This is a genomic window from Roseovarius sp. MMSF_3359, assembly GCF_030733385.1.
Lineage (GTDB): Bacteria > Pseudomonadota > Alphaproteobacteria > Rhodobacterales > Rhodobacteraceae > Roseovarius.
In genome coordinates, this window is record NZ_JASHJC010000005.1 from 167,810 (window position 1) to 225,480 (window position 57,671).

Annotated in this window: 50 protein-coding genes, 2 tRNA genes and 1 pseudogene (2 of these 53 running past the window's edge); 21 read left to right on the top strand and 32 right to left on the bottom strand. The window is 56.6% G+C overall.

Annotated features, from left to right (window positions below; translation table 11 throughout):
* Positions 1-510, bottom strand: partial view of a ribonuclease HII gene (locus tag RBB29_RS09395; RefSeq protein ID WP_306114805.1) — the 5' portion only. The gene continues 114 nt to the left of window position 1, outside the view; only the first 510 of its 624 coding nucleotides appear in the window; the start codon lies at positions 508-510; its stop codon lies beyond the left edge, outside the window.
* 82 nt (positions 511-592) lie between these two features.
* Positions 593-1,108, bottom strand: a complete 516-nt coding sequence (locus RBB29_RS09400; RefSeq protein WP_306121132.1) for a hypothetical protein — start codon at positions 1,106-1,108, stop codon at positions 593-595.
* Between the two features lie 191 nt (positions 1,109-1,299).
* On the opposite strand from RBB29_RS09400, the gene RBB29_RS09405 reads away from it, so the two are divergent.
* Together RBB29_RS09405 and RBB29_RS09410 are read left to right on the top strand one after the other, a co-directional pair.
* The gene (locus RBB29_RS09405) at positions 1,300-1,539 is read left to right on the top strand and encodes a hypothetical protein (protein ID WP_306114807.1); all 240 of its coding nucleotides are present in this window, start codon (positions 1,300-1,302) and stop codon (positions 1,537-1,539) included.
* An 84-nt stretch (positions 1,540-1,623) separates the two neighbouring features.
* A complete protein-coding gene (locus tag RBB29_RS09410) occupies positions 1,624-2,262 on the top strand; it encodes a transcriptional regulator (protein ID WP_371931467.1) in 639 nt (212 codons plus the stop codon).
* A gap of 12 nt (positions 2,263-2,274) precedes the next feature.
* Here RBB29_RS09410 and RBB29_RS09415 read toward each other — a convergent pair whose 3' ends face one another.
* Positions 2,275-3,852 carry a hypothetical protein gene (locus RBB29_RS09415; RefSeq protein ID WP_306114809.1) on the bottom strand — a complete coding sequence of 526 codons (1,578 nt, stop codon included), beginning with the start codon at positions 3,850-3,852 and terminating at the stop codon, positions 2,275-2,277.
* A gap of 178 nt (positions 3,853-4,030) precedes the next feature.
* The gene (locus tag RBB29_RS09420) at positions 4,031-6,292 is read right to left on the bottom strand and encodes a cellulase family glycosylhydrolase (protein WP_306114810.1); all 2,262 of its coding nucleotides are present in this window, start codon (positions 6,290-6,292) and stop codon (positions 4,031-4,033) included.
* Between the two features lie 222 nt (positions 6,293-6,514).
* Here RBB29_RS09420 and RBB29_RS09425 point away from each other — a divergent pair, with 222 nt between their 5' ends.
* Complete coding sequence (locus RBB29_RS09425) at positions 6,515-7,231, top strand: sulfotransferase family 2 domain-containing protein (protein ID WP_306114811.1); 717 nt, start codon at positions 6,515-6,517, stop codon at positions 7,229-7,231.
* Between the two features lie 23 nt (positions 7,232-7,254).
* On the opposite strand, the gene RBB29_RS09430 is transcribed toward RBB29_RS09425, so the two are convergent.
* Complete coding sequence (locus RBB29_RS09430; protein ID WP_306121133.1) at positions 7,255-7,515, bottom strand: hypothetical protein; 261 nt, start codon at positions 7,513-7,515, stop codon at positions 7,255-7,257.
* A 479-nt stretch (positions 7,516-7,994) separates the two neighbouring features.
* On the opposite strand from RBB29_RS09430, the gene RBB29_RS09435 reads away from it, so the two are divergent.
* Both RBB29_RS09435 and RBB29_RS09440 read left to right on the top strand, forming a co-directional pair.
* Positions 7,995-9,221, top strand: coding sequence for an AAA family ATPase (locus RBB29_RS09435; RefSeq protein WP_306114813.1), 1,227 nt, complete (start codon positions 7,995-7,997; stop codon positions 9,219-9,221).
* Positions 9,218-9,865, top strand: coding sequence for a retron system putative HNH endonuclease (locus RBB29_RS09440; protein WP_306114814.1), 648 nt, complete (start codon positions 9,218-9,220; stop codon positions 9,863-9,865). The genes RBB29_RS09435 and RBB29_RS09440 overlap by 4 nt, the downstream gene beginning before the upstream one ends.
* 229 nt (positions 9,866-10,094) lie before the next feature.
* On the opposite strand, the gene RBB29_RS22275 is transcribed toward RBB29_RS09440, so the two are convergent.
* A complete protein-coding gene (locus tag RBB29_RS22275) occupies positions 10,095-10,244 on the bottom strand; it encodes a recombinase family protein (protein ID WP_371931468.1) in 150 nt (49 codons plus the stop codon).
* A gap of 69 nt (positions 10,245-10,313) precedes the next feature.
* On the opposite strand from RBB29_RS22275, the gene RBB29_RS09445 reads away from it, so the two are divergent.
* Positions 10,314-10,916 carry an HNH endonuclease signature motif containing protein gene (locus RBB29_RS09445; protein WP_306114815.1) on the top strand — a complete coding sequence of 201 codons (603 nt, stop codon included), beginning with the start codon at positions 10,314-10,316 and terminating at the stop codon, positions 10,914-10,916.
* A gap of 248 nt (positions 10,917-11,164) precedes the next feature.
* Here RBB29_RS09445 and RBB29_RS09450 read toward each other — a convergent pair whose 3' ends face one another.
* The 7 genes from RBB29_RS09450 to RBB29_RS09480 form a co-directional block, all read right to left on the bottom strand.
* Entirely contained in the window at positions 11,165-12,370 is a 1,206-nt protein-coding gene (locus RBB29_RS09450) for a hypothetical protein (RefSeq protein WP_306114816.1), read from the bottom strand.
* A 102-nt stretch (positions 12,371-12,472) separates the two neighbouring features.
* Positions 12,473-13,030 (bottom strand): recombinase family protein, encoded by a 558-nt coding sequence (locus tag RBB29_RS09455; protein WP_306114817.1) that lies wholly within the window; start codon positions 13,028-13,030, stop codon positions 12,473-12,475.
* Between the two features lie 298 nt (positions 13,031-13,328).
* Positions 13,329-14,135 (bottom strand): hypothetical protein, encoded by an 807-nt coding sequence (locus tag RBB29_RS09460; RefSeq protein ID WP_306114818.1) that lies wholly within the window; start codon positions 14,133-14,135, stop codon positions 13,329-13,331.
* A 97-nt stretch (positions 14,136-14,232) separates the two neighbouring features.
* Positions 14,233-14,706 (bottom strand): hypothetical protein, encoded by a 474-nt coding sequence (locus tag RBB29_RS09465; RefSeq protein ID WP_306114819.1) that lies wholly within the window; start codon positions 14,704-14,706, stop codon positions 14,233-14,235.
* 839 nt (positions 14,707-15,545) lie between these two features.
* On the bottom strand, positions 15,546-15,959 hold the full coding sequence (locus RBB29_RS09470; protein WP_306114820.1) for a hypothetical protein: 414 nt from the start codon (positions 15,957-15,959) through the stop codon (positions 15,546-15,548).
* A gap of 273 nt (positions 15,960-16,232) precedes the next feature.
* On the bottom strand, positions 16,233-17,597 hold the full coding sequence (locus RBB29_RS09475) for a DUF6538 domain-containing protein (protein ID WP_306121134.1): 1,365 nt from the start codon (positions 17,595-17,597) through the stop codon (positions 16,233-16,235).
* Positions 17,598-17,710: 113 nt separating this feature from the next.
* Positions 17,711-17,787, bottom strand: a tRNA-Arg gene (locus RBB29_RS09480).
* A 134-nt stretch (positions 17,788-17,921) separates the two neighbouring features.
* Here RBB29_RS09480 and RBB29_RS09485 point away from each other — a divergent pair.
* Positions 17,922-18,941 carry a LacI family DNA-binding transcriptional regulator gene (locus tag RBB29_RS09485; RefSeq protein WP_306114928.1) on the top strand — a complete coding sequence of 340 codons (1,020 nt, stop codon included), beginning with the start codon at positions 17,922-17,924 and terminating at the stop codon, positions 18,939-18,941.
* Positions 18,942-18,969: 28 nt separating this feature from the next.
* Here RBB29_RS09485 and RBB29_RS09490 read toward each other — a convergent pair whose 3' ends face one another.
* The gene (locus RBB29_RS09490) at positions 18,970-20,034 is read right to left on the bottom strand and encodes a Hint domain-containing protein (RefSeq protein WP_306114822.1); all 1,065 of its coding nucleotides are present in this window, start codon (positions 20,032-20,034) and stop codon (positions 18,970-18,972) included.
* Positions 20,035-20,235: 201 nt separating this feature from the next.
* Between RBB29_RS09490 and RBB29_RS09495 the strand changes: the two genes are divergently transcribed.
* Positions 20,236-21,018, top strand: coding sequence for an arylmalonate decarboxylase (locus RBB29_RS09495; protein WP_306114823.1), 783 nt, complete (start codon positions 20,236-20,238; stop codon positions 21,016-21,018).
* A gap of 69 nt (positions 21,019-21,087) precedes the next feature.
* On the opposite strand, the gene RBB29_RS09500 is transcribed toward RBB29_RS09495, so the two are convergent.
* The 3 genes from RBB29_RS09500 to petA are packed head-to-tail and all read right to left on the bottom strand — an operon-like array spanning position 21,088 to position 23,812.
* On the bottom strand, positions 21,088-21,885 hold the full coding sequence (locus RBB29_RS09500; RefSeq protein WP_306114824.1) for a cytochrome c1: 798 nt from the start codon (positions 21,883-21,885) through the stop codon (positions 21,088-21,090).
* A 15-nt stretch (positions 21,886-21,900) separates the two neighbouring features.
* Positions 21,901-23,223 (bottom strand): cytochrome b, encoded by a 1,323-nt coding sequence (gene petB, locus RBB29_RS09505; protein WP_306114825.1) that lies wholly within the window; start codon positions 23,221-23,223, stop codon positions 21,901-21,903.
* Between the two features lie 13 nt (positions 23,224-23,236).
* On the bottom strand, positions 23,237-23,812 hold the full coding sequence (gene petA / locus RBB29_RS09510; RefSeq protein ID WP_306114826.1) for a ubiquinol-cytochrome c reductase iron-sulfur subunit: 576 nt from the start codon (positions 23,810-23,812) through the stop codon (positions 23,237-23,239).
* 220 nt (positions 23,813-24,032) lie between these two features.
* On the opposite strand from petA, the gene RBB29_RS09515 reads away from it, so the two are divergent.
* Together RBB29_RS09515 and bla are read left to right on the top strand one after the other, a co-directional pair.
* A complete protein-coding gene (locus tag RBB29_RS09515) occupies positions 24,033-24,719 on the top strand; it encodes an outer membrane protein (protein WP_306114827.1) in 687 nt (228 codons plus the stop codon).
* A 69-nt stretch (positions 24,720-24,788) separates the two neighbouring features.
* The gene (gene bla / locus RBB29_RS09520; RefSeq protein WP_306114828.1) at positions 24,789-25,673 is read left to right on the top strand and encodes a class A beta-lactamase; all 885 of its coding nucleotides are present in this window, start codon (positions 24,789-24,791) and stop codon (positions 25,671-25,673) included.
* A 6-nt stretch (positions 25,674-25,679) separates the two neighbouring features.
* Here bla and RBB29_RS09525 read toward each other — a convergent pair whose 3' ends face one another.
* The 5 genes from RBB29_RS09525 to dapF form a co-directional block, all read right to left on the bottom strand.
* Positions 25,680-26,282, bottom strand: a complete 603-nt coding sequence (locus tag RBB29_RS09525) for a glutathione S-transferase (protein ID WP_306114829.1) — start codon at positions 26,280-26,282, stop codon at positions 25,680-25,682.
* A 45-nt stretch (positions 26,283-26,327) separates the two neighbouring features.
* Complete coding sequence (locus RBB29_RS09530; protein ID WP_306114830.1) at positions 26,328-26,957, bottom strand: FMN-binding negative transcriptional regulator; 630 nt, start codon at positions 26,955-26,957, stop codon at positions 26,328-26,330.
* Positions 26,958-27,039: 82 nt separating this feature from the next.
* A complete protein-coding gene (locus RBB29_RS09535; RefSeq protein ID WP_306114831.1) occupies positions 27,040-27,690 on the bottom strand; it encodes a glutathione S-transferase in 651 nt (216 codons plus the stop codon).
* A gap of 4 nt (positions 27,691-27,694) precedes the next feature.
* The gene (mtaB, locus tag RBB29_RS09540; protein WP_306114832.1) at positions 27,695-28,951 is read right to left on the bottom strand and encodes a tRNA (N(6)-L-threonylcarbamoyladenosine(37)-C(2))-methylthiotransferase MtaB; all 1,257 of its coding nucleotides are present in this window, start codon (positions 28,949-28,951) and stop codon (positions 27,695-27,697) included.
* Positions 28,951-29,781: a diaminopimelate epimerase gene (dapF, locus tag RBB29_RS09545; protein WP_306114833.1), complete on the bottom strand. Its 831-nt coding sequence runs from the start codon at positions 29,779-29,781 to the stop codon at positions 28,951-28,953. The genes mtaB and dapF overlap by 1 nt, the downstream gene beginning before the upstream one ends.
* A gap of 108 nt (positions 29,782-29,889) precedes the next feature.
* On the opposite strand from dapF, the gene RBB29_RS09550 reads away from it, so the two are divergent.
* Positions 29,890-29,965, top strand: a tRNA-Lys gene (locus RBB29_RS09550).
* A 124-nt stretch (positions 29,966-30,089) separates the two neighbouring features.
* Here RBB29_RS09550 and RBB29_RS22280 read toward each other — a convergent pair.
* Positions 30,090-30,239: pseudogene (locus RBB29_RS22280) on the bottom strand (RNA--NAD 2'-phosphotransferase); the annotation flags it as partial.
* Between the two features lie 376 nt (positions 30,240-30,615).
* Positions 30,616-31,572, bottom strand: a complete 957-nt coding sequence (locus RBB29_RS09555) for a DMT family transporter (RefSeq protein WP_306114834.1) — start codon at positions 31,570-31,572, stop codon at positions 30,616-30,618.
* Positions 31,573-31,619: 47 nt separating this feature from the next.
* On the opposite strand from RBB29_RS09555, the gene RBB29_RS09560 reads away from it, so the two are divergent.
* A complete protein-coding gene (locus tag RBB29_RS09560; RefSeq protein WP_306114835.1) occupies positions 31,620-32,123 on the top strand; it encodes an Lrp/AsnC family transcriptional regulator in 504 nt (167 codons plus the stop codon).
* A 343-nt stretch (positions 32,124-32,466) separates the two neighbouring features.
* On the opposite strand, the gene RBB29_RS09565 is transcribed toward RBB29_RS09560, so the two are convergent.
* Complete coding sequence (locus tag RBB29_RS09565) at positions 32,467-34,779, bottom strand: aminotransferase class III-fold pyridoxal phosphate-dependent enzyme (protein ID WP_306114836.1); 2,313 nt, start codon at positions 34,777-34,779, stop codon at positions 32,467-32,469.
* Between the two features lie 143 nt (positions 34,780-34,922).
* Here RBB29_RS09565 and speB point away from each other — a divergent pair, with 143 nt between their 5' ends.
* The 7 genes from speB (at position 34,923) to RBB29_RS09600 (ending at position 47,177) form a co-directional block, all read left to right on the top strand.
* Positions 34,923-35,867, top strand: a complete 945-nt coding sequence (gene speB, locus RBB29_RS09570; protein WP_306114837.1) for an agmatinase — start codon at positions 34,923-34,925, stop codon at positions 35,865-35,867.
* Positions 35,868-36,192: 325 nt separating this feature from the next.
* Complete coding sequence (locus RBB29_RS09575; protein ID WP_306114838.1) at positions 36,193-37,305, top strand: siderophore-interacting protein; 1,113 nt, start codon at positions 36,193-36,195, stop codon at positions 37,303-37,305.
* A 3-nt stretch (positions 37,306-37,308) separates the two neighbouring features.
* Positions 37,309-38,226 carry an AraC family transcriptional regulator gene (locus RBB29_RS09580; protein ID WP_306121135.1) on the top strand — a complete coding sequence of 306 codons (918 nt, stop codon included), beginning with the start codon at positions 37,309-37,311 and terminating at the stop codon, positions 38,224-38,226.
* A gap of 82 nt (positions 38,227-38,308) precedes the next feature.
* Entirely contained in the window at positions 38,309-40,393 is a 2,085-nt protein-coding gene (locus tag RBB29_RS09585; RefSeq protein ID WP_306114840.1) for a TonB-dependent receptor, read from the top strand.
* Positions 40,387-41,610 (top strand): MFS transporter, encoded by a 1,224-nt coding sequence (locus tag RBB29_RS09590; RefSeq protein ID WP_306114841.1) that lies wholly within the window; start codon positions 40,387-40,389, stop codon positions 41,608-41,610. Before RBB29_RS09585 ends, RBB29_RS09590 begins: the two co-directional genes overlap by 7 nt.
* Positions 41,611-42,038: 428 nt before the next feature.
* Positions 42,039-45,455, top strand: coding sequence for an AAA domain-containing protein (locus RBB29_RS09595; protein WP_306114842.1), 3,417 nt, complete (start codon positions 42,039-42,041; stop codon positions 45,453-45,455).
* A 558-nt stretch (positions 45,456-46,013) separates the two neighbouring features.
* Entirely contained in the window at positions 46,014-47,177 is a 1,164-nt protein-coding gene (locus tag RBB29_RS09600; RefSeq protein ID WP_306114843.1) for an amidohydrolase family protein, read from the top strand.
* Here RBB29_RS09600 and RBB29_RS09605 read toward each other — a convergent pair.
* Genes RBB29_RS09605 through RBB29_RS09635 form a run of 7 tightly spaced genes read right to left on the bottom strand, consistent with a single transcriptional unit; the run spans position 47,174 to position 54,705 of the window.
* Positions 47,174-47,614, bottom strand: coding sequence for a MarR family winged helix-turn-helix transcriptional regulator (locus tag RBB29_RS09605; protein ID WP_306114844.1), 441 nt, complete (start codon positions 47,612-47,614; stop codon positions 47,174-47,176). The genes RBB29_RS09600 and RBB29_RS09605 overlap by 4 nt on opposite strands.
* Before the next feature lie 24 nt (positions 47,615-47,638).
* Positions 47,639-48,223: an amino acid synthesis family protein gene (locus RBB29_RS09610; RefSeq protein ID WP_306114845.1), complete on the bottom strand. Its 585-nt coding sequence runs from the start codon at positions 48,221-48,223 to the stop codon at positions 47,639-47,641.
* Positions 48,220-48,801: an amino acid synthesis family protein gene (locus RBB29_RS09615; protein WP_306114846.1), complete on the bottom strand. Its 582-nt coding sequence runs from the start codon at positions 48,799-48,801 to the stop codon at positions 48,220-48,222. The genes RBB29_RS09610 and RBB29_RS09615 overlap by 4 nt, the downstream gene beginning before the upstream one ends.
* Entirely contained in the window at positions 48,794-49,654 is an 861-nt protein-coding gene (locus RBB29_RS09620) for a UPF0280 family protein (RefSeq protein WP_306114847.1), read from the bottom strand. The genes RBB29_RS09615 and RBB29_RS09620 overlap by 8 nt, the downstream gene beginning before the upstream one ends.
* On the bottom strand, positions 49,651-51,144 hold the full coding sequence (locus RBB29_RS09625) for a 6-hydroxynicotinate reductase (protein WP_306114848.1): 1,494 nt from the start codon (positions 51,142-51,144) through the stop codon (positions 49,651-49,653). The genes RBB29_RS09620 and RBB29_RS09625 overlap by 4 nt, the downstream gene beginning before the upstream one ends.
* Positions 51,141-53,879 carry a molybdopterin cofactor-binding domain-containing protein gene (locus tag RBB29_RS09630; RefSeq protein WP_306114849.1) on the bottom strand — a complete coding sequence of 913 codons (2,739 nt, stop codon included), beginning with the start codon at positions 53,877-53,879 and terminating at the stop codon, positions 51,141-51,143. The genes RBB29_RS09625 and RBB29_RS09630 overlap by 4 nt, the downstream gene beginning before the upstream one ends.
* Complete coding sequence (locus RBB29_RS09635; protein WP_306114850.1) at positions 53,872-54,705, bottom strand: xanthine dehydrogenase family protein subunit M; 834 nt, start codon at positions 54,703-54,705, stop codon at positions 53,872-53,874. The genes RBB29_RS09630 and RBB29_RS09635 overlap by 8 nt, the downstream gene beginning before the upstream one ends.
* Positions 54,706-54,884: 179 nt before the next feature.
* Here RBB29_RS09635 and RBB29_RS09640 point away from each other — a divergent pair, with 179 nt between their 5' ends.
* Both RBB29_RS09640 and RBB29_RS09645 read left to right on the top strand, forming a co-directional pair.
* Entirely contained in the window at positions 54,885-56,162 is a 1,278-nt protein-coding gene (locus RBB29_RS09640) for a hypothetical protein (protein WP_306114851.1), read from the top strand.
* A 193-nt stretch (positions 56,163-56,355) separates the two neighbouring features.
* A protein-coding gene (locus RBB29_RS09645) for a bifunctional diguanylate cyclase/phosphodiesterase (protein ID WP_306114852.1) crosses the window boundary here: on the top strand, positions 56,356-57,671 show its 5' portion. The gene runs 730 nt beyond the window's last position; 1,316 of the gene's 2,046 nt are visible here — the first part of the coding sequence; the start codon lies at positions 56,356-56,358; the stop codon falls past the right edge of the window.

The window sequence follows — 57,671 nt, forward strand, 5'->3', positions numbered from 1 at the left end:
GTTTGTTTCCCATCCATAGCCGGGATACTGTTGCGCCAAATCCCACATGATCCGATCCCGGCAGATTTTTGCAACGATCGACGCCGCCGAAATCGACACCGAAATGGCATCCCCCTTGACGATGGATTGCGCCGGAACGGTCAGACCCTTCGGGATCATATTGCCGTCAATCAACGCCAGGTCCGGCCTTTGCCGCAACCCGGCCACCGCGCGTTCCATTGCCAGATGCGAGGCACGGAGGATGTTCAGATCGTCAATCTCGGCCACGCTGGCATGAGCGATGGACACATCGGCGCAAGCCATCAGCGCGTCATTGAGCGCCGCGCGCCGTGCCGCCGTCAACCGTTTTGAATCGTTCAGACCTTCGGGAATATTGGCCGGATCCAGAACAACCGCCGCGGCGGTGACCGGCCCGGCCAGCGGGCCCCGGCCCACCTCATCCACACCAGCGATGACACGTACCCCGGTGTCAAAAGCGTTCTGTTCCAAAGAGTAATCCGGCCCATCCATGGCGGCCACAAACCACAGTTGCGCCCGCAATGCAAAAGGGGAGAGCCGGAACCCTCCCCCTACTGCTCGATTATGCCGTGGATCAGTATTGCGCAGCGGCATATCCGTATCGGCCAAGGCAGCCACTGCGATAGACAAGCCGACGCTTGTTGTTGCGCAGGATACGGGCCGTGACAGCACACTCACGCGGCAAGGCGTTGGTGTAGTGGAATTTCCGGTCCAGGCACCAGTTGCTGTACCCGACAAATCGCTGGCCATTGCGGCGCGCGTTTACCCGGCAGGATGCCGGCAGCAGCTTGCGTTGTACCCGTTTCGGCAGGGGGCGCGCGCCATGATTGTCATAGCGGTTCCCCTGGTAAGTATGGCGTCGATGTTTGCGATGCGATTTATGGGGGCGGTGACCGTAATAGGGGTAATTGCGCGATACCTTGTCGTCATCACGCGCTTCCTTGATCGCTGCGCCGATGATCGCGATAGCGGCGACACCGCCAAGGATCTTCAGAAGATCGTCATTGTCAGCGCGCGCAGGTGCCGCGGTCAGTCCGGTGATCGCGACGGCTGTGGCCAGAATTGTCGCTATGAATCTGCGGTACATCATTGGTTTTCCTTTCAGGCATCATCGGGTTGTGTCGCTCCGGCGGGTGGGGCGTGTGTTCGATGATCCAAGAATGCGGTTTTGCCCCCGAGACAGGCAATATCGACACAATGTTATCTAATAACAGGCTGTTCCGGGGCCATTTCCGCGCACATGTTATTGAATAGCTGTGAACAGTCGCGCATGTTTGCCGCATGAAACGCATTCTGATCATCCCCGTGGCCATCATGGCCCTGACCATCGGCGCCCAGGCGGCCAATGCCGCCTGCTCGGTCGAATACAAGGCCAAGCGCGATAACCCGCTCAAGCTCTTTCACGATGTTGCACAGGTGAATGGCGACTGTAACATTGCCGCCGTTACACAAAAGCTCGAGAAGAGGCTAAAGAAAAAGGGGCTGACCCTGCTCAAGGTTCTATCGGTCAAAAAGCAATAGGGTCGGGAAGGATCGGTTTTGCATGAATTGACGAACTCTGCCGCAGATGCGCGCCGTACGGGAAGCCGTGCGGTGGTCATTGGCATGGCTGCGGTGGTTTTGATCCTGTCGGTCGCGGCGGTTCTGTTGTTCCTTAGCCTGCCGGATGCCAACGCGTTCAACGCACGGGTCGAGCGGATCTTTGTCGAAAACGATGCGCTGACCACGGATGCGGAAATCAAGCTGCTCGAAATTCTCGCGCTTTCCGGTACGGCGTTTTCCGAAACGCTTGTCAGCTACCGGATGGTGATTTTCGTGCTGCTGGTGTTTGCTGCGGCCCTCCTGGTCGCGGCGCTGGTTTTCCTGGTGATGCTGATCGCGATGAATCGGCGGATGGCACAGATCGAACGCTCGGGTATTCAGGTCAGCTCACTGCTGATAAGCCGCGAAGAAAAGACCGTGTACCTCAACAACATGGGGTTCAAGCTGACCGATGCGGCGATGGAAACGCTGTCCATCCTGGCCGAGGCGCGCATGGATGATGACGTTCTGTCCGGTGCCGAGATCGAGGCGATGATCTCGGGCCGCAGCGCCAGCGACTGCGAAGAGGCCGCCGGTGCCACGCGCATCAAGCGCCTGCGGGATACGCTGGGCAATCAGCTGGTCAGCGAATTGCTGGTCAAGAATATCGCACGCCGTGGCTATATGCTGGCGATCGACAAAGATGTGATCCAGGTGATCTGAAGCCGTATCCCGTCAGGGTTCGTCGAAAAAGCTCCAGCAGTTCGAGAATTGTTGGATGTTGACCCCGTGGGCCTTACGGCTTTGGTCCATCCTCGAAAAGATCGTGTTAGCAGCCTTGGCGCGCGCCATGAATTCCTGCACCACGCGCCCTGCAATCGCATCACGCGCAGAGTATTCCAACAACAAGGCGTTCGTGTTCAGGATCAGGTCGGAACCGCCCAACCTGAAGCGATCCAACCCGGCAAACCCCATCTTTGTCTGTGGCAGCTTGTGAGGGTAGGTCGCATCCGGTGGCAGGTCCTCGAAGGCGCGTTCGGTCTCGTAGGCCTTGAGGATGTTGGCGTAGAAATAGGCGCTGGCGCCGATGATCTTTTGATCCTCGTTGACGCCGTGATCTAGGAAGGTCTGAAAACTCGAAATAAGCCAACGAGTGGGCAGAAGCCCCAGCAGAAGCGGATATTCTTCGGCCCAGAGCCGTTGGAACAGGGCCGCGGCATGGGCGGTGTGGGGCGTATCCCGGCGCAAGTAACTGATCGCGAGCCCAAGCAGAAAACAAATCTCCGGTTGATCGCGGAAGCGATAGACTAGGATTTCCGCCTGATTGCTCATCCGCCCCCGACCAATCTCGGGAAGGTCGCCTTCGGCTTCGACGATCTGCGTCCGGAGCGGTTTGAGATCAATATCAAGGTCAGGCATCAGATTTGGCTGATCCTGCTGCCGCACACGTTTTTCGACGCGCCGCCACAGGGGGTCGAGCACTTTGGGCAAATTTTCGGGCTTGTCCGGTACGTGGAACCAATCGGTGTTGTCTTGGACGGTAACCTCGGCTGGGGTGTCGTTTTCGCGGGGCGACAGCAGCGACAGTTTGGCCAACCGCTTAGCCTCCTGCGAGGCGCTTGAGCGGTTGATGCGCTCCATCAGGAAAACCTCCGTGTCGCTTGGCGACACGTTGGCGCGGCTTTCGCGGATCGCACCGATATCCGCGGATCGCAGGCCGGGGATCGCCGCAAGAAGGCTCTGCATGGCGGATGTCTTCTCACCCGACGGGTAGTCGATCAGCACGAACCGTTCCCGCAGGTGCCGACTGGCCTCGGCGGTCACGCCATCCCACAGACCGTCGCTCTTGAGGAACTGGGTAAACCCCTCGAGCTTGCTGAATTTCTGCCGGTGCTTGAGGTTCTGGACATAGGCGCTTTTGATCCAGTCGTCCGGGTCGCGCAGAAAGAAGTAATAGCGGGTATCAAACGCCTCGAGCGCCGCGTCCAGAGCGGCGATATTGCGCCAAAGCGCCGGATAGACCTCCCGCACCCGGCGGGTCCCGGGCAAAATTCCCGAAAGGTCTTCGCAGGACAGGATGCAATCCCCCGGTGCCTGACCGCACAGATCAGCAATCTGCTCCAGCGCATCAGCGGCGTCGAAAGCCCGCTCCGCATTCAGAAGTTTAGCGACCTTGGCGAGGAGCGGCGTTGCGATCGGGGTCAGGCCACATCGCGCCTCAAGCACGTCGGCGTTTTCCTTCAAGGCACGTTGGATGGCGGACGAGCCGGTTTTGTGCGGCCCCAGATGGACATGTACCGTCTTCCTCGCCATCCGTTCACCTGCTGTTGGCACGACCTCGCCGCCGATTTCGCGGCGGCCTTGGTGCCAATGTCCCCAAACCGCGGACAAGATTCAACGCTGTCGTGATGGAAAGCCATCAGTGTTGCAAATTTTATCTCTCAGGCCGAGGTTGGCGGACCGCGTTACAGCGACCGAAACGCCCGGTGGCTTACATCGCGAACATATCTGTGGCGATTTCCTCCGCGGTGACGGATTGAAGCTGAACGATGCTCTGCCCTGCGACGCGCAGGTCGACGCCACGGTCAGTCTCGACAACCTCGATATCGGCAAAGGTGATATCAAGATCCGTCAGGTCCAGAATGTCCTGCGACGTGTCGAAATCAAGGATCGTGTCGGTGCCACCGTCGTTGTTGTAAACGAACGTGTCCTGGCCATCGCCGCCGGACATGACGTCGTTACCCTGGCCGCCATCAATGGTGTCATTGCCGCTGCCGCCATGGATGACATCGTCTCCCGCGCCCCCATCGACATCCACATCGGCGGAATAGGCCAGCAGCTTGTCGTTACCTTCGCCCAGATCGACACTGGCACGACCGGATTCGGCCAGGACAAAATCATTGCCGTCACCGGTCTCAACCTCAACATCGTCACCGCCCAGTATACGCACGAAGTCCTTACCCGCGCCGCTGTCGACCGATGCCGTGGACTCGCCCGTAAAGATCGTGTCATCGTGGTCGGAACCGATGAAATGCTCGACATTGGCAAACGCATCTGCTTCGCCGCTTTCGTCTTTTTCGGCGACGCCCTCGCGGGCATAAATCCGGACGGCTGAGGCGTTGTCAGAATAGTCCAGCGTATCTTCGCCCGCGCCACCGTCGATCGTGTCTGACCCGGCGCCGCCCACGATAAGATCGTCACCCGCCCCGCCCGACAGCGCGTCGTTGCCGGCGCCACCATCGATCAGGTCATCACCGTCAAACCCGTTGATTTCGTCATCCCCGTCGAGGCCCCAGATCTCATCGGCGTGGGCCGTGCCATCGAAGGTGTCATTTGTGGCGTTCTGATCGTCCCCGAACAGGCGCACTCCCGTGCCATTGGTGATCACCACCTGCACGACTTCGTAGTCACCGAGCGAGAAAGTGTAGCTGCCGCTGTTGCCGATCTCGCCATGGCTAATCGTTTTCATCGTCGCTTCAACGCGGTAGTCGGTGGCGGATGCGCCTTCGGCGGCGTCCAGGACGGTGGCATGGATATGCGAACCGGCCGTCATGTATTGCCCGAAATCGACATTCAGGTTGATCGTTTCCCCAACACCGGACGCGAGATAGAGAACCGTCTTGCCGTCACCCTGGAACACATAAGTGCGCCCGATTTCCTGCCCGTTGCCTGCGAGTATTTCATCACCCTGCACGGTTTCGACAGCCTGCGTATCGACCAGTTCACGGCGCATCATCCGATAGAGGAACCCCGTCGACGTCAGGTGGTCATCCCCTTCCTTATTGCTGAGCGATGCGGGGCCGGGCGCTTGCGCGGTCCAGATGGCGGACATGTCAACGCCCTGCTCCATCATGTTGGAAAAGACGTTCAGCAACGCCACATTGCGCATCAAACCGGTGACCGACGTGTCGTCGGGGCCGTTGCCGCCGATATTCCACTCCGTCACAACCAGATCCAACCCGGTTTCATCGGAGGTGTCCCAATAATCCGCCATATCCTTGAGGCGACGGTTGACGTTCCCGCCGAGAATCATGGAGTTGCCGGAGCTGGTCGAGGCGTAGAAATGCGAGATCAGGCCATCGACGGCATCCAGTTCCTGCTGCGTGAACTGCGCCGCGAGTTCCTGATCGTCTTCAATGCCGTTGCCGTCGTCGTCGCCACGGCCAGCCTGGATGTAGACGCCGGTATCCGACCACTCCGCATCTTCCTGGATGACCTCATCAATCCAGAGTGCCATCTTGCTCTGCAATTCGCCGAATTCGGCCGCGGACCAGTTGAACTTGTCCTGATACCACTCATTGCCAATCTCAAAGCCACTGATCTGCGCGTCCCCGTAATCCCCCGCCAGAACCGCGCGCACGAAATCCTTGATGATGGCTTCGGCCGCCGGGTCAATCTCGCGGGTATCCTGGTCGAAATACCTGTAGGTTGGCAGAACGATGACCGCTTTGGACCCAGACTGCGCCGCGTAGTTCAGAAACTCCTGGATCGGCGTTACATCCCTATCATTGCGGCCAAGGATGCTTGGCTGCAGGGTCGCCGTCGGGTTGGAAAGGTCGAAAAACTCTTCGGTGACCGTACCGCCGGGATACCGGATCAGGTCAATGCCGACGCGATCCATGATCTCGGGAAAGGTGCTGTCGGCACCGACGCGATCATGATGAAACAGGTAGTTCGTTCCAAAATGCTCTGCCCCGATGACGGACCCAACGGTCGCACCACCTTCAAAATCATATCTGACATTATACGCCATTACGCACGCTCACCACAAATCGCCCCGGCGTTGTTATGAGCCAAAGCCAGTTAATGATTTGCCAATATCGGCTAGGAAAGCATGAAGCATTTATGCTGCATTTTAGAGGTGCCAGAGATGTGGGTCAGGACACTGTAATGGATCATCGGATAGCACCCTCGACAGCCCCGCGATGAGCCGCTAGTTGAAGAAAGCCGAAACCCAAGATCCCGAGAGACACCAGTGACGACCAAAGAGGATTTAACGCCGATCTGCCTCCTGCATCCCGGCAAGACCGGCGGAACCTATCTGAAGTCGGTGATCCGCCATAACAGATCTCGCTGGTCGCGCCCGATCCAACTCCTGTCCCACCGCGAAACGATCACCTCCACGCTGCGGGATTTCGGCTCGGATCGTAAGCTTGCTTTCACGTTTCGTGATCCGGTGGCGCGTTTCGTTTCGGCCTTTCAAAGCAGGCGCCGGCAAGGGCGACCCACCTATAGTCGAATGTGGTCCCCGGCAGAGGCGACATCGTTCCTGTTTTTCGACACCGCCAACCAGCTCGCCGAAGCCCTGGACAGCAGCAACGAAAGGGACAAATCTGCTGCCTTCTTTGCCTTCAACGCGATCATGCACATCAAGACAAATTACAGCTTCCATTTCGAAAGCCTGAAAACCTTGGCGAACGAAACCGGCAATATCATTACCTGCATTGACACGCAGAATTTACAGAGAGACTTGCCGTTTTTCCTGACCGCGATCGGCATTGAGGAATTCGAATTGCCCGACACCGACGCGCGCCACGCCAACCCGGAAACAACGGATCAACTCTCCGACCGGGCGTTGAGGAACCTGCAGTCATTCTGGGCCATGGAATTTGAGTTCTATCAATTTTTCAAGGAAATGGAGGGACGCATGGGGGTTGCTCAACCATCGAAACCGTTGGATGAACCTCGTTAGGCCAAGCGTCACAAATCTACCATTCAGCGCATGCCAATTGCGATCTTGTTGATCGCTGTCGGGCACTGCGCGATTACGGGCCTGCCAAGCGCAACCGCCATGTCGCCAACCCAGTTGCTTGACGCCTCTGCCGTCTCGACCTGCTCTCTCAAGAAACTGCGTAGATCAAATGCCAGAGGCAGTCCGATGTGTTCCTCAACTTTGGAAAAGAGGTCTTCAAAAGACCAGGCCGAGAAGGTTTTTACCGGGCTCGAAAAGCTTTCATCCCGCAGGCGAAACTGCAACCCCGGCGCGCTCGGATCATCCGAGCAGCTGAGAACATAGTGCAAACCAAAGATTTCGAACGGAATTACATGTGCCATCAGACCGTGCCCCAAAGTAGGTGTTGGCAGCAGTATCCGGTGACCAGGTTACGATGCGTTTTAACAGATCAGAAAATATGCTGCGTTTTTTCGATAAATCCTCATCATCTTGGCACGCATAGAACAGCACAACCCTGGCGACCCCGGCAGGACCATTCGGATAATTTTCGATATCAGTTTTTGTTTATTTTCAAAGTGTTGGCAATGGTCTTTTTCACTTGTGTAACTTAATGTGTCACCTTTAATCGAGCTACAGGTTCTTGCAACTCATCTGGGCGTGCCTACACATACACAAATCCTAAACTGGATACTTAGGGCCATTACGCGTTTGAAAAGCTTATTTTGTTCACATTGCGGAGGTTCACGAGTAGTTTTCAAGAAAACAAGTATGAGGAAGTCCTTTGAGAAACCGTCTCTTTGTTTCATCGCTGAAAATATCGAATTTCAAAGGGATAGCGTCTCTCGAACTAAACTTTGATCCTGCGCTAACTGTAATTGCAGGTTCAAACGGCGTTGGAAAAACATCAATTTTGGAAGCCGTCTTGGCTACCGCCACACAGGTTTGGGTAAGCACTGAACGCGGCTCTAAGTATCCCATTTTTCACCTAGACCTAAATTCAAGACGACGCACGGCCACCAAAGGAAAAATTGAAGCTCATTTTCGCGCTGCTTCAGAAAAAGACACTGAATACTTTGAGCTTTGTTTTGAAGAACACCTTGGCACACGGCACCTCAGGCAGATGGGCGATTATGTTAAGCGTCAGAAGGATATGGAAACAAGCCTCATCGTCTACTATTCGCAAGAGCGCATTGCAGATCGAAAGCAACCAACCTCGCGGGGAAACCGAGATAGTTCTTTAAAGACATCCGTCACTTCTGTTGGCGAGTTTGAGAATTGGTTTTTCGAAAGAGAGAGTGATGAAGCTCGCGAAGTGCAGAAGCGAAAGGACTTTGGATTTAGCTATCCAGAATTGGATGCGATTAGGTCGGTTCTTGAGCAGATGGAGAACTTTGATTCAATCACTTCGCGTTACGATGAAAATCAATCTGCGCGAAAACTGCTTTTTATCAAGAATGGTATCGAGGTTCTTTTCGATGAGCTTTCCAGTGGTGAGCGAGTTTACTTCCTGCTTGCTGCCGACTTAGCGAGAAGGTTGTCTCTAGAATATCCAAGTTTACCGATGAATGAACGTCCAGGTTTAGTGCTGATTGATGAAGTTGAACTTCACTTACATCCTGCATGGCAAAGGAAAATACTGACTGAACTGCTAAAGTCTTTTCCAGCTTGCCAATTCATTGTGACGACCCACTCTCCCCAGGTGATGGGCGGGGTCAACGCAAGAAATATTCGTGTATTGAATGCTGATAGTAGCGGCCATGTTTCTGTGAGAATCCCAAGTGCGTCCAAAGGTCGTGACACGAACTATATTCTAGAAGCATTGCTTGACACTTCAGAAAGAGAGCTTGATGTCGATGAGTTATTTGAAAGTTTCGATCAAGCGTATGACAAAGGTGATTTGGAGAGCACAAAATCAGCTTTAGAGCAAATCGAGGCCAAGGTCGAAGGTGAGTCATCCCTGGTCGCTACGTTGCGAAGTAAGTTTGAACGAAAGTTCGCAGCTCAATGAGAGGTTCTTCGAAGGGACCACCACCAACAACTTTTGTCGAATGGTTGGCTTTAGGTCAAGACAACGAAGATTGGACGGCAACTTACAATGCGCTTAGCGGTGCTGAAAAAACGGATTTAAGATTAAGTCTTTTGAGAGAACAAACAGGGCAGTGTGTGTATTGTGGAAGAAAACTGGACCTGAATGATCCTAGATTTTCTCATATAGAACATTTTCGTCCGCAGAGTGACTATCCAGAACTGGAACTTGACTACAAAAATTTGTTCATGAGTTGCGGTCCAATGGATAACGATGGCAACGCCTTGGAGGTGTGTGGCAACAAAAAGGGAAATTGGTTTGACGAAAAATGCCACGTATCCCCGTTTCCTGAAGCTAGATGTGTGTCCTTATTTTCCTATCAATCGACTGGAGAAATAGCTTCCGCAGCAGCAAACGCCAATAAAATGATCGACGTATTGAACCTCAATGATCCGGAACTGGTACGAGAACGCAAAGAGTTGGTACGTGGTTTGGATGAAGAACTGGTTTTAGAGAACGCAGTCGTATTGCTTGATAACTGGAAAAGAACCGACACGGCTTATTTTCGGAAGAGTTTTGCAAACGTCGCTATTGGTTATCTAGAGAGCCAGCCAGAGGCAAAGTGAACACTGTCGGTTCGCTAAACCCTCTTTTACGATTAGTTTTTGAAAGACCGTCTAGCAAAGAAGACTTGCTATTACAGCTTTAGTTCATTTTGCGTTTTGCGCTTATTACCCCGAGCACTGATTTCGCAGTAACACTTAGACTCTTGGCAAATTCCCTTTTGCTGATGCCTTTAGCCAGTAGTGCAGCATTGTTACCAGCCTTCTAACGAGCTGTCGGCCTTCTCCCCTTTTACTTGCCCAGCGCCTTAGCCTTAGCGTTACCTTTTCGCGGCCTCGCCAACATCATCTTACGTTCGAATTGAGCCACGGCACGCAAGACGTTCAGCATGAGTTGGCCTGCGCCGTTCGATGTGCTCGATCCAAGGTCCAGTATACGGATTCAACGCTGCGCTTTAAATCTCAGTTGCTCTTACTAGGTATGACTGTGAACTCAGGGAGAAGCGTTGAAATGAAAGATGCGGAATATGTTCAAGCCGTTTTGTCTACGGAATATGCAACGGAACACCCGCACGAGATGCCCTATCCAAATCTAACAGAAGTCGTGAGAGAAACGTCGGTCGATTATTTGGCTGGAATCGTGGACGGGGAGTTGCCAAACGGTAGAAAAAGCCGCGAAGGTCACGACTACCTTTGGTTTAAACACGGCGAAAAATCCATACTTTCTCACCGCTTCATTGCAGCAATAACTTTAGGAAAATGGGTTCCTAGAGATTATGATGTAGACCACGTAAACCATAACCCCTCGGATAATAGACCCATCAATCTTCGGGTCGTGACGCCCCGTGACAATGCTGGAAACCGGCGAAAAGCGTTGCTTTCCGAGCTGGCAGACCTAGAGACAGTTTCCCTAGAGCTTAGAGTACCTGAGCCTAAGAAAGCCTTTGGACCCGAGGTAACACAAGTAGAGATAATTGACCCTCCACATCTCGACGCTTCATTTGATCGTGGTCCGAGTCCCCAGATCACTTTCACTGGAGAGACTAAGCCTGCAGGCGATGGTTTAAATTGGTACAAAACCAATCTAGGGTCTTGGCATCTCCGTCGTGACTGACGGCAGTTGATGCCGCAAGAACGTTTGTCACAAAAAAATTCTTCTAAAATGTTTTAAATTCAGTGACTTAAGATCGAACAATATGAAGTGTGTTACTCCGTGTGTCACTACTCCACTTCGGCCATATGCCTCAATTTGACCAAGCAGGAATGTCCACAATCAATGAATACTATACGAGCTTCGTATCTCCGTGCGTCGATACAGATACGATCAGACGCCAGCTAAGCAGACAATGCGAGCAGATCGTTCTATTCACCGAGAAGACGCCTAACCATCTCAACAGTAGTTTGTCTATGTGCTCTTTTCTCAAAAGCGCAATCGCTCAACTGGAACTTCGGTTCCTGACCTTGAACCACAAAGGCCTTGTGCGCCTCGGTATTCCAACAAAAATGAAATGTGCATTCCGACAGCTTGGCTTGCAGAACATCGAGGGCTCTAATTCTAAACGTCTCTTCGACCCTTGGCGACTGAAGTAATGGCGCTATTGCGACTGCCTTAGAAATATTCATTTGCCATTGCGTTCCGACTTCAAACTCAACCAAGCATTCGTATCGGTTTCCCAGAAAGGGAAGGATGACATTTGTCACGACTGGTTCATTATCGGAGTTTTTGAACCAATGGTTTACAGCGAAGTGTAGCTGACGTATTCCATCCGGTGCGTTATAGAAAATCCGGTAATGCCCGCCTGTCCTGAGGCTGTAGAACTGGCTAGTTTGCCCTGCCATTTCCTCCGACAAAAATCGGGAAACCGCTGAAATTGTTGCCCATATGACGTTAGGCGCGTTCTTTGCAAGCGGCTGGTGATGCGAAGTAAACTCAATCCCCTGCAAAACTCGGCTACCGCTTCCTGCAAAGATGAACTCATAGTCACCTGAGTCAATGCGGTGCATTTGCTCAGATGGCCCACAAAACATAGGAGACAACGCGCCGCTCTTGCGATTACCGGCAAGAAAATAGCAGTTCCTTCCACCAGGAATTATATCTCTAACTTCTTCATCAGATTTCCGAGACTTTAGCTCTCGAAGCTTTTGGACGGCTTCGGGTCGCGCGTTCACCCATCCGAAAAGTACACCTTCTTCGATAAATCCAATTTTCTCTTCTAATGCGACTTCACAGAATCCGATGGTGTTTTTATTCTCGTATCTTGGGCGTAGCGGTGATTCCAAAGACAGGCCTTGGTCATTGGCGTCCGAAGTGATTAGGCAGTCGGCAAACGCCGCCCAACTTCCATCTCTCTTGTCTATTACCAGACACAGTATCGTCATTCGATGCTTTTGGTTGCTGAGGGCTAATTTTACAAGTTTTCTGAAGTGACTACGACAGCGGCGTCTTTGAAGATACGTAATTGTTTTTCGCTCTAAACGAAATGTCGTTTGCTGCCATTTCAGAACTATGCTTTGCGAAAGTACTGGCCTGCGAATTGGCAATACGACGAAGAGATATTCGATACGCATTGTCCCAATGTCGCCTATCGGCTCGAAGCAGATCGTGGGCATTTGTGATCGTCCGGAAGTACAGGAGGCCGCCAACCGTATGGCGACCACCGAACTCCACCGCTACGATTTTTGATGACTGTCTAACACTCGATAGACCGACCTTTCAGAGATGCACAACCTCTTGGCAATCTCTCTCTTGCTGATGCCTTTGGCTAGCAGCGCAAGAACTTGATCAGCCTTCTCACGGGCTGTAGGACGCCTCCCCCTGTACTTGCCCAGCGCCTTGGCCTTCGCAATTCCTTCACGCTGTCGTTCCAACATCATTTCCCTTTCGAACTGAGCCACGGAGCCCAAGACGTTCAGCATTAGCTTTCCTGTAGCGTTCGATGTGTCCAATCCTAGGTCCAGGATACGAAGTCCCACAGACTTGCCCTCAAGCTCTTCAACGATTTCCCCAAGGTGCCTTACGGACCGAGCCAAACGATCCAGCTTCGTGACAACCAGAGTGTCACCCTCGCGGGCATAGTCCACAGCGGCTCTGAGAGACTCTCTGAAGGCCACTGAGCTTGTCTGCTCCTCCCATACCTTTTGGCACCCAACGGCGCTCAGTGACTCTCTCTGAGTCTCTAGGGATGCTTGCTGCTCCAGGGTTGATGTGCGTGCGTATCCGATGAGCATGTAAATGCCCTCCTTTGTCTGACTTTAGGGTTTCGGAAGTGGTGGCAAAGGTCTGCCAAAAGCTGAAAGACCACTTCATATACAGACAGTTCCCACACAGCGTCGGACTACCACATGGGCAAGGTCTATTGGCGGAGCCTTTAGGCGCTGGGCATTGGGTCAGATTTTCTGGGGCGATTTGAGGGGGTGGGGGGTCTAGAAAACCGACTTCAAAAAATGGGGGTTATTGTTGTTATTATTGTCGGTGAAAAAATTGCCGTTTCTTTGCTGACGAACTGACTACTTCTGAAGCATGGTCTTAGGCGTTGTTGGGTGGCGGCAAAACCTTGTAATCAATAAACAAGGAGTCGTCGCAATCTCCATAGCGGTGCCAATCCTCATTGCTAACGACGCGACAAAAGAACCTAAGCCGCTCCCCTACGTGCGTCTTATCTAGCTCTATTGTGATTTTGGGCCCGGAGAGTCTTGTCCCACCCACCGACCAGTTGATTTCATAAGAATCTGATGGAAATGATGGGTCAACTTCAACCTCAATTGTCAAAACCTCACCAGGACGCAGGTAAGAACTTTGGTCTTTGTTACGGCGCTCTTTCGTAGTTCTCGCGTGTGGAGGGCGGGGTTGCTTTGGAGTGAGGGAGCCGAAACTATCTCTTATTCTAATCACAGAAGGTACATTGTATTCTTCAGTCATGCCTAGCTCTTTGTAGTACAATTTGAGACTTTCAATAACGTCATTGGAATAGCAGACAACTTGTTCAGCACTCCTTACAGAAATAGGGTTCGAGTGACACAATTGGTTGCGAGCTCTTTGTATCTTTTTCAGGAGCCCACGAGCGAAGTTAGCGCCTCCGGGAAAGGCTGTATCTAGCGCAACACGAAAGTGCTTGGCATATAGGTCTTCTCGGCAAACGCAATAAACGAGATCATCGAAATACGTTGCATCAATTAATCTCGCAAAGCGAAGTGTATCTGCTGATCGGCGATCTTCAATTTCTGCGACACGAGAACGGGCCAGTAGGTTCTCGCCTTTTTCAGTTTTTGCGTGAAAATAATCATCGCCATATGACTTCGAAAATTGCTCATCTACCAACCGACGCAGCCACATTTCGAGGTTTTCTATTACTCTCCGGCAGTGGTTGCGGAGTTCAGGTTCCGGGATACTGTTTAATGGCATCGCAACTACGCTGATCTAAGAGAGAGCATCATTGCTCAACGGAGTTAATCTCGTCGGTGATGGCCCTAAAGGATTCCTCTAGCAAATCCGCTACAGGTATTTCCTTGCCATCTTTGAATCTGAACATCCTACGTTGGCCGGTCACAATCAGAGTTTGGCTATCTGCTTTTTGCTGCACACTACCATCAGCTTGTATCGCTGTTCTCGGCCCCACTTCTAATTCAACCAAGTCACGAGTCTGTACATTCAATCCAGGGATATTGTCCGTGAAGACATTCTTTGTACTAATGGCCACCGTGCGAAGATAGATGAAATCAGTGTATCTGTTCTGCAGAGATTTCCGGATGTCATTGAGCGAACGACCAGTGTCGATTCTAATATGATCTACCACCTGTTCGAGTAGGGCCGCCAATGCGTAGGCGAGATCATCATCGTTGGGCGTTGACCTATACTTCATCAGAAGCGGTTCAAGAATCGTATCGTAGTATCTTTGCGCGAACATGGTAACGGGCTCCTTCGCTTTCGCCTGCACTTCAGTAGCAGTCTAATCGTTAACAAAAATTCACACTACCGTACGCTGCGTGATCGGCAAGTTGATCAACCATTGAAATAGCCAAGCGATAGCAAGCTTTGGCGAACTTTGTGGCGATCCTAGTAGGTTCTTTTGCCCTTACTAGTATGATGACGACGTTTTATTCCATTACCTCACCAGTCGGTGGTTCTGGAACCTCACCTCTAACTACCGGGCCGACACTGGCACCCCAAAACTGTTTGCAGTAGGCATTGGCCGCCTGACTAATCGTACGGTAGCTCTGTGGGGCTTTCCTATGGAACATCCTTTTCTCATCTGGAGATGCTCTGAGCAACCTTGGGTCTGTCAGGATACTCTTAAGTGAGGCGTCTCCATTTCGGGCAGCATCAACGAGTTCTTTGACAAAACCCAATCTTTCAGAAGGCGGCTTACTGTAGAATAGTTCTGCCAGATACGAAGCCCGTTCACGTTGTTGCATATTCGTGCGCTTTACATCGGGGCTATTCTGGGCGTTCTTTGGGTTCTCCTTTCGGTCTCTAAGTTGGTAGTTGTTCTTCCTACACTTGGGGCTACAAAACTTTTGGTTAGACCTCTTTCTGTTGAAGGTTTCATTGCAGGCAGGGCATACGGATAGTTGCTCCGTGCCAGTGGCATCGAAGGGCATTGGCGGGTCTCTCTTTTGGATGGGGTTGGCCAGCCGGATGATCCGAATGCAGGTTTCAGACCAGGCGCTGGATGGAGTGGTTCAAGGGCTACTTGGGGTCGGCTCAGAGCAATCAAGCCACTCCAGAACCAACCCCAGGATAGAGTTATGCAGGTCTCTTTTTGTTCCTGTAGTCACGGATTATCACGGTAGGATTGCTGGTGTAGTAATCGCTGATATCCGCCACACCGAGAACAGTAAGGATGTCCTCGTCCCTGTAGCCCTCTAATGCTTCCCAAAGCCTTTTGGCATTTGACCGTACCGGTTTGTCGAAGCGACGGAACCCCGGGAAGTCTTCCAGTATTTTTTTATGCCTGAGCTTTGTGGATGGAACGTCGATTGCGAGGTAGTGAAGGTATTCACCCATCGCTAGATACCCTTCAATGGGCATCTTCGTTGCCTTCTTAAACGTGATTAGTTCTGTGATGCTCGCTTCGAGGCGATTGCGCACGTGTTCGGAATGATCAATGTGGTCCGTTACCAGAGTTGTGATTGTCGTATCGTAGATGAAGTCTTGCATGTTTTCTCTCATACTTAATCGAACGCGCAAGCAATCGGACACCATGTACATGATGCCTGGGGCGTTGCGATGGGGTTGATTTCAGAGAGGGAGAAACCGCCCGTTCGAATCAGTTTCGAAGCTGCGTCTTGCCGGTTGCTACCTCCTAGTGAGTACTTTTAACGTCACTAGGGGTGGCTCTCGGCTTGGTGACTACGCGTACCTGATGGAAAAATAGACAAACAAATCTCTATTTGACCAGTTCAAAGGAAACGCGTTGGCACCGGTGGTCAGTCAAGTGATTTCGAGGGTGCCGAACTGTCGTTTTTCATGCTCAATCATCGCAAGCATGGCGTTGTTTAGAACCGCCAAGTCGTGCCCAGCGCCGTAACCCTCGCCAACACCCTGCCGTTTCCAACCACCGATGCGGTCAGCTACATCTGGCAGGCATTGGGAGTTCCTCAGGCGATCACGAAGCGTGTGTCTGAAGCTGTGCAGCGGTTGGTGTCTACTTCTGAGGTTGTTGTCCATCAACCATTTGTTCAGAGCTGCCGACACTGAGCCATTGTTGAGGCTGTCGTTCTTCACGAGATCGGGAAACAAGTAGTCACTGTCGGTCTCTTCTAAGGCTCTATTGGCCGCCCAGAGGGCCTCACCTACCAGAGGTACCCTGCGCTCAGAAGCCAGTGTCTTCACTCCTCTAATGCGATTTGGCCTGATTTCCAGATAGGGTAACGGGCCATCAAGGCACACGTCTTCAGTAAGCAAGCCTGCTATCTCCGCTAGCCGAGCGCCTGTGTCACTAAGCATCGAAATGACCCAACGGCGCTGATCGTCCTTGTCTCGACAAGCTCGCTGAATTGCCCAAAGTTCAGGCAAAGCGAAAGACTCGCGACCACCATCCTCGTTCTGTCCATCGTCTGGTATCTTGATGTTTGAAAGCGGGTTGGCCATTTCGATCTCAAGTTCAGTGATCGCTGTGTTGAAGATTGGCCTGACCTGATTGACGTAGCGCTTGACCGAAGCCTTCTTCAGTCCGCTGTCCAGAAGGTCCTTCACGAAGGCATTGCCGTGTTCCCGGCGATACTTGTCGATGGGAAGGTCGCCATTGATGCGAATGAAGCGGTCAACAGAACGATTGAACTGTGGGTCTGTCGCTCGCTTGGGGCTGAAGTAAAGATGCCTTTCCTTTACTTCGCTGAAGCAGGGAACAGTCAGCCTCCGTAGTTCATCAGGTGTGGCATAGAAGAGCTCTGCTGCAAGCCTGAGGTCTTCCGGCAGGCGTTCCTTTACAATACCTTTGTCAATGCCTGAGCCGTCCTGAGACTGCACCAAGAACTCGTGAACTAAGCCATCTGGCTCTAGGTCATACTTCGCGTATTCAGACGCTTGGCCTGGTTCTAAGCCGTGGCTCCTTAGGATGGCCATCGCCTTGGCGCGAGTTTCGATGTCTGTTCCGTCTGATGAACGAAGCAGCATCCACTCTCGATCAAGGTCCCTTGTGGCCTCAGCAGCCTTCTTAGCTGCTTCACCGAAGTCTCTCGTTTTCAGAGAGAAGAATAGGTGGGTCTTCTTCCCATAGTGTTTGCTCAGATCATCTGGCACGCGGCGTCTGTAGTAGGCGAGGCCCTTGCGCCACTGAACGTACTGAATCGTCATCTTCACCATTCCAACTTGGAACCAATTCTTTCCCATGTGTCACCTATTGTGTCACGTCCTGAAGGGCAATATCCATCTAACATATTGATTATATTTATTTATTTTGAAGGTATTGGCGACCCCGGCAGGATTCGAACCTGCAACCTGCCCCTTAGGAGGGGGCTGCTCTATCCAGTTGAGCCACGGGGCCACTCATCGTTTCAATAATCATAAGGTTTCGGTTTGTCATGGTCATAAATTCGGAAAGTTGGCATCGCTGGCCGCTTGATCCGCAAAGACTGTTCGCGGTAACACTTGAGAAACAACGTCGAGGATGATGCCACCGTGACAGATAATGACAATCGCCCGCTGACGCTCCGGGATGTTTCCGACGCTTCCGGTGTCTCCGAGATGACCGTGAGCCGCGTTCTGCGCAACAGGGGTGATGTCTCCGATGCGACGCGGAAGCGGGTGTTGGAGGCGGCGAAGGAGTTGGGCTATGTCCCCAACAAGATCGCCGGGGCCCTTGCGTCCAACCGGGTCAACCTCGTTGCTGTCGTGATACCCTCGATGTCCAACATGGTCTTTCCCGAGGTCATGACCGGGATCAGCCAGATCCTCGACGACACCGAATTGCAACCGGTGGTCGGCGTGACCGGATATCAGCGCGAAAAAGAAGAAAAAGTGCTTTACGAGATGCTGTCATGGCGGCCTTCGGGCGTGATTATCGCCGGGCTGGAGCATTCCGAGGCGTCGCGCGCGATGTTGGCGGCTTCGGGCATTCCGGTGGTCGAGATCATGGATGTGGACGGCACTCCGGTGGACTCGGTCGTCGGCATTTCGCACCGCCTCGCCGGGCAGAAGATGGCAACCGCGATCCTCAAGGCCGGATACACCCAGATCGGGTTCCTGGGGACGAAGATGTCGTTGGATCACCGGGCGCGCAAACGGTTCGAAGGGTTCACGGAAACACTGGCCAAGGCCGGTGTCGAGATCGTTGACAAGGAGTTCTACACCGGCGGGTCTGCGCTTGTGAAAGGGCGGGAAATGACCCGTGAAATCCTTGAGAGGAATGAAGAGATCGACTTCCTCTATTACTCGAACGACATCATCGGTGCCGGCGGTTTGCTCTACCTGCTCGACCAGGGGATCGACGTCCCGGGGCAGATTGGTCTGGCCGGATTCAATGGTGTCAACCTCCTCAAAGGACTGCCGAAGGAATTGGCCACAATGGACGCCTGCCGCCTTGAAATCGGCAAGCGCGCCGCGCAGGTCATTGTCGATCGTGTGGGCGGCGATGATGCGCCACAGCGGATTGTTCTGGAACCGACAGTCAGCTTTGGTGAGACGCTGAAGCGGCGTTAGTCAAGCCCCAAATCCCAACTAGTTCACGCTATGCCGCCTCATGTGCAAGGATGGCTGCCTCGGAACTGCTGAGGTTGCGCCGGGCAAAGCTGCCATAGGACAGCGGATCGCGTTCCAATCGCCCGTTCAACGCCAGCAGGCGCGATTTGTCCGCAGCATCGAGCATGTCCAACGACGTGCTTGCCGGATGGAAACTCTCGGTTTCCACCCCATTGGCCCAGAGCACCTGATGCTGGGGCAGCAGCAGATGGATATACGTGACCTCCCGCACCGCGAGATCGACCGAGATCGTGTTGTTGTTGATAAGGTCACGCGCCGAGACCAGGACCTCCGGCACGTTGAAGAGGGATTGCGCCACGTCGCCCTTGACCAGCATCCGATGCTCGGGACTGACCAGCAATTCCTGATCCGGCCGCTCGACCCCAAGGGCACCGGCGCGAATACGGATCGGGCGCAGGTGCGGCATGGCAAAGAGGCGCGCACCGGTCATCCGCCTGCTGCCCACCCATTCGATCGGCTGCGCGCCGTTATCCTTGGTCTGCACCCGGTCGCCTTCTTCAAGCTCTTCAACCAGGCGCGGGCCGTCAGGCGTTTCGATCCGGGTACCGGGAGTGAAGCAGATCACACCACTTGTGGTCTGTTGCGGCCCGGTGCTCCGCAACCCTTCCAGGGAATGATGGACGATCCACATCTCCGTATCCCGCGGCGGGATCTCGTCCAGGAACATGAGCAAGGGCGGGGCGCCTGTGCCGGTTTCGATCAGCGTCACGGTATAGCTCTGCGCGCCATCGGTCACGACGAACCCGTTGTCGATCAGCGGTTCTTCGACCTCGATCCGCTCAATATCCGTTCTGTGGGTGATTGCCGCCCCAAGCAGACGCCGCACCATCCGTGCCGCGCGTTTGCGGTTCGTTATGTCGCCGTCTGTCCGCTCGAGGCGCAAGAGTTCACTTGGACCGTCCACCCGCACAACATCGCCTCGCCAGGACCACGCTGCCCCCACATTCAGCGACTGCACCGGTGCAGCTTCTAACCCGTCCACTTCCGTCTGCGTCCAGGAGATGACAAACGTGCCACTAAAGCCCGTTTTCATTGCCCGTTAGCCTGCCTTTTAGTCTTTTTATTAACGAAAGGTTAACAGACGCGAATCACCCTGGGAAGCCCCTCCGATTCGCAAAAGGTTAATTTCTGAAGTGCCGTCGCATTCCGCCCACCTCGCGACGCTGACCCGCACCACGATTGCCAGGCGGGTTTTGCGGGGTAGAATGGTGCCAAAACCACGGTGGAGGGTGCCATGAACGAGGCCCACAACATGTCAGAGGCAGCCCGGCAAGCGGTGCTCGACAGCGTCCGTATGGACGAAGGGCGGGGCGGACGGGCCAGGATCGGGTTTGTCCTCATTCCAAACGAACAGACCATCGAGGAGGATATGATCCGCCACCTGCCCCCAGGGGTCGGGGCGTATTTCAGCCGCGCGACGATGCCCCGCGAAATCTCGACCGACAGCCTCGCACAACTGCGCGGATCGCTGGCCGAAACCGCGGCACGTATCCTGCCGGATGACGGGCTCGATGTGATCTGTTTTGCCTGCACCTCGGGAACCGTGGCGGTCGGCGAAGATGCCTCCTGCGCCGAGTTGTCGAAGGGTGCGCCGGGTGCCAGGCCAACAACACTGGCCGGGGCCGTGCGCAAGGCATTGACGGCAACAGGCGCGCGCAGGATCACGCTTGGCTCGCCCTACGTGGCAGAGTTGAACGACAACGTCGCGGCCTATCTAGAGGCCGCCGGGTTCGATGTTGTCGCCGCGCACGGCATGGGCCTCAACTACGACACGGAGATGATCCGGGTCGCACCGGAATACCTCATCGACTATGCTCGCGCGATCGACACGCCCGAGGCGGATACGGTGCTTCTGAGTTGCGGTGCGTTGCGCAGCATCGACGTCGTTGACGAGATCGAACAGCGCCTCGGCAAGACGGTGATCTGCAGCAATCAGGCGATGCTTTGGGACTGCCTGCGGATGGCCGGTATCGACGACAAGCTACCGGGTCTGGGTCGGCTGCTGCGCGAATACTGACAATGCAGCCGACAAAGAAAAGCCCCGCCGGATGAAGGACGGGGCTTGGTTTTTCGAAAGAGGCGCGGCTTAGCCTGCCTTGTGGCCTTTGCCTTTGACCGGCGCCCAGAGGCGTTTGTTGGTCAGGTAGAGCAGAACCGACAGCAGCGTCAGGAAGATCACCCCGGTCAGGCCCGCATGTTTGCGCGCCATCATCTTGGGTTCCGCCGTCCACATCAGGAACGCTGCCAGATCTTCGGCGATGTGATGCAAATCGTTGCTGTGACCGTCGGCGTACTCAACATCCTCACCCACGAGCGGCGGGGCCATCGAAATCCAGCCACCCGGGAAGGCGGTGTTTTCATAGAGCGTCACACCGGCCTCTTCTTTCTCTTCGCCGGTGTAACCGGTCAGAAGCGAAACGATGTATTCAGGGCCACCCATGCCTTTGATCAGCTGGTTGATACCGGTGCCCTCAGGGCCGTGGAACCCGGCGCGCGCCTTGGCCATCAGGCTCAGGTCAGGTGCGTTTTCCAGGTTCGACCCTGGGAAGTGATCGGTCGGTTTCGCAGGGCGCGTGTCGTCCAGTTCGGGGTCGAAAACCTCGAAATTCTGTTCGGCATAGGCGCGCATCTGATCTTCGGGCAGGTGCGGGCCGCCTTCGTCCGCCAATGTCCGCAGCGGGACATAGCGCAGCCCGTGGCAGGCCGAGCAGACCTCGGTATAGACCTGCAAACCGCGCTGAAGCTGGTTCTGATCGAACTTGCCGAACGGGCCTTCGAAGGAGAAGTCGACGTCATGGACGTGGCCTTCCGCGCCAGCGGCCATTGCGCCCCCGGCAGAAAGGGTCAGGGCGGTTACAGCGGCGATGCTGATTTTCTTCATCATTATCCCGATCCTTTCTTATTCAGCCGGTGTTTCGGCTTTGCCGTAATGCGCGTTGAAATCATCTTCGATGGTCTCAGGCGCGGCAGTTGGCTTCTCGATGACGCCCAGAAGCGGCAGGATCACCAGGAAGTAGGCAAACCAGTAGGCCGAGGCGATCAGCGAGTAGGTCGCATAAGGCTCTTCCGCCGGACGCGCACCGAGCCACATCAACGCGATAAAGTCGATGACCAGAAGGGCAAACCACCATTTGAACATCGGACGATAGCGGCCCGAACGGACGCTCGATGTGTCAAGCCAAGGCACCAGGGCCATAACCGCAATCGCGCCAAACATCGCCAGAACACCAAAGAACTTGGCGTCGATGATGCCGCCGGTAATCCAGCTTGCCAGTTGCACCACCCAGACGTCCGAGGTGAAGGCACGCAGGATCGCGTAGAACGGCAGGAAGTACCATTCCGGTACGATGTGTGCAGGTGTCGCAAGCGCATTGGCTTCGATGTAGTTATCCGGGTGACCGAGATAGTTGGGCATGAAGCCGACGATGGCAAAGAACACCACCATGATGACGGCCAGCGCAAAAAGGTCCTTGATAACGAAATAGGGCCAGAACGGCAGCGTGTCTTTCTCGGCTTCGGCCTTGGAGCCGCGGCGGACATCAACACCGGTCGGGTTATTGTTGCCGGTGGTGTGGAAGGCCCAGATATGCACGGCAACCAGTGCTGCGATCACGAAGGGCAGCAGGTAGTGCAGTGAGAAGAAGCGGTTGAGCGTGGCGTTATCCACCGCCGGTCCGCCCAGAAGCCACGTCTGGATGCTTTCGCCGATGAACGGGATCGCGCCAAAGAGGCCGGTGATAACAGTCGCACCCCAAAAGGACATCTGACCCCAGGGAAGAACGTAACCCATGAATGCGGTGCCCATCATCATCAAGTAGATCAGCATGCCGACGATCCACGTGATCTCACGCGGGGCCTTGTAGGATCCGTAGTAGAGACCGCGGAAGATGTGGATATAGACGGCAAAGAAGAAGAGCGACGCGCCGTTCATGTGCAGGTAGCGGATGAAATGGCCGCCGTTCACGTTGCGCATGATGTGTTCGATCGAGGCAAATGCCAGGTCGACATGCGGGGTATAGTGCATCACGAGGATGATGCCGGTGACAATTTGCAGCACCAGGCAGAAGGTCAGGACGATACCCCAGATCCACATCCAGTTCAGGTTCTTGGGCGTGGGGATCATCAAAGTGTCATACATCAGACTGACGATGGGCAGCCGCGAGTGCAGCCACTTCTCAGCGCCGGTCTTGGGTTCGTAGTGATCGTGCGGAATTCCGGACATGTGCGCGCTTCCCTTATCCCAGTTTGATCGTTGTTTCGTCGACGAATTCGGCTATTGGCACCGGCAGGTTTTCCGGCGCCGGCCCTTTGCGGATCCGTCCTGAAGTATCGTAGTGCGACCCGTGGCAGGGGCAAAACCAGCCGCCAAATTCACCGGCATCGCCAAGCGGAACGCAACCCAGGTGGGTACAAACGCCGATCTGAACCAGCCATTCGCCTGTATCCTCGGCACCACCGAACGGCGGCAGCGTGCGGTTGCCATCATCGCCCGGCGCCGGGCCGAGGTTGGCGTTGCGCGCGTCGGGATCGGGCAGCTCCGCGAGGTCGACTGCACGCGCCTCTTCAATCTCTTCCGCGGTACGGCGACGAATGAAGACGGGTTTGCCCAGCCATTTCACGGTCAGTTGTGAGCCCGCTTCAAGCCCACCGACGTCAACGCGGATCGAGCTCAGAGCCTGAACATCCGCCGAGGGGTTCATCTGGTCTACCAACGGCCATACGGCCGCGCCGGTTGCAACGACGCCCGTCCCGGCGGTTGCGTAATAAAGGAAATCCCTTCGGGTGCCTTCGTGATCGTCTGCGTGGGACACGAGGTTTACTCCATTCTGGTGCCGAATGCGGCTCAATGCAAAGTAGGGCCGCGGGAATCCCGCAACCTCTCCATCGCGATGTTTAACTGTGCTTTTCCGGCCAGTCCAGAGCACAATGGCGCGGAATTGAACAGGGCGCGCATGTGTCGCGCTTGAGAGTACCGTTTTCCGGGTGTAAGCAAAAGCAAATCACCGCATCAACCCAGAAGGGTCATCCGAAATGACAAAATTTCTGAAATCCGCGATTGCCGCTTTCGTTCTGTCCGCCGCTCCTGCCGCGGCCGAGATGGAACTCAGCCTTTATGTTGGTGTTCAAAGTGTTCAGGGAGGCTCGGGATCCGGTACGTTCCCTGGCGGCGCCCCCGTCAACCGCAGCTTCAACTGGGAAGGCCGGCCGCTTGAGAACCCCTATTACTACGGTGGCCGGGCAATGTGGTGGACACAGAAAAACCTCGGCTTCGGCATCGAAGGCACCCATACCAAGGCCTACGCGTCGGATGCGGACCTTGTCGCCATCGGCGCCAGCAGCTTCGAGCTGTCGGACGGCCATAACATCATCACCGCCAACATCATGAAACGGTGGCCCGGCGCGTTCGGCAACCAGAGCTTCACGCCCTATGTCGGCGCCGGTGCCGGTGTGGCGATCCCGCATGTGGATGTCACCGTCAACGGCGCATCGAATCGCACCTTCGGTTATGAAACGACAGGCCCTGCCCTGCGCGGTATCGCGGGCATCAAGTATGATATCAACGAGCGTTGGGCGCTTTTCAGCGAGTACCAGTTCACCTGGTCCGACAATGACCTGACGATCGACGCTGATCCGCTCGTTCCCGGCCAGCTTCCCGGCAAGATCAGCACCGAGATCCTGACCCACGCGGTCAATTTCGGGATCAGCTACAGCTTCTGACGCGACCAAAATCAGCCGATGCAGGCCCGGCGTGCATCGGTTCAAACTCCTAAAAAAACGTGAGGCGAGATGACAATCAAGGTTGTCGGACGGTTTTTCTGTGCCGTCCTGTTATTGGCGAATTTACCCGTGGGCGGCGTTCAAGCCGCTGACCAGCAAGAGACATTCAGAACGCAGGTTACCGCGATAGAGGCCGAAATCGGCGGCCGCGTCGGCATCGCTGTTCATGATCTGAAGGGCAACACTCTCTTTTCGTACAAATCGGATCAACGGTTCCCCATGTCGAGCACCTTCAAGGCTCTGCTTTGCGGGGCGGTTCTGGCGCGGGTGGATGCCGGGCAAGAGAGCCTGGAGCGCGTCATCTCCTTTGACTCAGACGATATCGTCTCCTACTCCCCGGTGACGGAGAACCACGTGGGAAATGGCATGAGCGTCGCGGCGCTTTGCGAAGCCACTGTCACGATCAGCGACAATACCGCTGGCAATCTCCTTCTTGAGACGATGGACGGTCCAAAAGGCTTCACACAGTTCCTGCGCGATCTCGGTGACCCGACCACGCGGCTTGATCGCTGGGAAACCGCCCTGAATGAAGGGGCACCAAACGATCCGCGCGATACCACGACGCCCGATGCGATCCTTCGAAGCCTGAACAAGCTGGCGTTTCAGGAGGCGCTATCGCCCTCGTCCCGCAAGCAATTGCGCCAATGGATGATCGACGACAAGGTGGCTGATGCGCTGCTGCGGTCGGTGCTTCCCGATGGCTGGCGGATCGGCGACAAGACAGGCGCGGGCGGATATGGTGCGCGGGGAATCATCGCCTTTGTCGAGCCGCCCGAGGCCGAACCGGTGCTGATCGCCATCTACCTTGCCGAGAACAATCAGCCATTTGATACCCGAAACGCCACCATCGCCCGGCTGGGCGCGGTGATCTTCGATCTGCTGCAGGACCAGTAAACGGGCTTATTCGGGCGCGGTGGCCTTCATGCTGTCGCGCTCGGCAAAGACGGCAAACCAATCGTCAAGGGCGTCATTGCCCTTGCGCCATCCCCGGTCCCCATGGCGGAAATCCAGATAGGCCAACGCACAACCGATGGCGATATGGCTCATGTCCAGCGGGCCGGACAGGTGGCTCATCCATCGTTCGTTGACCACCGCGGCGGCACCGGCGACCTTTTTCCACTGCGCATCCAGCCAATCCTCGGATTGATGCTCGGGCGGGCGCAGGCGTTTTTCATAGGTCATGGTCACAGCGGCATCCATGATCCCGTCTGCCGTCGCCTCAAGCGTCAGCGTGTCCCAAAGGCGGTTGGCCGGATAAAGGCCCGAGACAGCATGATCGTCCAGAAACCGGGTAATCACCCGGCTGTCATAAAGCGCCGGCGCATCCGTGCGGATCAGGGTCGGGATTTTGCCCATCGGATTGGCCGCCGCCACGTTGGGGTCGGTGTTGAGCGGCGTGGTCGCCGCCGCGATCAACTCGACATCATCGGTCAGGTTGGCCTCGTGCAACAACACCCGCACCTTGCGTGCGAATGGGGAGGCATCGGCAGAAAGCAGTTTCATGGCGTGGTCTCCTAGATTTTTTGGGTCCGCCGCCGCGGCGACGACTCACCCTGTTGGTGCAACACCGCGCATCAATGCCGACAGGATACGCACCTCGTTGCCGATCCCAAAGCCCTCCATGTGATCCGCAGCGTTCTGCCGCACCTTATCGGGCTTGTTCTGACCAAGTTTCCAGGTGCCTTCGATCTTGTCGACCTGCATCCGGCAGGGGACGATCTGCCGCATCATCCGGTCAAGCACCTCGGGGGTCATCTTGCCCGTGGTCCACGGAGTCTTGGGCAGAAGGCGCTTTTCGAAAAGCTCGGATTGCCGATCGAGCAGATCACGCATCTCGTCGACGGGGCGCAATGTGATCTCACCGGTCAGGTGAACCGCGACATAGTTCCATGTGGGCACCTGATCGTCGACGTCATACCAATCCGGCGAGACATAGGAATGCGCCCCCTGCACCGCCAGCCGCGCTTTGAGCGGAGCAGTCTTCAGGGCCCGTGCGATGGGGTTCGACCGGACCAGGTGGAATTCGGTCACCGTGCCATCCGGCGATAGCAGAAACGGGATGTGGCTGATCAACGGCGCATCGGGCGTCGTCACGGCAAGAATGCCAAAGCCCTGCTCGCGCGCGAAGTCGATATTCTGCGCCTCGGTCTCCTTGCGGAACATGGTATTGGGGTGCATATTGCGCGGCCTTTCGGAACAATCGCGCGCATCATGGCGAACGGCTTCGCCTTTGCAAGCGATCAGTTGTTTCAGTCACGCATCATGTCTGTTTCAACTCATCATCGGGGAAAAGCACCGCCGGTGCCCCGGGTGTCCACGGCGGATATTTCCGCATGATTGCCGCGAAACGCCCGGAGGATTTGAAGGCTGCAAGCCAACGCGCCACATGCGGCAGCGGTTGCGCATGGAACCAGCACAGGTCAACATGGGCAAATTGCCGGACAAAGGGCAGGATCGCCATATCCGCCAAACCGGGCCGCTTCCCGAAGAGCCACTCCCCATGACCAAGGAGACCGTCCAGCCGGGCCAGGAATTCAACGGCCGTTGACCGCTCCGCCCCAATATCCACATCTTTATGGCGCGTGACGTATTTGTACCGGTCCAGCGCCGTCTTGAACGGGCCATCGTTCCACGCAATCAGGTCGTGGCCCTCGGGCGGCATATCCAGCCATTCGCCGGGGTCATGTCGTCTCAGCGCCCAGAGCATGATGTCGAGGCTTTCGTCGATCACCTCCACCCCGGTATCAAGGCAGGGAACCGTTGCCGTGGGCGATGTGGCGAGAAACGCATCGGGCTTGTCCCGCAGGACCACCTCGCGAAGCTCTACCCGTTGACCCGAGACCGCAAGTGCCAACCGGGCGCGCATCGCATAGGGGCATCGGCGAAATGACCAGAGGATCGGACGCGCCATCGGATCAGGCGACAAGCCGTTGCCCGTTCTGATCGCGAATCGTTGCGGTGACGATCTGCCCTTCTGCCTGATCCGAGGTGAAATCCACCTCGGTGAATTGCTCGGTCCGGCCCATGCGCGGATTTTCCATCAGAACCTGGTGACGCTGACCGATCTGGCCCCGAAGATGGGTATCGACCTGCCGCGCGCCCGCGGCCCGCAAGCGTGCCGCACGGTCCTTGATCGCAGTGCCGTCGACCTGCGGCATCCGCGCGGCAGGTGTGCCCGGACGCGGCGAATAGGGAAAAACATGCAGCCAGGTCAGGTCACATTCCTTGACCAGCCGGAGCGAGTTTTCGAACTGCGCCTCCGTCTCGGTCGGGAAACCCGCGATGATATCCGCCCCAAAGGTCATCTCCGGGCGCAGGCGGCGTGCCTCCTCGGCAAACCGGATGGCATCGTCGCGCAGGTGGCGCCGTTTCATCCGCTTGAGGATCAGGTCATCGCCATGTTGCAGGCTCAGATGCAGATGCGGCATCAGCCGGGGTTCGGTCGCAATGGCCTGCATCAGGTTTTCGTCCACCTCGATCGAATCGATGGAAGAAATGCGCAGCCGTGGCAGGTCGGGGACCAGCTTGAGAATACGCATCACCAGATCACCCAGCTTCGGCCCCGCTGGCAGGTCAGCGCCCCAGCTCGTCAGGTCCACCCCGGTCAGCACAACCTCGTTATACCCACGATCCACAAGCCGCTTGATCTGATCGACAACAACACCGGCGGGAACCGAGCGCGAATTCCCGCGGCCATAGGGGATGATGCAGAAGGTGCAGCGGTGATCGCAGCCATTTTGAACCTGCACATAGGCCCGCGACCGGGTGCCGAACCCGTCAATCAGATGCCCGGCAGTCTCTGTCACCGACATGATGTCATCGACCTGCACCGCCTCGGTCTCGCCGATGAAATCCGCGGCCAGCCCTTTCCAGGTGTCAGGCTGCATTTTTTCTGTGTTGCCGATGACCGCATCGACCTCGGACATGGCGGTGAAGGTCTCGGGCTCCGTCTGCGCCGCACACCCGGTCACGATCAGCCGCGCGTCGGGGTTTTGGCGGCGGAGCTTGCGGATTTCCTGCCGCGCCTTGCGGACTGCTTCCGAGGTCACGGCGCAGGTGTTGACGATCACCGCGTTTTCCAGACCGGCAGCGTCGGACAACTCCTTCATCGCCTCGGTCTCATAGGCGTTCAAGCGGCATCCCAGTGTGGTAAAGACCGGCGCGCTTGCCATCATACCGCCCCAAGGAAACCGGCGGTCAGAACACCGTCGCAAACATGGGTCGTGGGCCCGGTCATCCAGACGCCGTCATCGCGCCAGTCGACATCAAGACGACCGCCATCAAGGTCGATGCGCACCGCGGGGCCGGTCAACCCCTTGCGCGCTGCCGCCACCGCCGTCGCACAGGAAGACGACCCCGATGCCAGGGTGATGCCGACGCCACGCTCCCAGACACGCATGCGGATATGGTCAGGCCCAATGACACTGGCGACCTGCACATTGGTGCGTTGCGGATAGAGCGCATGGGTCTCGTATCGCGGCCCGAATTGTTCCAGCGGGATCGCCTCGGCATCCTCGACGAAAAACGTGCAATGCGGGTTGCCCATGCCGGTCGCCGTCGGGTGTCCCTCTATGGGCAGTTCCAGCGTATCCATCTCTTCCAACAGGGGAATTTCGGACCAGTCGAGCTGCGGTAAACCCATATTGACCGAGGTCAGCCCGCCGCCCGCGTCCCGGGCAAACAGGTCGCCGCGCGCCGTCGTCAGGCGCAGGCTATCGCGCCCGCCTTCATCCATCAGATAGCGCGCGATGCAGCGGGTCGCATTGCCGCAAGCATCCGACGTGGTGCCGTCGGCGTTGTAGAAGGTCAGATGTGCGTCCGCCGCACCCTCTTCGATGATGGCCAACTGATCGAATCCGATCCCGAACCGTCGGTCACCAATCGCAATCGCCATGGCGGGCGTCACGTCGATCCGCCGCGCGCGCCCATCCAGCACGACAAAATCGTTTCCCAGCCCATGCATCTTCATAAAGGGCAACGTGTTATCGCTGTCAGCGGCCATCGAGGCGCATATAAACCCGGCGAATTGATGAATCCAGCACAACAGTCGATTTACTTGGATTTTCGGGCTTGACCCCCGGGTCGCGTCTTTCTAGATAGGCCGCCTAGTGGGCCGTTAGCTCAGTTGGTAGAGCAACTGACTTTTAATCAGTGGGTCGCAGGTTCGAATCCTGCACGGCTCACCACTACAAAATATTGTCATTAGCGCATAAGCGTGCAATTGCCGCGTTTAGCGGTAGATGTCACCGCAAAGCAGCGTGATCGTTTTGGGCAGATTTCATAGCAAGCGGGCTCAGTTTTTAGCTTTTGTCAGACAGTTTGCCCGAATCCAAGATAGCTTGCAGGCACGTTATCTTTGAGCCAAACAACATTGTCTGCACAGAAGAATTCGAAGCCATCGTCGAACATTCGCTTAGCTTCGATACGTAATGCAACTGGCTTGCCGTGCCGCTGGCCAACGCGCTCGGCGGTTTGGCTACGGCTTCTCCATTAAATGCCAGAGATGCGAAACGGGGCTGAATGTCGCCGACAGTGAAGCGGAACCGCTTTTGCATTCCGCTGTTCGGATCGAAAGCGACGTCTAGAATTCTCTCCCGAAGTGGTCGTGTCATCCTATTTATGAAGGAAGAAGCACGATTGCTCGAAGCCAGGTTGAGGCGGATGTCTTTCAGATAGAAGTCGTCGTTTAGCATCGCGGCAAGTGAACTCTATGACAACCGTTGAACCGTAGTTCGTGAAACTCCGCAAAGTCCCGCTTAGTTGTCTATGGAATCCATGCAGCTAAGGTTCGAAACGAGTCCAACATACTCATTTGTCAGATTCCAGCGAATGGCCGCTATTGGAGGTCGCTATCCGCCGGAACCGGCATCGTCGCGGGCTTGTGAACGACCATGCCGATCATGACGAGGACCACGCCAAGGACATCAACTGCGCTTGGAATCTGGCGCAGGACGATGACGCCGATGATCGTGGCGGCCGCAGGAAGGAGAGCGAGCAGGAACGCGAAGCCGGCGCGTGGCAGACGGGCCATCGCGAGCTGATCGCAGACATAGGGAATCACGGAGGAACAGATGCCGACGCCGATTCCGGCCAGCACCAGAAAAGGCGCGCTGAAGGCTTCGAGAGCTTGTAGGAACCCGATGGGCATCACGAAGATGAATGCCGCTGTCATGGCAGTGCCAAGACGTTCGACACCGCCAGAAGCGCCACCTTCGGAAATCTTGTGGCCGAGGATGATGTAGAAGACAAAGAGCGACCCGTTCAGCACGGCCCAGAGCAGGCCAAGTAGGTCGGATGTGAGATCAGGACCTTCCGCCGCCAGTAGCGACGGCACATCGATCAAAAGGGCCACACCAATTATGGCGAAGGCGAAGGCCAGATAGTTGCGCCCCGTGCGGAGACCCCAGAGGGCGATTCCGATGGTGCCGACGAATTCGATGGCAGCAACGAGTGATATCGGAAGCCGATCGAGGGCCAGGTAGAAAGAGCAGTTCATCACGGCGAGACAGCCTCCGAGCGCAAGAAGAAGCAGGCGCTCGCGGGGCGAAGATTTCTTGAAAGTGCGCCAGGGTTTCGTGATCGGTGCGAGGACCAGCGCGGCCGAAGCGATGCGGAACCAGGCAACGCCAAGCACACCTACGACTGGGAAAAGCAGAACCGCGAAAGCCGGGCCGAGATAGTGGAACACGGCGGAAACGCCGAACCACGCGTGAGGGGGAACGGCCTGAGACATTCGCGACATTGCTCCGTAGGCGTTGGCGATGGCGGGATTTGCGGGAGCTTGATCTGTCATGCATCCATAATGCAAGGTGGAGATAGATCGAGACATGGAGATTAACGATGTCATTTGCTGAATTAGATGCAAGAAAGAAGGAAAGAGGGTCTGATGGCCTTCGATCCGAAGAAACGGGCCTTGACAGCGTCGACGCCGCGATTCTTCGCGAGCTTTGTGCGGATGCCCGTATTCCCCGTGCAGAGCTGTCTCGTCGTGTTGGTCTGTCTGCCCCGAGCGTGGCGGATCGTGTGCGGCGCCTTGAGGATGTAGGCGTCATAACCGGATACGGCGCTCGCATCGACCCGGCCCGTCTTGGCTATGGCGTGACGATCCTGATCCGTGCGCGCCCGGTGCCGGGTGAGATGAAGAATATGATAGAGGCGATCCAGGAGACGCCTCAGATCGTGACTTGCGACCGCGTTTCTGGTGAGGATTGCTTCGTGGCCCGCGCGCATGTCCGCGACGTGGCCGAGATGGAGGCCGTGATCGACCGGATCGTGCCGTTCGGTGCAACCAATTCGTCTATCGTTCAATCGTCACCAATCGAAGAACGGCTGATCGAACTATAGGGTCGTGCGAGCGGAAACGGACACTGATCCGATGGCCGCTTAGTCTGCGGTTCAGACAAGTACCGCCACCAAGACTGAGCAGGTGCGGCGAATGAACGCAATGTAGGCTGCGAACGCAGCACCTTGAAGGTGCGGCGAACGTCCGGATTGGGTCGTTCACACAGACTGTAGAAACTACAAATTATCGAATTCTCACGTTGCGGAATCTGCTGTGCTACCGACTTTGTTATACTGCAAGAGCGAAGTTTTTTTTGTGCACGATAAACGTGTCTGCAAGTAGTAGGATTCAGCAGTCGGAGATAAGAGCGTCAACCCTGTTGCCATTTTGCTGAGGCCTGAACTGCTACGTCCCGACCATTGATGCAAGCTCAGCATTCATGGCTTCTAGCAGTTGATCCGCATTTTCGGACGAGAACACCAAGGGCGGACGAATCTTGATGACATTGTCGAAAGCGCCATTCACAGACAACAGAAAGCCCCGACTTCGCAGACCGTCCACGAGCGCGTGCGCGGATTTGCTCGCAGGCGCTCGCGTGTTGCCGTTCTCGACGAGATCGACACCAAGAAACAGCCCCTTGCCACGGATGTCACCAATGCAATCATAACTTACGCTCAATCTGCGCAAACCCGATATCAGTCGGTCGCCCGTACTGTTGACACTGGTTAGAATTTTCTCCTGCTCGACGATATCAAGCACGGCATTGCCGACGGCTGCTGCAACAGGACTGCCTGCGAATGTGTTGAAATACGCAGCTCTGGCGGCGAATTCATCCATGATGTCGCGTTTTGCGGCGACGACGGCGATGGGAAAACCGTTGCCCATGGGTTTTCCCATCGTGACGATATCCGGCACCACTCCGGAATCCTGAAATCCCCAAAAGTTCTCGCCCAGTCTGCACAGTCCTGATTGGACCTCATCGACAACCACCAGCCCCCCGGCACCTCTGACCCTTTTGAACAGCTTGCGCAGATAGTCGGGAGGGGCACAGAAAATCCCTGGATTGTCGAAAATGGCATCAATCATCACCATCGCTAGTCCGTGCGGGGATTGCACCATATCTTCTATGGCGCCGTCTGCCAGCGCTGCGAACTTTTCCCCGATGTCTGTTTCGTCAGGGCCGACCTGACCGCGATACGTATCGGGTAGCGGGATCGTGGCCACGTGCGATGGGTAGTTGGCACGATCCGCCGCGTTCAGCGAAAGGTCGGCCACGGCTATCGTATTGCCATGATACGCGCCCTCGGACACGAGCACACCCTGTTTGCCAGTGACGGTTCGGGCAATCCGATACGCGAGGTCGTTGGCTTCCGATCCCGTGCATACGAACATGCAGGTATCGATTTCATCGGGAAGCGTGGCTGAAATCCGCTCGGCATAACGGACCACTTCGTCATGCAAATACCGTGTGTGGGTGTTCAGTGTGCCAACTTGCTGGTTCAGGGCGTCGAGGACATACGGGTTACAATGCCCTACGGATGGGACATTGTTGTAGCAATCCAGATATTTCCGACCCTCCCCGTCATACAGATAAACACCCTTACCTCTGACGACATGAATGGGTTCCTTGTAGTGCAGCTTGTAAGTTGGGCTCATCACTCTTTGCCGACGGCCCAGCAAACGCTCAGCGGCTTCAGGGACCGCGCCGGTGTGGAGCTTGTTGACATGAAGTGACAGTGATGCCAGCAGGCCAGATTTAGAGGCGTCAAGCACGTCCTTTTGACGCTGCGAGGCTGGAAGCAAAGCGTATTTGCAAGTACCAAGTCCGACGCTCAGTAGACCGCGCAGGATTGCGGCATCAAGCAAAAGCTCTTTCTCTTCTGGCCACAGCGGAAACGTGTCGTTAAATCCGCTTTCGAGCGCAGAGAGGATCGCGCCGGGGTTGTCAGGGTGGCGCTCGATCATGCTTGCGACAGAAACAGCCAATTCCTGAAGCAGTGGTGCAAAAATCGCGTCTCCAAAATCGATCAGGCCACTGATTTTGCCACCAGTCCCGGTCAGGATGTTGCCCGGATGCACATCATTGTGAATGACCTGGGCGCGTAAGCCCTGCAGCGCAGGGAGTGTTTCGGTCTGCAATCGGTCTAAATGTGGGGCAATCGAAGTTGTTACTTCGGGATCAAGAAATCCTAACAGCTCATCGGAAAAGGCCAGCCCGTTGCACATGTCCCAAGGCATCGGACGACGGGCGGCAGGGTGGAAAAAGCCTGCCAAAGACCGGCAGATATAGCCCTGAAACCTACCAACATCGATCAGCGTGTTCCGGCCCACAGAACCTTTCGTTTCCAGCGGGTCGCCGGCCACGTATGTCACCAAACGCATCGCATGCTGAACGCCATTGTCAAAAACATGATCGCAATACAGCGCGCCGTCTTTCGTCCTAATGTTGTTCGGTATCGAGGGGTCAGGTGCCACCTTTTGCAGATGATCAAAAAGCTGCGCCTGAAAATCAATCGCATCGATACTTTCGGCTTGTCCAGAAATTTTGAGAACAAGCTGTCTGCCGCAATCTGTCTGCACGCGGACATTCTGGTCGCGCTCACCCCGTAGGAGGATAAACTCCCCCTGCACGCCATAATATTTGTCCAGAACTTGCGCCGCTTCCGTATCCGAAATCTGCGGAGGGGTAAATTCGCTGAAGATGTCCGAAACGTTCATTGAGTTTCCCTTCAGGCGGCACAAGATGACACTGTGCCTTCCCGTATCTATCCTAGACGAGAGACTTGCACCGAAGCCACCACAAGGTAAATGTTTGTTTATTGAACCCGGTTGCGCGATGCCTTGCCCAGAATGGATAGCCAATGTCAAAAAATTCAACGGATGGTTTCAAGGGACCGATCACAGCCAATTCATTTTCGGGATCCACCACCTTCTTCCGGCGTCATGCCGGTATGAATTTTGGCGATGCTGATGTGGTTGTTTACGGTCTGCCTTATGATCTGGGGGTCAGCAATCGACCGGGATGTCGCTTTGGACCTCGTGCCATTCGAGAGGCCTCGCTCCAGCTTGCCTGGGGGGATGTCTGGCCCTGGGGATTTGATCCCTTTGACCGGCTTGCCGTTCTGGATGCTGGGGATATCGAATACACTTATGCAGTACGTGAGGAGTTTGCGACGGCCGCCCATGATCGTGCCCGCGACGTAGCCGCTGCCGGGGCAATCCCGTTCTCTTTGGGAGGTGACCACGGGGTCACCTACCACTCGATCAATGGAGTTAGCGAAGTAAACGGGCCGGTCGCACTTGTCCACTTCGATGCCCATACCGATACCAGCAAGGGACCAGAGGTTCAGCATGGCACGATGTTCCGTATCGCCGATGAAGAGGGAACCATAGTCGCCGACAAATCTATTCAGATCGGCATTCGCACCTCCTATCTGACGGATGATGCGTATCTGCGCGTTCATGCGCCCGACGTCATGAATGTCCCGGCAGCGGAAACCGCTCAGAAAATCCTGGACCGGGTCGGAGATATGCCGTGCTATCTTTCTTTCGATATCGACTGCCTCGACCCGGCTTATGCACCGGGTACGGGTACGCCAATCCCCGGCGGCATCAGCACCTTACAAGTGCTCGAGATATTCCGGGCAATGGGCAAGCTTTGCACGAAACAGCAACTGAACATTGTTGGTATCGACATTGTCGAAGTGGCCCCTTGTTACGATCATGCTCAAACGACCTCTCTTGCTGCAGTTCAAGTTGCACACGAATTGCTGTGCTTGCTGTCCTGTGCGGGATCAGGTCGCTGACGTCTTGGCCTGACAATTTGAGTTGAGTGTTCTGTATCCCGCAAGCCCAACACGTAAGCACATTCTCGCGCCGAAAGTGGTGCGGCCCGTCAAACCGGCCATTCGCCGCACGTGCGAAATCTGAAGACAGAGAAATTCACAGTTCGCGGGACATACCGCAGCCTCCCAGCCCATCTACCAACGGCAAGTATGGGCCGGTTTTTCCAGTAGCATAAATTTCGAATACCGTACGCTTCGCATGGAAGTCGTTGGCTGGCCAGATTGCTAATGCTCAAAAAAAAGACTACTGACTCCGTGCCAGCAAAATAGCCGATGCCATCAAGCATTGACCGAAGCCAGCGACAAATCGTCCCAAAAACTGGAGCTGGTAATGGTCGCCTCATCATCCGTCGCTGAAACTGTTGTTCCGACACAGAACGCTCAACACATGTTGGATTTGTTTTCGAAACATATCCGTGACGATCATGGCATGGAGTTTTCGATAGATGCCGACGGCACGCATTTCATAGAGCAGGAAGTCTTCCGCGTTGAGTTTGGCGTGAAGGCGGATGGTTTGCGGGTACGCGTGGTGAGACCCAATGATAGCGCGCTGATCTTTTTCAAAGAAGAAATCGTTCATCATGTCGAAGAGATTGATGCCGAGGCTGCCGCAGCGATCCGCTGGCACCAGGACAAAGACAACGGCCAGGAAGGGGAGTTGCCGTCTAATTTTCGGCTAATGACCGTTCTGCAAAGCAGGTTGCTGTTTGACGGGATGCAGCGTGTCACTGTTTACGCCCCGGACATTGCCGAAGACGGCGGTCAGGGCATTCATGTTCGCCTGATGATGCCGCTTGAAACCGGGCGGGCACCGGTCTGGCCCCGTATGGGCGCCAACGGTATCCCCATTTGGCCACAAGGGCGGGACAAACTACACGCCCGGTTCGTCACGATCAAAAACATGAGGCCAAATGACAACGAGATCGACATTGACATTGTACGGCATCAGTCCGGTCTAATTTCTCAATTTGCCCAAACAGCGCGCGAAGGCCAGGTTGTCGGTTGCATGGGTCCCGCGGGTATGGACTGCCTGCCCGTTCATGCGCGGTACTTTTTGGGCGCGGACCTCACCGGGTTGCCTGCGGTCGCTCGGCTGATGGAAAAGATGCCCGTTGACGCTTGCGGCGACGTCGTGGTGGCCCTGCCCGAAAACGTCGACTACCTGCCGCCGTCATCCTTGAAGGTGCACACGCTGGACCCTGCAGAGTTCGAAGAGAAGGTCGTTCCGCTCATGCAGCAGTTAACCGACGAAGAACCCATAGATTACGGCTTCTTTGCAGGTGAATTTACGAATGCCCAAGCAATAAGGAAACACTTCAAGCGGGTCTTGTCATTGGACAAAACCACGCAGATCAGCACCGCCTATTGGCGACGTGGCCGCCCGGGTTTCGGGAGTTGAACCATGGTTTCTGAACCGTCCTTCCCGAGAGACGTCACGACCTCGCGCGCGGCTGATTTTGACAAGGACTTTGAACTCCGTTCGGTGAACGCCAAGTCGAACGTGCTTGGCATCGGGCAAATCGAAAGCATACCGATCTGGCCGGGCCTGAAGATGATGCGGGCCAATCTGCGCGGCCAAGTGGCCTATGAAGCGACCCTGCAAGGCCATCAGGGTCTTATCGTCGAAGTGCGGCTGGATGGTGTTTCCCGGACGCGAGAAATCGGCGGGTCGAGATGCGCGGAACTTGGCGCTGGCTCGGTCGAGATCACGGCTTGCCCCAGCCCCGCGTTGTGGCACGTGACAGCGCCTGCACAGGAAAGCTTCAGGACCGTCGCCATGGCATGCGGTGATGCCTTTTTGGACGCGCTGAATGACAGCGACAGCGAGTTGGCGGAGCGGTGTCACACCTTGATGCATCAAGAGGGCATTTCAATTGAGGCCGCAACGCCATACGCAATTTGCCTGGCCCAGAGACTTCTGGACATCGACCACACGGCGCCTTCTGCAAAGTTGAGCGCGGCGGGCTGTGCAATGGAGCTTCTTGCAGAGGTCTTGCCCAAGGTGTCGATGAAAACGACCGAGGATGACCGGATAGAATTTGCGCTGAATTACATTGCGCAGAACCCTGGTGCGGACGTGACCATTTCGCAGATCGCGCGCGCGGCACGGATGTCTCCTACAAGTCTGAAATCGCTGTTCCGCGCATCGCAGGGCCGTTCGATTGGCGCTGTGATGAAGGAGAAGCGGCTACAACTGGCACGCAGGATGTTGAGCACAGGCACGGGCCTGAAGGATGTTGCGCACTGCCTCAACTATAGTGGTGCCGAGACGCTGGCGCGTGCCCTCCGGCAGAGTGCGCCGTCCGAATTGTCAGAATAAATGTCTGAATTGCCGGAACGGCTCTGTTTTTTCCGACAAGCAGGTACCTTAGTAAATCAATCGGGATTTATGTGAGGGTGCAATGAAACGGAGCTTAACACTCGTCGCTATGCTGCTGGGGTCAACGTCGATCGGCATGGCGCAAGAAGGACAGGATGGTTTTCTTGGAACCATCGTCCTCGGGGAACGGACGGAACGGGCGTTGTCGGAAACCTATGTCGGCGCATCCGTCTTGGATGGGGACGACCTGAAAGAGACCACTGTCGGCGAACACATCAATGAAACACTGACTGCAACGCCCAACCTTTTTGTCGAAGGGAAAAGCGAGGTCCCCTCATTGCGCGGCATCCAAGGCGGCGGACCTGGCGGCACCGTTTCTGCGGGCCTGACAGGTGCCTTGCCACGTCTGTCATTTGTCATAGACGGCGTCACCCGGCCGGTGGTCCTGCCCAACTCAAGCGGTTCGTCTCTTTGGGACGTGCAACAGATCGAAGTGTTGCGGGGACCACAATCATTGCTGCGCGGGCGTTCGGCCTATGCGGGGGCGATCATCGTCACGACCAACATTCCAACTTTTGAACCCGAGGCCGCCCTGCAATTCGGGTTTGAGCATGATGATTTTCACGGCATCAACGCGGTGGCCAACGGCATGGTCTCCGGCACGCTGTCCGAAAACATCGCAGGGCGATTGACCTTCGAGTTTGCCAACGGGTCCGATCCGCGACGCGCCACGGATGTGCGAGACCACTGGATTGTTGACTACGACAACATCCGGGTTCGCGGCAAACTGTTGGGAGAGTTCGAGACAGGTGCGGGTGGCCTGACACTTAACCTGTTGGCAGAACATCAATCAGGGCAGACACCTCAGACGAGGAATACCGTACAGACGTCCACGCTTACCGGGCGCCCGCTTGACCAAAGACTGCTGGTCAACGCAGCCTCGGGTCCGCTGGGCATCCCTGCGCGCACTTTTGATACATACACGAATGTGCTGTCGTTTGATGCCGCGTTGGACATGGGTCACGGCACTCTGCGTTCGATCACGTCCTACGTGGATGACGGTTACAAATCCATCCCCGAGCAGGTCTATCCGTTTCCCTTCGACGTCACGGAAACAACCTACACGCAGGAGTTTCTCTATGAGTTCGGACCCGATGAACGTGTCAAATCTGGTGAGCTCTCAGGCCTGCTAGGGTTTTCATATGAACATCGCGAACAGCAGACCGATATCTCCGGCCTGTTTCAGTTTGTCAGTGATATCGAAACCAAATCGACCGCAGGTTTTGTTGACCTGCGATACGGCATAACTGACCAACTGACGGTCTTCGGTGGTTTGCGCGCCCAGAAGTTCGAAGACAGCAGGCGTCAGACATCCACGTTCGGGCCGACAACCGGCACCCAGATCTTTGATGATACCGAACGCATTCTGCTCCCGGCTCTCGGCCTCGCGTATTATTTTGACGAAAACAAAGTGCTCAGCGGCTCTGTTCGTACCGGTTTCAATCCCGGTGGATCTTCGGTCAATATCTTTACCGGACAACCCTTTACCTACGACAGCGAAAGCGTGGTCACCACAGAAGTGACCTATCGGCAAGAAGCGGCAGACGGACGCTATGAGTTTGGGATCACGGGTTTCTACAACGAGTTCGATGATCCACAGCTATACGCAGAGCTGGTGCCAGGTAATCGTGCCTCCTTGCAGGTCATCAACCAAGAGGAAGGCAGAAGCTACGGCCTGGAGCTGGATGGTAGCATTCAGGCGACGGACCGGTTGCGCTTGTCCGGATCACTTGGGTTGCTTGAAACCGAGATTACGAAGCCGCAGACCGGCAATCCCGGCTTGAATGGCAATTCCTTTGGACAGGATCCGAGCCTGACGCTCTCGATTGGCGCGGACTATGCGTTCAACAGTGTGTGGAGCATGGATACACGCGCCACTTACCGTGGGGAATCCTACAACGATTTCAACAACATTGCCGCCGACAAGGTCGGGGATTACTGGATCGTGGATGTCGGTGTCACGGCACGGAAGGGCAATACCGAGTTTCGCGGCTACGTGAAAAACCTCTTTGACGAGACAGGCGTCACAAGGTTCGTCGCAGGCAGAACATTTGCCGATGTGACCGACCCCATGACCATTGGACTGACGATGACGACACGATGGTAGAAGCGGTGACGGTTGAGGAACGCAACGTCCTGAAAAGTGTGGCCGTCCTGACCTTCTCGGCCGGGTTTGTCGCGCAGTTCTTCGCGCAGGGGGTGTCGCTTTTTCTGCGCGATGCGGGGGTCGCCTCAAACGTCATTGGCCTGATCTATCTGGCGGCCATTCCCTATACGCTGCGCTTTGTCTGGGCGCCGCTCATAGACCGCAGTTCGCTTGGTGGCAGGGGACGGTTCGACCGTTGGATTCTGGTTTCCAATGCCGCGCTGTGTTTGCTTTTGGTTGTTCTCGCTGTCCTGAAACCGTCAGAACAGGCTCTGTTGATCATATTGGTTGTCGGCGCGGCGATGCTCGTGCTCGGCACGCTTCAAACCGCCTTAGGGGGTCTCTTGGTGGAGGGTCTCTCCGCGACCCTCTATCCGCGCGGCGCCTCCCTTCAGGCGGCAACATCTGCCGCGGCGGGCATGGTGCTGGGCGGATGCGTGCTGTACCTGATTGGCCCGCTCGGCTGGGGGCCGGTTGTCTGGGCTTTGTTTACAGTCTGTCTGGCGATCACGGTGTTGGCGGCGCTGGCCCTGACCCTTGATCACAACGCGACGGCATCTCGGGGAAAGCAGCCCAGGTTGTGGGACCAGTTTTCGGTGTTCAAGGACGCGCGCGCCAGACGATTGTTGCTTGTTTCGGTGAGTGTCAGTGCCGCGGTGGTCATTCCATACGCCTCCAAGTCGGTATTGCTGATAGATGCAGGCTTTTCAATTTCCGACAGTGGGTTGATAGGCATCGTCGCTGGGAATGCGGCCGGTTTCTGCGGTGCATTGCTTGTCCGACCGCTGATCGAAAGAAAAGGCGGTTACTTCGCGCTCACGTTGCTGGCAGGCTTGAACGTGACCGTCGTGATTTGTCTGATCTTGAGCCTCGGAACAGAGCCCGGGGCCGCCGCGATCGTCACGCTTGTTCTGTTTGCCAATTTCAGCGTTTTTGCTGCGTATACCGCGGGCCGGTCGGTTTTGATGCCACTTTGCTCACCCGGGCAACAAGCCACACAGCTTGCAAGTTTCGTGGGAGTAGAGGCTGTTCTCTATCTCATTATCGCCGGAGCGGGAGTATCAAGTCTGGATAAAGTTGGCCTAATTCCACTACTATCGGTTGGCGCAGGTTTATCGTTGGTCGGCTGTTTGCTGGCGTCTCGTGCGCGCGATCGCCCGACTGTCGTGGCAAGCTAATCTGCGCCTGCAACCTGCAATCCTGTCCTTCAACTACGCAAGGAGTTCGCTTGAGCAGCGAACGGCGGCTATGCAGGCTGCAGGCGCAGACAGTTTGAACGGTCACGAATGTCCACTAAGGGCCGCGACAATCAAGTTGAGCAGCTTTATTGCCCCTCAAGAACGATTGTCAGAAAATCATCCCTCCACTCCCGGACCTACGACGCGAGCGGGTAAATCTCTACTTTCTGGTCGTCCTCGCTTATATTCCCAAGGACATGCCGAGCGGTGGATTGATAAAAAGCAGCTCCACGCACCCACGCTTGGTGGAAAACCGCCCGGAAGGGCCTGTCAACTATCTGAAAATCAGGCTATGCCTAGGGTTGTATTGAATAACTACCTTGCGCCAGCCCATTGTACAGTGCGCGCACAAAATTTGGCAGAATGCGATGAATAATGGGTTCCATGAGACTTTAGGCTATTGGCGTGCATCGCTGGCGGATGGTGCATTGGGGCGGGGTCGCTTCAGGCAACGGGATCGGAAGGATTTCATCGAACTGTCGAAAAACACGCTGCGCGATGGAGTGCTGCCTAAGGACCAGGTCCGCAAAGTTTTTGAAGGACAGAAGCCGGATACCAAGGTGGTAGCCGTACAAATCTGGCCGATGGTCATGGCCCGGAGAACTTCCCACGGTGCGACTATATCCAATGGTTTTCCAGAAATCGTCGCACCTGTAGTTACGGAGGCGATTGTCGATAGAGACGGCAACATTCGCCCATCCCGAAATGTCATTGCGAGAGACGTTCTGAAACCACTACCCAACGATGTATTTTCACTCGGCAAGGTTGAAGATTTCGATACCTTTCTTTCAGCATCACCTTTCTCGCCAGGTGAAAATTCCCATGTATGGGACGAATATCTAAAACACTGTCGTGCAATGCTCGATGCCGTATCGCCTGGATGGCCATCTGACGATGACAGTTATGTCTCTGCTGGTGTGGGATTTATGGCTGTCGCTGGTGAGGCCGCCGCAGCTATTGCTCAGGTTATCAGCCTCTACGACACGCTACTTGGCGAAAAACTCAACGCGCCGCTCTTACAGAATCTGGCCGGACCGCCTTCAACCAAAAAGGGGCTTTCCCCTCAGACAGAAGCGACCTTCATAAATCGACTAGGACATGCCAGCGATGAATTTCCGCTCGCAGATCATCAACGTCAGGTTCTTTCATATCTTTCAACCGGAAAACCTGGCGATGTGCTTGCTGTCAACGGGCCTCCCGGAACAGGCAAGACGACTATGCTCTTGTCGGCCATTGCAGATGCCTGGGTTCGCGCGGCGCTGGAGGAAAGCACACCGCCCGTTGTCGTCGCGGCGTCCACCAACAACCAGGCTGTAACAAACATTATCGACGCATTCGGCAAGGACTTCTCCGAAGGCGAAGGTCCATTTGCGGGTCGTTGGTTGCCTGACCTCAAAAGCTACGGGTTGTTTCTTCCAGCAAAATCAAAAGAGGCCGAGGCTGCTCGCCGGTATCAAACTGAGCGGTTCTTCAATGAATTAGAAAGCCATGAATATATTCCCCGGGCCAGAGACGCTTTTCTAAAGGCTGGGAAATCGGCATTTCCTGACCTCGAAAATCCCGATGTGAAAGAGATCGTATCGTCGTTGCATAAGCGGATTTCTGAAGAGGTTGCGAAACTGTCTGATGCGGACAATTCGCGGAAATGGGTTGAAGAGGCAACATCGAAAGTTGCTAACCTGTTGGGCGATGACGCCGAGACAGCTTTGCTGCAGCTGGAAAAAGCTATGCAGGACGGCGCTGCAGAGCTTGAGCTTCACAAGGCTTGGGAATCCGGGTGGGCCAAACATCAGGCTGATGAATCTGTCTTTCTCGCAATGTTTAGCTTTCTTCCATCTGTGGCTCGAAAAAGAGTGATGAAAGGGCGTGTTGCGCTGGAAGCCATGGGCTGCACGCTGGATTTCTCCGATAATCGCTCGGTTGAAAGTCTAGGGAATAGCCTTCGAGATGCGGTTCGTGTCGCACAGGAGGCTGCTCAATCCTCTGGTGCCAGATATGAGGCAGCCCGATCTGCGTTAGACAATCTAGATCAGGGACAGAGAGCGTGGGCGCGCGCAACGGAAAATCTGAAAGCACCGGCCGTTCCTGTGACTGATGCAGTGGTCGTCGATAGGTTTGCCGATTGTCACATCCGGTTTCTTCTTTTCCGACTGGCTTGCCATTATTGGGAGGGACGGTGGCTTCTGGAAATAGAAGATAATCTGGACGACATCGTGGCGTCGCATCGGAAAACCGGGCGGAAAACCGTCGAACCACGCTGGCACCGCCGTATGATGCTGACACCCTGTGCTGTCTCCACGTTTGCGAGCTTGCCAGGCAAAATGAGCTTTGGTCTCAAGTCTGGCGGTGAATGGGGCAAAGGCTATTTATTCGACTTCATCGATTTGCTGATTGTTGACGAAGCCGGACAAGTCTTGCCAGAGGTTGCGGCACCGTCGTTCGCGTTGGCAAAGCGCACCATTGTTATTGGCGACACCCAACAGATTGAGCCAATCTCATCGGTGTCTAAAGCTGTCGATATCGGCAACCTGCAAAGTGCGGGTTTTCTAAAAGAAACCTATGCTGAAGCCGATTTGGCGACACTGTCAGCTGCTGGCATGCGTAGTGTTGACGGCAGCATAATGCGTCTCGCCCAGCAAGCATGCGCCTACGCGCCTTACCCGGAACTGGAGCGTGGGCTTTACCTGTTCGAACATCGGCGCTGCTATGACGAAATCATCAATTTCAGCAACAAGCTCTGCTATAAGGGGTCGCTGAAACCGATGCGGGGCAATGCGCCTGAGGGCCGCATTGTACCGTCGATGGGCTACCTACATATCGATGGTATGGCCGTGAGCTATGGCGGCAGCCGCGCAAATGCGACTGAGGCTGCAACAATTGCAGACTGGCTCGCGGAAAGTCGGCAGGATCTTGAAGGCCAGTACAACAAAAAACTGGAAGATATAGTCGGTGTAGTCACCCCCTTCGGACGGCAGGTGCAAGAAATCAAACGCGCTTGTGCCGAGCGAGGCATTGACGCGAAAATGACCGTTGGCACGGTTCACTCACTTCAAGGGGCTGAACGACCGGTCATCCTATTTTCACCAGTCTATTCCAAACACGCCGACGGGCATTTCATCGACATGTCACCAAGTATGCTGAATGTGACCGCGTCTCGCGCAAAAGACAGCTTCCTTGTCTTTGGTGATATGGACGTGTTTTCGTCAGCTGTGAAAGGTACGCCTAGATCGGTCTTGGCTGAATGTCTGTTCTCTCAACGCGAGGGGGTGCTTGAGTTTACTGCGCAACCGCGCTCCGATCTTCAGGATTCAAGTCACCCGCTTTCGACATTGAGAGACGCAGAAGAACACGACCGGTTCCTAAAAGATGCCCTGTCCACAGCCCGCGAAATGACCATCGTCAGCCCATGGGTCATTGCCTCAACAATGAAACGTGCTGGGTTGCTCGATGCCTTCCAAAGAGCGGTGGCGCGCGGGGCAGAAATCGATGTGTTCGCGGATCCTCTGTTGAACCAATTGAAGTACGACGATGGCGCAACACAGCTGGAAGCAGCAAAATCGGCGCTGCAGGAAGCGGGTGTTCGTGTTCACGAGGTGCGTCGGCTGCATAGTAAGATTGTCATCGTCGACGCCAACCGTCTTTGCATCGGATCCTACAATTGGCTGAGCGCTGATCGAAAAGGCCGATATGCCCGCCATGAAACGTCAATCGTCTACAATGGCTCGCATCTTCAAAGCGAGATTGATGTCATCAAGCAAAGTCTCGGTGCTCGCGAGAAACGCTAACTCCTCCACGAAATCACTCTTTTCACCCAGCCTGCCGTGCCCTGGCAGGGTGGTTTCACGCGGTCGGCTATCTGCGCTGTTTGATGTGGTAAAGCGACATACTTTCCGTCTAAAAGCGCCAATCTTCTTGTTGATGCAGTGAATCTAACTTGCTAAAATATAAAGATATTATGGAGCTTCAGATGCCAAAACTGGTGCTATCTTACAATCCCCTGTGACTATCGTAGCAGAGTGGTTGTGGCGATGCTAATCTTCTCCAAATACCAGATGAGACCAAACGCATAATCCTGCCGTTTCGCAAGGCATCATCTTGACCGCCGAATCCAAGGTCGCGCTGCGAGTGTAAGATGCTGGCTATGGTTTTTTCAGGATCACCAGAAAACGCTCATGGGCATGCCCAAGATAGAGAAGTCACCATCCGCTCGCCCCAGATTTCGCGAGTGACGATAAGCCAGACGTCTCTGCACTCATCAACGGCACCGGGGCATCGTCACCACATCCGGCTTGACGCATCCGGACCCGTTATTCGTATACTAACGAAACGGAGGAGGTGGGACCTTGGCAAAACTCGTCATCAAAGGCATCGGGCAGATACTGTCGGGCAAGCTGGAAGAACCTATTCTGGAGGGGGATTGCCTGATCGCCGTGGACGGCAAGATCACGCAATGGGGGGCCGAAAAGGATCTGGACTGCGAGGGGGCGACCACGGTTGTCGATGCCCACGGGGTGACCCTAGCGCCGGGCCTGATCGACAGTCATATCCATCCGGTCGTCGGTGATTACACCCCGCGGCAACAGCAACTACACTGGATTGACAGCACCCTCCATGGCGGGGTCACGACACTCATTTCCGCAGGCGAAGTGCATATGCCCGGACGGCCCAAGGATGTGATTGGCCTCAAGGCGATGGCGATTGCATCAGAGCGGTGGTACGAGAATTTCCGCCCCTCGGGCGTCAAGGTTCACGCGGGCGCACCGGTGATCGAACACGGCATGGTCGAGGAGGATTTCAAGGATCTGGCAGAGGCTGGCGTGAAACTCCTCGGCGAGGTTGGCCTTGGCACGGTCAAAGACGGCAAGACCGCGCAGCAGATGGTCGGCTGGGCGCGGAAATACGGCATCCAGAGCACCATTCACACCGGCGGCCCGTCGATCCCCGGGTCGGGCCTGATAGACGCCGATATGGTGATGGAGACCGGGACGGATGTTATCGGCCACATCAATGGAGGCCACTCGGCCCTGCCCGACGATCAGATCATCTGTCTGTGCGAAAGCTGCACCTCGGCCTTCGAGATCGTCCACAATGGCAACGAACGGTCGGCCGTTCTGGCCCTCAATACCGCGCGGGAGTTGGGCAAGCTCGATCAGGTGATCCTCGGAACGGATGGACCCGCCGGATCAGGGGTTCAGCCGCTTGGCATATTGCGCATGGTTGCGATGTTGTCAGCCTTCGGCAATGTCCCCGCAGAGCAGGCGTTTTGCTTTGCAACCGGCAACACCGCCCTGCAGCGCGACCTCGATACCGGGCTGATCGACGTGGGGAAATGCGCGGATTTCGTACTGCTGGATCAGGCGCAACATTCCCCCGGCAAAACAATGCTTGAATCTGTCGAACTTGGGAATTTGCCGGGCGTGGGGATGACGATCATTGATGGTATCGTCCGCTCGGAACGGTCCCGCAATACGCCCCCGGCACAGCGTCTGCCCGAGCAGATACTCTAGGAGATCTTGCGCAGGAGGTTCACCAACGTGCGGCGTTCGACCGGGGTGAGCGGCACGAGCGTTTCCTCCGAAATCCGCAAACCGATCCCCCGCAGATCCGTGACCAGCGAGGCCCCTTTTGGCGACAGCGATATGATCGAGCGGCGCTTGTCGGCCGGGTCCGGTGTCGATTGCACCAGCCCCTTGTCCTTGAGGCGGTCCACAACCCCTTTGACCGTCGCGACATCCATCGCGGCAAGCCGCCCAAGGTGATTTTGCGAGATCTCGCCGTTTTCGGATAACCGGATCAGCGCGCTGAACTGCGTTGGTGTCAGGTTCTCGATACTGTGTTTCTGAAAGATCACCGCGTGTCTTTGGTTGGCAAGGCGCAGCAGATAGCCTACCTGATCCTCAAGAACGTAGTCCAGTTCGATCGTTGCCTGGTCTGATTGGCTCATCGCAGGTTCACCGCGTCCATCGGGTCAGCGCAATCCATCTTCGCCCTTCGCCTCCTCGTGAGTCAGGCCACCAACGCGCGGCAGGGGGCGGCCACTATCGGTCACCGCGACGGCCACCATGATTTCGGCAGCCCGTGGGGCATCGTTCAACCGAACCTCGATCCCATCGAAATGGCTGCGGACATAGGCCGCATCCTTATGACCCAGCGGGACATCCAGCACCTGCCCGGGGCTGCCCATCTTCTTGGAAGACGCCACAAGAGCCGCACCCTTTTCGACGGCAGCCCTCAGAGGCGCGCCCAGTTTCGGGTGCAGGATGGCAGCCGCGTGTTCCAATTCACCCTGTTCCCCGACCATCGCGGACTTGCCGTAGCTTTCGGCCTGCGCCGGTGTGATGCCCAGGGCCTCGACACATCTCCGGCCCAAGAGCGCGCCCAGTTCGGCACCGATCTCCATCAACTCTGACAGGTCGTCGTGATAGGCACCGGCAAAGGGGTTTTCGATCACCGCCACCGCAACCGCCTTGCGGGTCGGCGGAGAGATGTCGCGGCCAATCTCGCGATGTGTTTCCTCGACGGTGACGGCGATTTTCCTGATCTTTGCGGTCATCTTAGTCCATCCTCTCCTTTGATATCTGCGGCGTCCAGGCCACCGGCGCGGTTGTGGATACGCGCGCCGGTCGTCATCACCAGGGCCAGCACCATTTCATCGGCACGTGGCGCATCATTGGTGCCGACCTCCATCGCGTCGAAATGGCTGCGCACGTAGGAGGCGTTGATATGGGTGATCGGCACATCGAGTCGCCCGCCCACACCGGTGACTTTCTTGGTCGAGGGCACGATCGCGTTGGAATCGTTGAGAAGTTCGCGCATCGCGTACCCGCCTGGCGCATGCCAGAGCGCGCCATGTTCCAATTCGCCCGCCTCGCCGATCATCGCGCCTTTGCCATATCCTTCGACCTGATCCGGGCCGCCAAGCAAACCGACCAGTTCCCTGGCCATCCGTAGACCCAAAGGTTTGAGATGTTCCATGAATCCCTGAATCTCCGGCTCGTATCTCCCGGCAAACGGGTTTTCGATGATGGCCAGCGCCGCGGCGCGCCGGAGCGGTGTTGCCGGTGGCGGGCCGCCTTCGTGGAAGATCTCTTCGGTCATGTAGAGACATTTGCGCAGTACGACATCAGGCAAGTTCGACCCTCCTTTGGGCACTCGAGAAATGGCGGCAGCCTGTCATCCGGCTGTCGCCCTGCAGGAAGAGAGCCGCACCCGCGATCAGTTTCCGGTCCACGAAAGACTGCGCCCGGTCGAGGCCGCACGCAAGGGCCGCCGCGACCTCCGCTTCGGACAGCGGGTCACACCCGACGACCACTGGCAAAGACCCTAGGTCGCTGTCATCGCTTAGGTCCGACGCCGGGCGGCGGCGTATCCCGGCATGACCAGGCAGATCGACGGCATTGGCGATCAGGGTTGCTGCAACATCCGCCTGCGCCGCGGTTCTGGCAAGGACCGTGACACTATCGGCGATCCCCAAACTGTGACTGCGCCCATGACGGCCACTTGTGGCAATGCCCCGGATCGCATCGCCGTGCCGGATCGTGATACGGCCCAGATCACCCCCCGTCGGGGAAGCCATGGCCGTGGCATAGCTTTGGCCCGGCGCAAGGTGGATGGCGATATCACCGCCATTGTTGACATAGGCCCGCGTCAACTCCGCCGCGCCAGTCATTACCTGCAGGATGGTGTCGGCGACACTCCCGGCCACGGCGGCCATGCGTGTAATGAACCCGTCGTGCATCACGTCGCGCGTGGCCGCATCCATGCGGCGGGCGATCTGCCCATCGGGCCGCGACGTGTCCGCCAACATCTCGGCGCGCAGATCGGGAAGTTCCGCGACCAATTCCTGCAAGACCGTGGCAAAACGGTCCCGTGCGGCGGCAAAGGCCGCGCCCCTGTCGCCATCCGCACCGATCACGAGATCAATCGGTCCGTGGTGCAGGTGCAGCCTGGTCCCGCATGGCATAAGGGATGCTTGCGCCGTCATTCGGACCTGTCCGTCTTTTTCCACCGGTAATTGTCATGCGACATGGGATCGTGGTCATGTAGGGACTTGTCGAGTTGGCGAAGACCGTCCCTTGCCAGATCCTCGACGGGTTTGATCTGATCCATGTGGCCGCCAAGCGCGCGATAATCACTGACGCGCAAGGTGAATTCGATCGGCGCGACGAGAGCCGGGGTCGGGACATAGCCAAAGGACTCCGTGGGCATGTCGAGCACATCGACCATCACCGTGATCCCACCCCCGGGCCAGACATAGGCACGCGCCCCACCGCAGGAGACATGGGTCAGCGCCTCCCGCACGGATCGGGTCAGCCGTACGGGATTTTCGGTGACACCCGCCCGAAGGCTACCGCCCGCACCACCCATGAAAAGCACGGAACAGACCGAAGGCTCGCAATTCTCGGCGATCAGATCGGCCGATTTCCGCAGGGCATCGGGCATCTCGGCGGGCTGAGGGAGAAGCGCATCATCCAACTCGTAATACCCTGATTGCTCACCGGTCGTTGACACCATCAAAAGGCGCAGGCCCGGCCAGGCGATCTTGGGGTTGAACGGACCGAGGATGGTCAGCGGGTCGTCAATATCCGTCCCGCCCCAACCCGTCCCCGGTTCGGCCACCTGAAAATAGCGCCCCGGCGTTGAGCGGCGCCCCAAGATCTTGATACCGGTGGGCGGCACATCAAGTTCCTTGCCCGCCTGATGTTCCGAAAGGACGCCGGTGATGTGGTCATCGACGACAACCACCTCATCGGCCTCGTTCAGCCATTGTTTGGCAAACATCCCGATTGCCGCGGAACCGCAACCGACACGCATCAGCTTCTCGCGCTCGCCGTTGATGATGGGCGCCTTTCCGGCCTCGACCACGACGCTATTGGCATGGTCGGCCTCGCCGATGACCAACTCTACCGCCTCGCGATTGCACAACCGCAGCAGCGCGTCGCAGGTCACGCGCCCCTCTTTCTTGGAACCGCCGGTGAGGTGTTCGACGCCGCCGAGCGACAACATCTTGGAGCCATATTCCGAGGTCATGACATGACCGATCGGCTCGCCATCGGCATAGACGACATCGCGCTCGTGGCCGATATGCCGGTCGGTGTCGATCTTCACCTTCACACCGCAATAGGAAAAGATACCCTCGGTCACCACGGTGACCATATCCACGCCTTCGACATCCTGACTAACGATAAAAGGCGCGGGTTTGTAGTCGGGATAGGTGGTGCCTGCCCCGACCGCCGTGACAAAGGGCCGGTCGGCGCGGACAATATTGCCATCCCAGTCACGGGCCCCATCGCCGGTCAGGAAAGGCACAAGCTGCTGATCCGTGCCGTCGATGATCGTCAGTGGATCGAGCCGCACCAATTCACCGCCATGGTTGGCATAGCGGTCGCAGGCCCCCGCTTTGCCATCGGCGATGTAGCACATCACCGGGCAGGCATCGCAGCGTATCTTTTCGGATCTCGCCACGCGTTTCATGACCGCACCGCCTTGATCGCCGCACGGATCCGTGACGGCGTGGCAGGGACCGTAGTGATGCGGGCGCCGGTGGCGGCATAGATCGCGTTCAAGATCGCGGGGGCCGTGGGTATCAGGACATGCTCGCCCAGACCTTTGGCGCCGTAGGGACCATGCCCGTCAGGCTCTTCGACAATGATCGTTTCGACCGGCGGCATGTCCCCGATAGTCGGGATCAGGTAGTCGTGCAGGTTCTCCGTCCGGCCGGGTAGGTATTCCTCCATCAATGCCATGCCGAGACCCTGCGCAATGCCGCCTTCGACTTGCCCGGTAACCAGCATCGGATTGATTGCTTGCCCCACGTCATGGGCGGCCACGAATTTCATCGGCTTGACCGTACCGAGCCTTGTGTCCACCTCGACCACGGCCAGGTGGGCGGCATAGCCGAACTGCGCATATGGGGCGCCCTGGCCATTTTCATCGAGTGGTTTGGTGGGCGGGTCATAGGTTTCCTCGGCGCGCAGAATATACCCTTCGGCATCAGCGGCGAGGGAGGTCAGCGGCATCTCATGGGTTCCCGCGGCATCCGTGGCGCGTATCACGCCATCTGCGATATGCAGTGTCGCGTCGGTCGCGATATTCATCCGCGCCAGTATTTTCGCGCGCAGTGCCTCGCCCGACAACCGCGCGGCATTGCCCGAAACATATGTTTGCCGCGAGGCTGAGGTTTTGCCCCCATCAGGCGTCACATCCGTATCGGGGCCGATGATCTCCAGCTGCCCGGCGGGGACACCCAAGGCCGTGGCAAAGATCTGTGCGATCACCGTATTCGCGCCCTGCCCGATATCCATCGCGCCCTGGTGCAAAACCACCGTGCCATCAGGCCGGATACCGGATTTGATCGTAGAGGGGTTGGGAAGCGAGGTATTGCCGCACCCATACCAACCCGCGGCAAGTCCCACACCGCGTTTGAAAACATCGTTGCCCGCGTTGAAATCGGCCGCTTCTGCGCGCTCGGCTTCCCACGCGGACCGCAGGCCTTGCAGACATTTGCCGATGCCGACCCCTTGACTGAAGACCTGACCACAGACAGTGGGAGTATCGTTTTGCAGGGCGTTGCGCAGCCTGAAGTCAAGCGGGTCCATTGATAACTTTTCCGCCAACATATCGAAAAGGGATTCCTGCGCGATGGCGGCCTGCGGCACGCCAAACCCCCGGAATGCCCCGGCGGGTGGATTGTTGGTGTAAATCCCGTTGGCTTCCGCGCGGTAGTTCGGGATGCGGTAAGGGCCGGATGCGTGGACCGGGACGCGGGTGGCCACAGTCGGGCCCCAGCTTGCATAGGCGCCAGTGTCGAAATCCCCCTGGAACGCCATCCCGGTGATCTGGCCATCCCTGGTCGCGGCAATTGTCGCGCGGATATCCGATGGATGGCGCTTGGTAGAGCATTGCATCGATTCCGTTCTCGAATAGGTCAGGCGCACGGGCTTGCCGGTCTTCAACGCCGCAAGCGCCAGATAGGGCTGCACGCTCACGTCCAGCTTGGCCCCAAACCCCCCGCCAACAGCCGTTGGGATGATCCTGATCTGCTCCTGATCCATCCCCAAGACAATCGCCAATGTCTCCTGGTCCATGACAGGCGCCTGGGTGCAGGCGTGAACTTCGACGCGCCCCTCAACCATTTCGGCAAAACCTGCCTCAGGCTCGATATAGGCGTGTTCGACAAACCCGCTGGTGAAATGGCCCGTGACGGTAACCGCCGCCTCTTTGATCGCGCCCGCGGCATCGCCGCAGGACACGAAACCACCACACATGAGGTTCTTTTCTCGCCCCTCATGCAGGGACGGCGCGGTATCGGATTTGGCCATGGTGACATTGCTCACCGGTGACAGCTCCTCCCAGGTGACGGGGAAGTCGTCAGGGTTGAAAGCGCGAATAGCGGAAGGGGCGCCAACAATCGCGGCGATGGCTTCGCCACGAAAACGAACCTCGGTCTCGGCAAAGACGGGTTGATCGTGAAACTGCGGGATGACGCCAAACTCGTTGCGGCCGGGAATGTCGGCGGCGGTCAGGACGGTCTCGATCCCCTCGCTGGCCGCCAGAAACCCATCAAGGTCACCCAGGGTGAACGTCGCGCGGGCATAAGGCGCGCGGATGACGAAAACCTCCAATGTCCCCGTCGGGGCGACATCATCGCCAAATGCTTCGCGGCCCGTAACCTTGTCCGGCCCATCGAGGCGACGGATCGCGTCCCCCACAGTTCCGTCCCCATCGGTCGTCAGCGCAGGCGCGCCCAGAACGGCGGCGATAATCCGGCGATACCCGGTGCATCGGCACAGCACACCGCCCAGCGCATCTTTCACCTCCGCCTCCGAAGGCGACGGGTTCTGCCTCAGAAGCGCAACGGCAGACACAATCATGCCCGGTGTGCAAATCCCGCATTGCGCGGCACCGTGATCCTGAAACCGCTCGCCCAGGGACTTTGCAATGGGATCGGCAGCATGCAGCCCGGCGGCGGTTTCGACCTTGCGCCCTGCAACCTGCTGGACAGGGGTCAGGCAGGCACAGACCGATTGCCCATCGACCAATACGGTGCAGGAGCCGCAGTCGCCAGCATTGCAGCCGATTTTGACGTCCCGCCGGTCCAGCCCTTCCCGTAGCATGTGCGAGAGCCGCTCACCCGGTGCTGCAACCACATCGACCGGCTCACCATTGAGGGTGAAGCGCGTGCTGCGAAGGGTGGTGGCTTCATTCATGGGTTGCGGCCCGTTGGATGGCGCGGACACATTGTTCGGCGATGGCGTCAAGACGATAGGCACCACTGCCCCGCACGTCGTTAATCGGGGTCAGCGGCGCAAGATGCTGCTTTGTGATTTCGATCTCCTGCGGGTGTTGCCCTTGGAGATCCCGCTCCAACCCGGGCAACCGCTGCGCGACCGGCGATGCGGCACCGACGGCCACGCGCGCATTTTCAATGCGGCCACTGGCATCGCAGGAAATCACCGCCGACGTCATGACAATCGAAATCACCAGGTATCGACGGCTTCCGAGTTTTTCGAAGGCGGAATGCGCGCGTTCTGGGGGCGGTGGCACGATTAGAGCGGTGACAAGCTCATCACCGGCAAGGGCGGTCTGCCGCACACCGGTGATAAACTCGGCCAAGCTCAGAATGCGTTTGCCGCGAGCTGCACTTGCGACTTCGACCCGGGCATCGAGCGTCAGAAGAGGCGGCATACCGTCTGCCGCTGGGGAGGCATTGCACAGGTTTCCGGCGATTGTCCCAGCATTTTGTATCTGAACGCTGCCCACCTCACGCGCGGCCTGTTTCAATGTCTCGAAGGCGGGCGGCAACTTCGCACCAAGGATTTGTGACCAGGTGGTGGCCGCACCGATCCGAAAACCGTCGCTTGTCTCGGAGATGCCCGTCAGGCCATCGACCTGCGTGACATCGAGGAAATGCGCCGGTTCGATCCCCTGTTGCGCCGACGGATAGACATCGGTGCCGCCCGCGATCACCTGCCCGCCGCGCTGCGCGGCGATCTGCAAGGCAACGTCAAGATCCGTCGGGTTGTGATACGCCACCGCGCCTCCAGCAACGATTGTTAGTATGCAAATGGTATTGGCTCGGTGCCTTTTGTCAACAACGATGAAATCCGCGTTGTGTGCCCAGGCCGCATTTGGGGTCGAGGATCGCAAGGGTTTTGTGCTAGGCCGCAAGGCAAGGAGTTGTCGGTGCGCATGGGCACCGTCGGGATTGCGGAATGGCCGAGAAAAAAGAGACATCTATCCTGCATATCGGTGCGCCCAAGACCGGGACGACCGCGTTGCAGTTTGGTCTGGCGACCTATGATGATGGCGTGAGTACCTACGCAAGGTTTCCTACCTCACCGGACAATCCGAACCATAGCGAACCGCTCACCCTGATGGGGCTCGGGCCAGACGGTGTAGCGGATAGGGTCGAAGACTACCGGCAATGGGCCGCCGGGGGCCACACGATGAAATGGCCGAAATCCATCCCGATGAAATTTTTCCTCCGAGAGGGAAAGGCGCCCGACATGGCCGCCGTGCAAGCCGCGTTTGAGAAGTCGATTGACGACGTTCCCCATCGCCGGATCATCTATTCGGCGGAGTCGCTCTTTTCCGGCGATGACAGTGCCACGGGGCTGGTCGCGGCGCTCAAGGATCGTTTCGAATTGATCCATGGCATTTGCTATCTGCGGCCCTGCGTCGGCGGGCTGGTGTCAGGTTTTCAGCAACGTCTGGCTCAGACCAACCCGGCACTTTTCTTCGCGGACGATGTTTTGCAGAGCCTTGATGAGCTGACCTTCCACGATGCCGAATACCTGTCGCGTTGGCGCGAACTTCTGTCGGGCGACCGGCTTGAGCTTGCCGTTTACGACCGCCACCGCATGACAGATGGCGATATCGTCTCCGATTTCTGCCACCGTATGCGCCTTGAGCCCTCCAAGGCGCAGAAAATCAAGCTCAACCAGAGCTTCAGCGCGGAGGCAACAGCAATCCTTGCAGCCCTGTCACACTATGGCGATGTCCCTCGGGGAGATCCGAATTTCACCAGGAACAAGGCCTATTTCAATATCCTGATGTATCAGTTTGGTGCCGGTAAGCTGGGGCTCTCAGACGCTTTTGCCAACCGATTGTTCGCCGCCAACGGGGAGGCCCTGGATTGGCTCGACAACCTGTGTGGCCACGACTATGCGCGGAGCCGCAGCAAGGCCAGCCACGAGCTTGACTGGTCTGAAGACCTGTTTGAAATCTGTCAGGACACCCTGCCAGATGCCTGCAAATTCCTGCGCGCGCAGGGCGGCAAGGCGTTCAAACGTCTCCCGCAAGATGCCGAAGGGTTCGCCCGGGCGCTCTGCGAAATCCTGCGTCAGCCCGATCCGTTTCCGAAACGACGTTTGCCGCCATCATTCGATGCTGCGCAATACTATGTGCTCAACCCGGATATCGCGCGCACGGGGGCGAAGGCAAAGGATCACTTCCTCGCACATGGCTGTTTCGAAGGCCGATTTTTTTGAGGCGACGCCGGGTGTCTGACAGGCCTGCAGACATGTATGACTTATGTCGGGTGACCGGTCGCAATGATCATGCCGCGCCGCGATATTGATAAAATACAACTGAAATTTTCGGCTGATTCCGTTTCGCCCTAGGCACGTTCTTAAAGTCTTTGTGGCATTGACCCCTGCGTTAGTTTTTTGAGCGGAATGTTTCATGTACCGGGTCGTCGCCTGCATCACTCAAGATCATAATCTCTGGCTGCTTTTGCTGCCGGTCATCGTCTGCGTCTCCGGATCGTTCATCTCGGTGCTGTTGACCAAGCGGCTTGTCGGCGCGTCCGGCCAGCGCAGGGCGTTGCAGATGGGGTTGAGCAGCATCATCGCCGGGGCGACCATCTGGTCGACGCATTTTCTGGCGATGCTCGCCTATGATCCCGGCGTGGGACATGGGTACGAACCCGGCTTGACCGTGCTTTCTTTGGCAGTTGCCATCGTCGGATTGCTGATCGCCAATGCGGTGTTCACCTTCGGGCGTCATCCGGCCAAAGACCTGTTCGCCGGCGGGATGTTCGGCCTCACGGTTTCGGCAATGCACTACTCCGGCATGTCGGCCTACCTCCTGCCCGGCGACATTATCTGGGAACAGGATCGGCAAGCAGTGTCAGTTACACTTGGCGCCATTCTGGGCGCCCTTGCCTATCGCCAGATCAATCGCCCCGTCACGCGGCGGCCCTGGCTCGCAGGGACGGTTCTGATGGTCGGCGCAATCTGCGCCATGCACTTCACCGGGATGAGCGCGTTCACCATCGAATTGAATTCAGCCCGCGAGGTGCCGCCCGAAGTGATCTCGGACGCCTCCCTCAGTGCCATTATCATGGCGGTCACTCTTGTCATCCTCCTGATCGGTTTTGCGTCTTTCAGTATCGAAGCCCATTTGGAACGCGAGACGCAGGGGCAACTCCAACATGCGGCGCTGCATGACCCACTGACAGGTCTGCCGAACCGGATGGGACTATCCCGCAAGATGGATGAGTTCGCGACCCGCCTGAAGAACAGCGAGACCGAAAAGGTCGCCGTCTTGACGATCGATCTGAACCTCTTCAAGCAGGTGAACGACCTATATGGTCACGCGGCGGGCGACACGGTTCTTACCACCCTCGCATCAAGGTTTTCCGCTGGCCTTGAGGAGGATGAGTTCATCGCCCGGGCCGGTGGGGACGAGTTCGTTGCGCTCAAACGCGGTTTTCGCCGGGTTGACCAGATTTTGGCCTTTGCCGAACGGCTTCACGCGATCGTTGTCGAACCTATTCAAACCGGCAATGTTTCGACGAACGTGGGCGCTGCGATCGGCATCGCGACAAGCGTGGACGACGGGCGCGACATGGATGAGTTGCTGCACAATTCCGACCTGGCGATGTACAGGGCGAAATCAGAGCCGGAATGCCACATCTGCCTTTTCAACGCCGAGGTCGATCGACAAAGCCATGAAAGAAATGTGCTGATCCATGATCTGCGGCAGGCGCTTCCGAA

Bases quoted from the DNA above. Each gene is read 5' to 3' on its own strand.
- RBB29_RS09470 (WP_306114820.1), bottom strand. From the start codon at position 15,959: ATGCAAGACTTCATCTACGATACGACAATCACAACTCTGGTAACGGAC.
- speB (WP_306114837.1), top strand. From the start codon at position 34,923: ATGTCAAAAAATTCAACGGATGGTTTCAAGGGACCGATCACAGCCAAT.
- RBB29_RS09450 (WP_306114816.1), bottom strand. From the start codon at position 12,370: ATGCGTATCGAATATCTCTTCGTCGTATTGCCAATTCGCAGGCCAGTA.
- RBB29_RS09640 (WP_306114851.1), top strand. From the start codon at position 54,885: ATGGCCGAGAAAAAAGAGACATCTATCCTGCATATCGGTGCGCCCAAG.
- mtaB (WP_306114832.1), bottom strand. From the start codon at position 28,951: ATGGCAAGCGCGCCGGTCTTTACCACACTGGGATGCCGCTTGAACGCC.
- RBB29_RS09515 (WP_306114827.1), top strand. From the start codon at position 24,033: ATGACAAAATTTCTGAAATCCGCGATTGCCGCTTTCGTTCTGTCCGCC.
- RBB29_RS09400 (WP_306121132.1), bottom strand. From the start codon at position 1,108: ATGATGTACCGCAGATTCATAGCGACAATTCTGGCCACAGCCGTCGCG.
- bla (WP_306114828.1), top strand. From the start codon at position 24,789: ATGACAATCAAGGTTGTCGGACGGTTTTTCTGTGCCGTCCTGTTATTG.
- RBB29_RS09440 (WP_306114814.1), top strand. From the start codon at position 9,218: ATGAGAGGTTCTTCGAAGGGACCACCACCAACAACTTTTGTCGAATGG.
- RBB29_RS09495 (WP_306114823.1), top strand. From the start codon at position 20,236: ATGAACGAGGCCCACAACATGTCAGAGGCAGCCCGGCAAGCGGTGCTC.
- RBB29_RS09475 (WP_306121134.1), bottom strand. From the start codon at position 17,597: ATGACGATTCAGTACGTTCAGTGGCGCAAGGGCCTCGCCTACTACAGA.
- RBB29_RS09530 (WP_306114830.1), bottom strand. From the start codon at position 26,957: ATGCACCCCAATACCATGTTCCGCAAGGAGACCGAGGCGCAGAATATC.
- RBB29_RS09405 (WP_306114807.1), top strand. From the start codon at position 1,300: ATGAAACGCATTCTGATCATCCCCGTGGCCATCATGGCCCTGACCATC.
- RBB29_RS09580 (WP_306121135.1), top strand. From the start codon at position 37,309: ATGGTTTCTGAACCGTCCTTCCCGAGAGACGTCACGACCTCGCGCGCG.
- RBB29_RS09625 (WP_306114848.1), bottom strand. From the start codon at position 51,144: ATGAAACGCGTGGCGAGATCCGAAAAGATACGCTGCGATGCCTGCCCG.
- RBB29_RS09535 (WP_306114831.1), bottom strand. From the start codon at position 27,690: ATGGCGCGTCCGATCCTCTGGTCATTTCGCCGATGCCCCTATGCGATG.
- RBB29_RS09605 (WP_306114844.1), bottom strand. From the start codon at position 47,614: ATGAGCCAATCAGACCAGGCAACGATCGAACTGGACTACGTTCTTGAG.
- RBB29_RS09560 (WP_306114835.1), top strand. From the start codon at position 31,620: ATGTCATTTGCTGAATTAGATGCAAGAAAGAAGGAAAGAGGGTCTGAT.
- RBB29_RS09595 (WP_306114842.1), top strand. From the start codon at position 42,039: ATGAATAATGGGTTCCATGAGACTTTAGGCTATTGGCGTGCATCGCTG.
- RBB29_RS09460 (WP_306114818.1), bottom strand. From the start codon at position 14,135: ATGTGGCTGCGTCGGTTGGTAGATGAGCAATTTTCGAAGTCATATGGC.
- RBB29_RS09455 (WP_306114817.1), bottom strand. From the start codon at position 13,030: ATGCTCATCGGATACGCACGCACATCAACCCTGGAGCAGCAAGCATCC.
- dapF (WP_306114833.1), bottom strand. From the start codon at position 29,781: ATGGCCGCTGACAGCGATAACACGTTGCCCTTTATGAAGATGCATGGG.
- RBB29_RS09585 (WP_306114840.1), top strand. From the start codon at position 38,309: ATGAAACGGAGCTTAACACTCGTCGCTATGCTGCTGGGGTCAACGTCG.
- RBB29_RS09410 (WP_371931467.1), top strand. From the start codon at position 1,624: ATGGCTGCGGTGGTTTTGATCCTGTCGGTCGCGGCGGTTCTGTTGTTC.
- RBB29_RS09610 (WP_306114845.1), bottom strand. From the start codon at position 48,223: ATGACCGCAAAGATCAGGAAAATCGCCGTCACCGTCGAGGAAACACAT.
- RBB29_RS09565 (WP_306114836.1), bottom strand. From the start codon at position 34,779: ATGAACGTTTCGGACATCTTCAGCGAATTTACCCCTCCGCAGATTTCG.
- RBB29_RS09415 (WP_306114809.1), bottom strand. From the start codon at position 3,852: ATGGCGAGGAAGACGGTACATGTCCATCTGGGGCCGCACAAAACCGGC.
- RBB29_RS09590 (WP_306114841.1), top strand. From the start codon at position 40,387: ATGGTAGAAGCGGTGACGGTTGAGGAACGCAACGTCCTGAAAAGTGTG.
- petB (WP_306114825.1), bottom strand. From the start codon at position 23,223: ATGTCCGGAATTCCGCACGATCACTACGAACCCAAGACCGGCGCTGAG.
- RBB29_RS09420 (WP_306114810.1), bottom strand. From the start codon at position 6,292: ATGGCGTATAATGTCAGATATGATTTTGAAGGTGGTGCGACCGTTGGG.
- RBB29_RS09555 (WP_306114834.1), bottom strand. From the start codon at position 31,572: ATGACAGATCAAGCTCCCGCAAATCCCGCCATCGCCAACGCCTACGGA.
- RBB29_RS09630 (WP_306114849.1), bottom strand. From the start codon at position 53,879: ATGAATGAAGCCACCACCCTTCGCAGCACGCGCTTCACCCTCAATGGT.
- RBB29_RS09500 (WP_306114824.1), bottom strand. From the start codon at position 21,885: ATGATGAAGAAAATCAGCATCGCCGCTGTAACCGCCCTGACCCTTTCT.
- RBB29_RS09525 (WP_306114829.1), bottom strand. From the start codon at position 26,282: ATGAAACTGCTTTCTGCCGATGCCTCCCCATTCGCACGCAAGGTGCGG.
- RBB29_RS09445 (WP_306114815.1), top strand. From the start codon at position 10,314: ATGAAAGATGCGGAATATGTTCAAGCCGTTTTGTCTACGGAATATGCA.
- RBB29_RS09465 (WP_306114819.1), bottom strand. From the start codon at position 14,706: ATGTTCGCGCAAAGATACTACGATACGATTCTTGAACCGCTTCTGATG.
- RBB29_RS09620 (WP_306114847.1), bottom strand. From the start codon at position 49,654: ATGACGGCGCAAGCATCCCTTATGCCATGCGGGACCAGGCTGCACCTG.
- RBB29_RS09490 (WP_306114822.1), bottom strand. From the start codon at position 20,034: ATGAAAACGGGCTTTAGTGGCACGTTTGTCATCTCCTGGACGCAGACG.